Annotated in this window: 41 protein-coding genes; 23 read left to right on the top strand and 18 right to left on the bottom strand. The window is 61.0% G+C overall.

The annotated features are described in order from the left end of the window. Nucleotides 1–39: 39 nt before the first annotated feature. The 4 genes from HMPREF3056_RS00970 to HMPREF3056_RS00955 form a co-directional block, all read right to left on the bottom strand. Complete coding sequence (locus HMPREF3056_RS00970) at nucleotides 40–573, bottom strand: YceI family protein (protein WP_046648715.1); 534 nt, start codon at nucleotides 571–573, stop codon at nucleotides 40–42. Between the two features lie 210 nt (nucleotides 574–783). Next, nucleotides 784–4026 (bottom strand): murein biosynthesis integral membrane protein MurJ, encoded by a 3243-nt coding sequence (gene murJ, locus HMPREF3056_RS00965; protein ID WP_070753937.1) that lies wholly within the window; start codon nucleotides 4024–4026, stop codon nucleotides 784–786. 9 nt (nucleotides 4027–4035) lie between these two features. After that, a complete protein-coding gene (locus tag HMPREF3056_RS00960) occupies nucleotides 4036–6177 on the bottom strand; it encodes a DUF6049 family protein (protein WP_070753936.1) in 2142 nt (713 codons plus the stop codon). Beyond that, entirely contained in the window at nucleotides 6174–6776 is a 603-nt protein-coding gene (locus HMPREF3056_RS00955; protein ID WP_046648718.1) for an NUDIX hydrolase, read from the bottom strand. Before HMPREF3056_RS00955 ends, HMPREF3056_RS00960 begins: the two co-directional genes overlap by 4 nt. Nucleotides 6777–6804: 28 nt before the next feature. On the opposite strand from HMPREF3056_RS00955, the gene HMPREF3056_RS00950 reads away from it, so the two are divergent. The 4 genes from HMPREF3056_RS00950 to HMPREF3056_RS00935 are packed head-to-tail and all read left to right on the top strand — an operon-like array spanning nucleotide 6805 to nucleotide 9909. Beyond that, complete coding sequence (locus HMPREF3056_RS00950; RefSeq protein ID WP_049155621.1) at nucleotides 6805–8238, top strand: CCA tRNA nucleotidyltransferase; 1434 nt, start codon at nucleotides 6805–6807, stop codon at nucleotides 8236–8238. A gap of 2 nt (nucleotides 8239–8240) precedes the next feature. Next, nucleotides 8241–8840, top strand: a complete 600-nt coding sequence (locus HMPREF3056_RS00945) for a YqgE/AlgH family protein (protein WP_049155619.1) — start codon at nucleotides 8241–8243, stop codon at nucleotides 8838–8840. Nucleotides 8841–8875: 35 nt separating this feature from the next. After that, entirely contained in the window at nucleotides 8876–9592 is a 717-nt protein-coding gene (locus HMPREF3056_RS00940) for an AzlC family ABC transporter permease (RefSeq protein ID WP_049155616.1), read from the top strand. Next, nucleotides 9577–9909: a branched-chain amino acid transporter permease gene (locus HMPREF3056_RS00935; RefSeq protein ID WP_049155613.1), complete on the top strand. Its 333-nt coding sequence runs from the start codon at nucleotides 9577–9579 to the stop codon at nucleotides 9907–9909. The genes HMPREF3056_RS00940 and HMPREF3056_RS00935 overlap by 16 nt, the downstream gene beginning before the upstream one ends. A gap of 10 nt (nucleotides 9910–9919) precedes the next feature. Here HMPREF3056_RS00935 and HMPREF3056_RS00930 read toward each other — a convergent pair whose 3' ends face one another. From HMPREF3056_RS00930 to HMPREF3056_RS00915, 4 genes are all read right to left on the bottom strand, one after another. After that, on the bottom strand, nucleotides 9920–10228 hold the full coding sequence (locus tag HMPREF3056_RS00930; RefSeq protein ID WP_049155610.1) for a hypothetical protein: 309 nt from the start codon (nucleotides 10226–10228) through the stop codon (nucleotides 9920–9922). A 6-nt stretch (nucleotides 10229–10234) separates the two neighbouring features. Further along, nucleotides 10235–11194 carry a bile acid:sodium symporter family protein gene (locus HMPREF3056_RS00925; protein WP_049155609.1) on the bottom strand — a complete coding sequence of 320 codons (960 nt, stop codon included), beginning with the start codon at nucleotides 11192–11194 and terminating at the stop codon, nucleotides 10235–10237. 80 nt (nucleotides 11195–11274) lie between these two features. Continuing rightward, nucleotides 11275–11646, bottom strand: a complete 372-nt coding sequence (locus HMPREF3056_RS00920; RefSeq protein WP_049155608.1) for a Rieske (2Fe-2S) protein — start codon at nucleotides 11644–11646, stop codon at nucleotides 11275–11277. Nucleotides 11647–12157: 511 nt separating this feature from the next. Next, nucleotides 12158–12622, bottom strand: a complete 465-nt coding sequence (locus tag HMPREF3056_RS00915) for an SdpI family protein (RefSeq protein ID WP_049155670.1) — start codon at nucleotides 12620–12622, stop codon at nucleotides 12158–12160. A 156-nt stretch (nucleotides 12623–12778) separates the two neighbouring features. On the opposite strand from HMPREF3056_RS00915, the gene HMPREF3056_RS00910 reads away from it, so the two are divergent. Then, nucleotides 12779–14014, top strand: a complete 1236-nt coding sequence (locus tag HMPREF3056_RS00910) for a dicarboxylate/amino acid:cation symporter (protein ID WP_070753935.1) — start codon at nucleotides 12779–12781, stop codon at nucleotides 14012–14014. Nucleotides 14015–14297: 283 nt separating this feature from the next. Then, complete coding sequence (locus HMPREF3056_RS00905) at nucleotides 14298–15581, top strand: HNH endonuclease signature motif containing protein (protein ID WP_070753934.1); 1284 nt, start codon at nucleotides 14298–14300, stop codon at nucleotides 15579–15581. 90 nt (nucleotides 15582–15671) lie between these two features. Here the strand turns inward: HMPREF3056_RS00905 and trpA are convergent, their stop codons facing one another. Genes trpA through HMPREF3056_RS00875 form a run of 6 tightly spaced genes read right to left on the bottom strand, consistent with a single transcriptional unit; the run spans nucleotide 15672 to nucleotide 22299 of the window. After that, nucleotides 15672–16502, bottom strand: coding sequence for a tryptophan synthase subunit alpha (gene trpA / locus HMPREF3056_RS00900; RefSeq protein WP_070753933.1), 831 nt, complete (start codon nucleotides 16500–16502; stop codon nucleotides 15672–15674). Next, on the bottom strand, nucleotides 16502–17716 hold the full coding sequence (gene trpB, locus HMPREF3056_RS00895; protein WP_070753932.1) for a tryptophan synthase subunit beta: 1215 nt from the start codon (nucleotides 17714–17716) through the stop codon (nucleotides 16502–16504). Before trpB ends, trpA begins: the two co-directional genes overlap by 1 nt. 45 nt (nucleotides 17717–17761) lie before the next feature. Beyond that, nucleotides 17762–19144: a bifunctional indole-3-glycerol-phosphate synthase TrpC/phosphoribosylanthranilate isomerase TrpF gene (gene trpCF / locus HMPREF3056_RS00890; protein WP_070753931.1), complete on the bottom strand. Its 1383-nt coding sequence runs from the start codon at nucleotides 19142–19144 to the stop codon at nucleotides 17762–17764. Beyond that, the gene (trpD, locus tag HMPREF3056_RS00885) at nucleotides 19122–20159 is read right to left on the bottom strand and encodes an anthranilate phosphoribosyltransferase (protein WP_070753930.1); all 1038 of its coding nucleotides are present in this window, start codon (nucleotides 20157–20159) and stop codon (nucleotides 19122–19124) included. The genes trpCF and trpD overlap by 23 nt, the downstream gene beginning before the upstream one ends. Next, entirely contained in the window at nucleotides 20159–20803 is a 645-nt protein-coding gene (locus HMPREF3056_RS00880; RefSeq protein ID WP_070753929.1) for an anthranilate synthase component II, read from the bottom strand. The genes trpD and HMPREF3056_RS00880 overlap by 1 nt, the downstream gene beginning before the upstream one ends. Beyond that, nucleotides 20800–22299 (bottom strand): anthranilate synthase component 1, encoded by a 1500-nt coding sequence (locus tag HMPREF3056_RS00875; RefSeq protein WP_070753928.1) that lies wholly within the window; start codon nucleotides 22297–22299, stop codon nucleotides 20800–20802. The genes HMPREF3056_RS00880 and HMPREF3056_RS00875 overlap by 4 nt, the downstream gene beginning before the upstream one ends. Nucleotides 22300–22730: 431 nt before the next feature. Here HMPREF3056_RS00875 and HMPREF3056_RS00870 point away from each other — a divergent pair, with 431 nt between their 5' ends. The 3 genes from HMPREF3056_RS00870 to HMPREF3056_RS00860 are packed head-to-tail and all read left to right on the top strand — an operon-like array spanning nucleotide 22731 to nucleotide 25360. Next, entirely contained in the window at nucleotides 22731–23714 is a 984-nt protein-coding gene (locus tag HMPREF3056_RS00870; RefSeq protein ID WP_070753927.1) for an ABC transporter substrate-binding protein, read from the top strand. Continuing rightward, nucleotides 23711–24568, top strand: coding sequence for an ABC transporter permease (locus tag HMPREF3056_RS00865; RefSeq protein ID WP_046648734.1), 858 nt, complete (start codon nucleotides 23711–23713; stop codon nucleotides 24566–24568). Before HMPREF3056_RS00870 ends, HMPREF3056_RS00865 begins: the two co-directional genes overlap by 4 nt. A gap of 3 nt (nucleotides 24569–24571) precedes the next feature. Further along, nucleotides 24572–25360 carry an ABC transporter ATP-binding protein gene (locus HMPREF3056_RS00860; RefSeq protein WP_070753926.1) on the top strand — a complete coding sequence of 263 codons (789 nt, stop codon included), beginning with the start codon at nucleotides 24572–24574 and terminating at the stop codon, nucleotides 25358–25360. Nucleotides 25361–25532: 172 nt separating this feature from the next. Here the strand turns inward: HMPREF3056_RS00860 and HMPREF3056_RS00855 are convergent, their stop codons facing one another. After that, nucleotides 25533–27383, bottom strand: coding sequence for an FAD-binding monooxygenase (locus tag HMPREF3056_RS00855; RefSeq protein WP_070753925.1), 1851 nt, complete (start codon nucleotides 27381–27383; stop codon nucleotides 25533–25535). 205 nt (nucleotides 27384–27588) lie between these two features. Beyond that, nucleotides 27589–28953: an MFS transporter gene (locus HMPREF3056_RS00850; RefSeq protein WP_070681726.1), complete on the bottom strand. Its 1365-nt coding sequence runs from the start codon at nucleotides 28951–28953 to the stop codon at nucleotides 27589–27591. Between the two features lie 122 nt (nucleotides 28954–29075). On the opposite strand from HMPREF3056_RS00850, the gene HMPREF3056_RS00845 reads away from it, so the two are divergent. The 7 genes from HMPREF3056_RS00845 (at nucleotide 29076) to HMPREF3056_RS00815 (ending at nucleotide 37083) form a co-directional block, all read left to right on the top strand. Beyond that, nucleotides 29076–30551 carry a fumarylacetoacetate hydrolase family protein gene (locus HMPREF3056_RS00845; protein ID WP_070517633.1) on the top strand — a complete coding sequence of 492 codons (1476 nt, stop codon included), beginning with the start codon at nucleotides 29076–29078 and terminating at the stop codon, nucleotides 30549–30551. After that, nucleotides 30548–31210: a GntR family transcriptional regulator gene (locus HMPREF3056_RS00840; RefSeq protein WP_070753924.1), complete on the top strand. Its 663-nt coding sequence runs from the start codon at nucleotides 30548–30550 to the stop codon at nucleotides 31208–31210. Before HMPREF3056_RS00845 ends, HMPREF3056_RS00840 begins: the two co-directional genes overlap by 4 nt. Before the next feature lie 16 nt (nucleotides 31211–31226). Beyond that, nucleotides 31227–32744 carry a 5-carboxymethyl-2-hydroxymuconate semialdehyde dehydrogenase gene (gene hpaE / locus HMPREF3056_RS00835; protein ID WP_070512973.1) on the top strand — a complete coding sequence of 506 codons (1518 nt, stop codon included), beginning with the start codon at nucleotides 31227–31229 and terminating at the stop codon, nucleotides 32742–32744. 53 nt (nucleotides 32745–32797) lie between these two features. Beyond that, on the top strand, nucleotides 32798–33874 hold the full coding sequence (hpaD, locus tag HMPREF3056_RS00830) for a 3,4-dihydroxyphenylacetate 2,3-dioxygenase (protein ID WP_070517631.1): 1077 nt from the start codon (nucleotides 32798–32800) through the stop codon (nucleotides 33872–33874). Nucleotides 33875–34030: 156 nt separating this feature from the next. Continuing rightward, a complete protein-coding gene (gene hpaH, locus HMPREF3056_RS00825; RefSeq protein ID WP_046648741.1) occupies nucleotides 34031–34816 on the top strand; it encodes a 2-oxo-hept-4-ene-1,7-dioate hydratase in 786 nt (261 codons plus the stop codon). Next, nucleotides 34801–35586, top strand: a complete 786-nt coding sequence (locus HMPREF3056_RS00820) for an HpcH/HpaI aldolase family protein (RefSeq protein WP_070512979.1) — start codon at nucleotides 34801–34803, stop codon at nucleotides 35584–35586. Before hpaH ends, HMPREF3056_RS00820 begins: the two co-directional genes overlap by 16 nt. Before the next feature lie 9 nt (nucleotides 35587–35595). After that, nucleotides 35596–37083, top strand: coding sequence for an NAD-dependent succinate-semialdehyde dehydrogenase (locus tag HMPREF3056_RS00815; protein WP_070512982.1), 1488 nt, complete (start codon nucleotides 35596–35598; stop codon nucleotides 37081–37083). Nucleotides 37084–37169: 86 nt separating this feature from the next. On the opposite strand, the gene HMPREF3056_RS00810 is transcribed toward HMPREF3056_RS00815, so the two are convergent. Beyond that, nucleotides 37170–38090: an AraC-like ligand-binding domain-containing protein gene (locus HMPREF3056_RS00810; protein ID WP_070512985.1), complete on the bottom strand. Its 921-nt coding sequence runs from the start codon at nucleotides 38088–38090 to the stop codon at nucleotides 37170–37172. Between the two features lie 151 nt (nucleotides 38091–38241). On the opposite strand from HMPREF3056_RS00810, the gene HMPREF3056_RS00805 reads away from it, so the two are divergent. Genes HMPREF3056_RS00805 through HMPREF3056_RS00795 form a run of 3 tightly spaced genes read left to right on the top strand, consistent with a single transcriptional unit; the run spans nucleotide 38242 to nucleotide 40737 of the window. Beyond that, a complete protein-coding gene (locus HMPREF3056_RS00805) occupies nucleotides 38242–39651 on the top strand; it encodes an aldehyde dehydrogenase family protein (RefSeq protein ID WP_070512987.1) in 1410 nt (469 codons plus the stop codon). Between the two features lie 30 nt (nucleotides 39652–39681). Further along, on the top strand, nucleotides 39682–39945 hold the full coding sequence (locus tag HMPREF3056_RS00800) for a hypothetical protein (RefSeq protein ID WP_070444618.1): 264 nt from the start codon (nucleotides 39682–39684) through the stop codon (nucleotides 39943–39945). Nucleotides 39946–39948: 3 nt separating this feature from the next. Continuing rightward, the gene (locus HMPREF3056_RS00795; protein WP_070512990.1) at nucleotides 39949–40737 is read left to right on the top strand and encodes a zeta toxin family protein; all 789 of its coding nucleotides are present in this window, start codon (nucleotides 39949–39951) and stop codon (nucleotides 40735–40737) included. A gap of 169 nt (nucleotides 40738–40906) precedes the next feature. Here HMPREF3056_RS00795 and HMPREF3056_RS12910 read toward each other — a convergent pair whose 3' ends face one another. After that, nucleotides 40907–41314, bottom strand: coding sequence for an RCC1 domain-containing protein (locus tag HMPREF3056_RS12910; protein ID WP_232745421.1), 408 nt, complete (start codon nucleotides 41312–41314; stop codon nucleotides 40907–40909). Between the two features lie 30 nt (nucleotides 41315–41344). Between HMPREF3056_RS12910 and HMPREF3056_RS00790 the strand changes: the two genes are divergently transcribed. The 4 genes from HMPREF3056_RS00790 to HMPREF3056_RS00775 all read left to right on the top strand — a co-directional run bounded on the left by HMPREF3056_RS00790 (nucleotide 41345) and on the right by HMPREF3056_RS00775 (nucleotide 44036). Then, a complete protein-coding gene (locus tag HMPREF3056_RS00790; protein ID WP_070512995.1) occupies nucleotides 41345–42826 on the top strand; it encodes an ApeA N-terminal domain 1-containing protein in 1482 nt (493 codons plus the stop codon). A 349-nt stretch (nucleotides 42827–43175) separates the two neighbouring features. Continuing rightward, the gene (locus tag HMPREF3056_RS13670; RefSeq protein ID WP_232745419.1) at nucleotides 43176–43430 is read left to right on the top strand and encodes a nucleotidyltransferase family protein; all 255 of its coding nucleotides are present in this window, start codon (nucleotides 43176–43178) and stop codon (nucleotides 43428–43430) included. After that, nucleotides 43351–43605 carry a HepT-like ribonuclease domain-containing protein gene (locus HMPREF3056_RS13860; RefSeq protein WP_081636726.1) on the top strand — a complete coding sequence of 85 codons (255 nt, stop codon included), beginning with the start codon at nucleotides 43351–43353 and terminating at the stop codon, nucleotides 43603–43605. The genes HMPREF3056_RS13670 and HMPREF3056_RS13860 overlap by 80 nt, the downstream gene beginning before the upstream one ends. Nucleotides 43606–43802: 197 nt before the next feature. Continuing rightward, nucleotides 43803–44036 (top strand): recombinase family protein, encoded by a 234-nt coding sequence (locus HMPREF3056_RS00775; protein WP_224784272.1) that lies wholly within the window; start codon nucleotides 43803–43805, stop codon nucleotides 44034–44036. Nucleotides 44037–44341 lie beyond the last annotated feature (305 nt).

The following is a 44341-nucleotide window of genomic DNA, read 5'->3' as shown; positions in this document are numbered from 1 at the left end:
CCGCTACGCACCCCGAAACCGGAAGAGCCGCTTTATGGCTTACTGCTTGATGGCAGAAACCTCGAGCTCAATCTTGATGTACTCGGAGACCAGTACGCCGCCGGTCTTCAGCGGGGCGTTGAAGTCAATGCCGAAGTCGGTGCGGTTAATAGAGGTCTTAGCCTCGAAGCCCAAGCGGGTGTTGCCGAAGGGATCCTCGGCCACGCCGGTCTCTTCGACCTTGAAATCAACGGACTTGGTGGTGCCCTTGATGGTGAGATCACCGGTGACGGTGCCCTCGCCCTCCTCGTTAACGTCGAACTTGGTCGCAGTGAAGGTCATCTCCGGGAACTTCTCAACATCGAAGAAGTCCTCATTCTTCACGTGTGCATCGCGGTCAGCGTTCTTGGTATCGATTGACGCCGTCTTCACCGTGGCGGTGGCTGCGGAGTCAGTAATGTTCTCCCCTACCTTCAGGGTGCCCTCGAACTCGTTGAAATTGCCGCGCACCTTGGTGATCATGGCGTGGCGGGCAACAAAGCCGATGGTGGTGTGTGCCGGGTCCAGTGCGTACGTTCCTGCAGTGATAGTCATGGGGTTCCTCAGTTCTCTAGGTTGTTGACGTGACAACAATAATTATACGCTCCTTCACTCAGCTGTCAAGGGAAGAAATCGCAAGAACACTAAAGCCCCAGACCTGCTACCCGAAACCTGCAGGTGGGCGTCGTCAAGCGCGTGGCGCGTCTGAGTCAGCGAGCAGGGAGTTGCGGGATCGAGGTCTGGGGGAATGCGTGAGGTGGTGTGTTAGTTGGTGGGGATGCCCACCAGGGTGGCCTCCTCCAGCGTGACGGAACCGGACTTGGGCATGTCAGTGAAGAGGATGAGGGCGCCGTCGAAAGCCGCCGGCTTCTTCTTCAGCTCGATGTCCTGGCGCGCGCTGGTCAGGGTGCCGTGCGCGAGTTCGGTGAGCGTGCCGGATTCCGGATCCGTGGGATCGAAATCCTTGGTATCCACCCCGTAGACCACGTACTTCGCACCGATGGAATCCTCCTGCTTTAGCGGTAGCACGTGCAGCTGCGTGGGCTTGTCAATGCTGAGCAGAAGTCCGGATTCTGCTTCCTTCGTGGTCCACTCGCCGGTGACTTCCTTGCCCTCCGGAACGGACGTGCTCTTGACGCCCTTGAACAGGACCGGCGGGACGTTGGGGAACGTGGCCTCCGTCGAGGCTTCGCTCTTGGTCACCACCGGGGAAGTCTTCTCGTTACCCACCTGGGAGAGGATCCAGACGCTCAGCGCGGCCATCGCCACGACGAAGAGGGTGGCAAGAACGCCCAGCACGATGGTGCCGGAGCCTGAGTAGCCGCGGCCGCCGAAGCCCGGTGCGGGGCTCGGGTCCTCCTTGCGCGGGGTTTCCTCCACTGGAACCTGGAGGGTTTCCTCGCCCTCTTCGCCATCGCCGGCGAAGGCCGCCAGGCGGTGAGCGATGTCCTCGAGATCGGAGTCCTCGCCCTCTTCGGCATCGGCAGCAATCTCCTGCAGCACCTCCGGGGTGGGCTTGGTGGACTCCACGAGGAGCGAGATGGCGGAGGCCAGCGCCGAGCGGTCCGTCTCCTCATCGTTGCTGTGCAGTACCGCGGGGAAGGCCAGCGTGGCAACGCCCTCGGTGGAAATGCGGATGCGGTTGCGGTTCTCAATACCCAGCACGAGGTTCGCCGCGTGGGCGGCGGCCGTGGTGCGCACCAGCGGTACCAAGGCGTGGGCCACGGCGCGCGGATCGAGGTCCTTGTCTTCCGACACCGTCTTCAACGAGGTGCCCTCGACCCAGTCCGCCACGACGAGGCAGCCCTGGCGGTAGGACAGGATATCGATGTTCTCCGCCACGGCATCCAGCTCCATTTCCGCCAGGCGGCGCGTGGCGCGGGAGACCTCTGCGGAGCGGCGGGCGGCCACGGCCGGGGTGGCCGGAGCCATGGGTGCCTCGCCCGTGGTGTCCACGAAGGTCAGCGATACCAGGCGTCCGGTGGCCTGCTCGCGGGCCTTCCAGAAGCGGGTACCCGCGGCAGAGCCGTAGTCCTTGAGGAGACGGAAGCGGCCATCGGAGACCGGGGCGCCCGGCACCAGGCGTGGACCGCGGACGATACCGGCGGACATCGGCGGTGGTACCGGCGAGGAGTTGAAGGCATCCACGCTGAAGATGGGCTGGAACTCCAGCTGCTCCGGGGCTTCGACCTCGATGGCCTCGGCATGCTCGATCTTGATGATGCGGGACATGCCCGGAATGCGCTGCAGCTGGCGGCCCAGGTTGATGACCTCCGGAAGACTGGAGCGCGAGAGTACGATGCCGGTCACGATCACGAAGACCAGGCCTACAACGGCGAGCTTGAGCAGGTACACAAACGGCGGCACCTGTGCCGGGAGGACGAGGTTGATGCCGTAGTTGATGGCGTAGGAAACGACCAGACCCACGATTGAGGCCAGCACTGACCAGATAGTCGTCGCGATGACCGCGCGGCCACCCAGGCTGCCCAGCTTGCGCTTGAGCAGGAAGCCACCGATGACCGCGCCAGCCACGAAGCCGAAGCCGTTGGCCGTACCGAGCAGGATGACCACGCGCTCCGGGGAGTCCGCCACGTGCGGGGCCAGCAGGGAGAGCACCACCTTGGTCAGCGTGATGCCGGCGATGATGAAGGTGGGGGTCCACGCTTCCTCACGCGCGTAGAACACGCGCAGGTGTAGCAGCACCAAGGCATAGGGGATCAGGGTAAAAGCGGAGAAGCTCAGCGTGAGGCCGAGCAGCTCGGCCGCGTCGGCGTCGAAGGCGCCGTACTGGAAGAGGCCGCGGGCAATCGGGATGCCGAAGCCCGTCATGAAGATGACGATCGGAATCAGGGCGATAAACGTCAGCTTCGTGCCCAGCGTGAGATCCCGAACCACGGCCTTGACGTCACCGTCCGCGGCGTTGCGGGACAGGCGCGGCATAATCGCGGTCAGCAGGGTGACACCAATGACGCCGTAGGGCACCTGCAGAAGCAGCCAGGCCTGTTGGTAGGTAAAGGGCGCGCCTTTATCGGCATGCGCCGCCACGCGGGAGGTGATGACGTAACCCAGCTGGGAAATCGCCACATAGGCCACGATGGCCAACGCCATCCCACCGAACTGTTTGAGCCGGTCATCCAAGCCCCAGAGCGGCTTGAGGTTAATGCCCGCCTTCTTGAGGTAGGGGAAGAGAATGAGGCACTGCACCACGACGCCCGCCGTGGTACCAAGCGCCAAGAGCAGCACGTGCCCGTCCGTGATCGGCGAGGGCGCATTGGGATGTAGGCTGCCCGGCACCAGCTGATAGGCCACGAGCACCGAGATCGAGATGATGTTATTGACCACCGGCGCCCACGCACCCGGCCCGAAGATGTTCTTGGTGTTGAGCACCGCTTGGAAGAGCGCGAAGAGTCCGTAGAAGAAGATCTGCGGCAGCAGCAAATAGGCAAAGGAGGTGGCCTGCACGGCGTTGACCTTGCCGTCCTCCGGCAACATCATGCGCGTGAGCTGCGGGGCAAAGATGCAGGAGAGCACCGTGATCGTCGCCAGCAGGGAGAAGGCCAGCGTGAAGAGGCGGCGGACGAAGGCCTCGCCGCGGTCGGAGTCTTCCTTCTCCGCGCGCACGAGCACGGGCACGACGAGCGAGGTGAGCACCGCGCCCAGCACGATCTCCGTGATGAGGTTGGGCAGCTGGTTCGCCGTGGTGAAAGCAGAAGAAATGGCCGGGCCCAGCGAAGAGCCAATGAGCACGTTGCGGATGAATCCCGTGATGCGGGAGATCATCGTCGCGATGGCCATCGAGCCGGTGGCGCGCACAACGGCGCGGTCGGAGTTCTCTTCGCCGGAGGACTCACTCGGGGCCGAGGCAGACTTGCCCTTCAGTCCCGAACGGTCCTCGAGTTCGTCGTCGACAGCAACGACGCCACTCGGCGCGCGCTTTTCCGGGACCGGTGCCGGCGGCGAGGGCGTGACAATGCGTCGACGGGCACCAGACATAGGTTCATGTGTCATAGAGAAAAACTATCCGTGAGACTTCTTTTTCTTCCGCTTACCTAGCCGGAACAGGGCGGCAAGGACGAGGGCGAGCGCGGCGATTGCGCCGACTCCATAGACGCTAACGATACCGGCACGCGTCTGCACCGTGATGTCGATTGGATCCGAAATGAGGTGCTCAGATGGTGTTGCTAGCCACAGGCGCAGCGACATCTGGTCAACGTCGCTCGGCAGGTCAGCGGTCATGGACACGGTAATGGATCCCTTGGCCGGAATGTGAATCAAGTCCTGCGTGTTCAAGGTGGCGCCGTCCGGGGCATCGTAGGCCAGGTGGGCGTCGACAGGCAGCGGCAGGCCGTTCTCCGCCACGATGAGCAGCGGCGATGACTCTGAAACGCGAGTGTAGACGTTGCCCGGCGGGATGAGCGAGACGGAGGCGCGGAGCTCGCGCAGCATATTCGCGTTCTTCTCCAGTCGCGCGCGGCTCTGCTTCACCGAGGGCGTGAAACCGTGCAGGCTGGAGCGGTCGGTAGCGCTCAGCGCCGTAAGCAGATCGTGGCGCAGGGGCGCCGTGAAGCTATAGCGCGTCATGGCGATGCCTGGATCATTAACCATGATGGACATCAGCTCGTCGGTATAGCGCGCCTGCTGTGTCACCTGCGTGATCTCGGCGTCGTGAAAGGCCGCGGGATCCGGGTAGGGGCTGCCGGGGGTACCGCTGCCCTCCTCCACATCTAGCGCGGTGACGGGGCGCGGCTGGAGGCGCCCAGAATCGAGGAGCCTCTGCGCTGCTTCCATCACCGCGCGCGCGGCCGCAGGGTCTTGGTAGTTCGGCAACTTGGCTACGGTCTCCTCTTGCGCGGACGCCACGCTTATCGACGCCCCCGCCGTCAGCGCCCGCGCCTGCTCCGAATCCATGGAAAAGTCATAGCGCAGCTCCGGGTTGGAGTACCCGGTGGTCTGCGGTTTCGAGCCGGTTTGGGCTAAGAGTGCGCCTAGGGAAGCATCGAAGGTGGCGGCCTTGCCTGCCCATTCGGAGTTATCCGCTACCAGCAGCGGGACGGGCATTGCGTGCTCGCTTGTCCCGGAGGCCGGCGCGGTCAGATGCGTGCTGAGCGGGGCGCCGAGGATGCGCTCGATGGTGGCCGCGCCCTGCTCGACGGCCTCGTGGGTGAGCCACTCGTTTCCTACTTTGGCGACGGCGTCGGTATCCGCGTTGGCCCATGGCATGAGCATGCGGCAGTCCACCTTCTTGAGCTTCTCTAGCCACGCGGCGGCGTCTTGGGCACCCGCGCCCGGTTCACCGCGATCGGAATCGGACTGGGTGAACCAGGAGTCGCGCAGGCGGGTGGGGCGTTTGGCGATAGATGGGCGGGTCTCGTTGACGGTGTAGCCGGCGGACATGCGGTCGGCGGCGTCGACAAGCGCGGGGTCCAAGGCCACGCAGCCGGAGCCGTGCAGATCATGCTTCAGGTAGGCATCGAGCAGCTGATCGAGGCGCCCGCCCGGCGAGAGCTGCTCTGCCAGCTGCTCGCTTTCTAAGATGAGCTCCTCGCCGCCGGTATCACCTGGAACCACGTCCACTTGGGCGGTGATGGGATAGACCAGGGAAAAGGAATGCTCGCCCTCCTCTTCGGCATCCGGCTCGTCTCCTTGGAATTCCACAATCGTCCGCTCCTCCGCGAAACTGGCCGCTTGGCCGTCGCGGGTGCCGGTCAAGGTAAACAGGAGCGGGTACGCGCCGGGCTCCGTGATGGCCAGGGTCGAGTCCTCCCCCAGAGCGGTGGGCACCTTGACGGTGACGTCGCGGCTCTCCCCCGGTTGGAGCGTCCCTGCGCCGAGCGAGGCCCCATAATAGGGAAAGGATCCTGCGGCCAGCTCTTGGCGGGCCTGCGCCGTGGAGGTTACGGCAGTGCTGCGGCGGGAGGTGATCTGAAGATCATCAACGGCGCTCTCGGTTGGGTTGTGGATGCGCAGCTGCAGCTCCAGCGTCTCCCCTACCCGCGCCTCGCTCGCGCTGAGCAGGCTCAGCTCCAGCTCATCAGGTCCGCGGGAGCCGAGCCAGTAGTGGGAGTCGGTGATCCCAGTATCGAGGGTTTCCGCCTGGGCCACGGGGACGGTGCAGCCCACCGCCAAGGCCGCGATGGCCGCCGCTGCGCGCCAGCTCACCGCGGGGTCGCCTTTCCTTCGGCAGCTTCCTTTCGCGCGAGATCCGGAAGAAGGTCGTGGGCGATGCGCGCCAGCTTGCGCTCGTCGGCATAGGCCAGGTGCTCGATGAGCTCGGAGACCGGGATCCAGGACACCTCCGTGACCTCCGGGTCCTCGTCGTTCATGATGCCATCGACAAAACGCAGCAGGTGATGGTGCACGGTCTTGTGAATGCGCACGCCATCGGAGACGAACCAATAATCAATCATGCCCAGGTCCGCGAAGACCTCGCCGTGGATGCCGGTCTCCTCCCAGACCTCGCGCTCGGCGGTCAGCTCCTTGGCTTCGCCGTTTTCCACATGTCCCTTCGGCATGGACCACAGCAGGCGCCCGCGGCGGTCCAGCCTGCCGATGAGCGCCACATAGATCTGTGAGAGGTCTACGTTGCCGTCCTCGTCGACGGCCTCCGCCAATCCGGACACGACGAGTCCGCCCGCGGACGTCTCATCCCGCGTGGTCATGCGGTTGGTGGACGTGCGCTGGGGGCGTCCCGTGCGGTGGTTCCGGTGGCCCGCGCCCCGCCGGCGGCGGCGCTTGGACCCTGGCGTGTTCTTAGTCATCCCTGCTAATCGTAGTAGACTTCGATCCGTGAATTTTCAGGACACTCAGCTAATCGGCGTTCTCGCCCGCGCGGACGCCACCGTCGCCCGGCTCAGTGGCCTCTTAAGCGGCCTGGTGGAACGCTTTGCGCTTCACGACGCCCCCCTCTACCTCGTCGGCGGCTCCGTCCGCGACGCGCTGCTCGGCCGCCTGGGCAACGACCTCGACTTCACCACTCCGGCCCGGCCCGACGTGGTCTATTCCATTCTTGAGGAGTGGGCGGAGACGGTGTGGGATACCGGCATTGACTTCGGCACGGTCTCGGCGGCCTATAAGGGCCAGCAGATCGAGATCACTACGTTCCGCTCAGATAGCTATGACGGGCAGTCCCGCAACCCCGAGGTCATGTACGGCGATACCCTCGAGGGCGATCTCGTGCGCCGCGATTTCAAGGTCAACGCCATGGCCATCGAGCTGCGGCCCGACGGCACCCGCGAATTCCACGATCCGATGGGCGGTCTCGAGGACTTGGCGAATCGCATCCTCGATACCCCAGATGCGCCGGAGATTTCCTTCCACGATGATCCTCTCCGCATGCTCCGTGCTGCGCGTTTTGCGGCGCAGTTGGAGTTTGACGTCGCCCAGCGCGTGCGCGATGCCATGACCAACATGGCGGGCGAAATCCAACGCATCACCGTGGAGCGCGTGCAGGTGGAACTCAACAAGCTCATCTGCGGTGTCGCGCCATGGAAGGGCATTGACCTGCTCGTTGACTCCGGGATTGCTGATTATGTTTTTCCGGAGATCCCGGCTTTGCGCATGGCTCCCGACGAGCACGCGCAGCACAAGGACGTGTACGCGCACTCGCTGACCGTACTGCGCCAGGCCATGGAGCAGGAGGAAGACGGTCCCGATCTCATTCTTCGGTGGGCCGCCCTGCTCCATGACATAGGCAAGCCGGATACCCGCGACACCACCGACGGCAAGGTGAGCTTCCACCACCACGAGGTGGTGGGCGCGAAGCTCACCCGCAAGCGCCTGCGCAAGCTGAAGTTCCCCAAGGCCACGACCGAGGACATCGGCCAGTTGGTCTACCTGCACATGCGCTTTCATGGATTCGGGGATGGCCAGTGGACCGATTCCGCTGTGCGCCGCTACGTCACCGATGCCGGCGATCTCCTTCCGCGCCTGCACAAGCTCGTTCGCGCTGACTGCACCACCCGCAACGAACGCAAGGCCCGCCGCCTGCAGCGCACCTACGATCAGTTGGAGGAGCGCATCGCGGATATCGCCGCCAAGGAGGATCTTGCACGCGTGCGCCCGGATCTCGATGGCAACGAGATCATGGAGATCCTCGGCCTTGAGCCCGGCCCCGAAGTGGGCCAGGCCTGGTCTTACCTCAAGGAGCTCCGCCTCGAAGAGGGGCCCCTCGAGCGCGAGGTGGCTATTGCGAAGCTGCGCGAGTGGTGGAATTCTAGATAGGGATGTACGCAGACAGACTTTTCAACGCCCTCGAGCGCAACGATCCCGCCCCTGGCCAGCTCCTTGTGGCGGCGCCCGACACTCTCACGCCCCACTACAACCGTTCCGTCATTCTGATTACGGAGCAGCACGCCGGGCGTACGTATGGCGTGGATCTAACCAACCGCTCCGAGGTCGCCCTCTTCAACGTCATGCCGGAATGGGTACCCGTAGCGGCCAAGCCGCAGGCCCTCTATATCGGCGGCCCGCACAACCAGCAGGCGGCCATCGGTGTGGCGCTGACCCGCCAGGGCGTGGACATTGAGAAAGAGCCTTCGCTGAATCGCCTCGCCCCGCGCGTGGCGCTCGTCGATCTGCGCGTGAGCCCGGAGGACGTCGCCGATCTGGTGGAGGGTATGCGCTTCTTCGCTGGTTTCTTTGAGTGGGGCCCGGGCGAGCTGGATGAAGAAATTGACCGTGGCGAGTGGTACGTGGCCCCCGCCCTGCCCCAGGACGTGGTCTCCTCTGGCTCGACCGATACGTGGTCGGACGTGATGCGCCGCCAAGCCATGCCCTTGCCGCTGTTTGCGACCTTCCCGCGCTACATCGATGAAGATAATTAGAGCTCTTCGCCTCTCCCTGCGCTAACATCTCTGCCATGCGCGCGGAGATCATCAAGGCTATACGGACTTGCATGCCTATCGCCGTGGGGGTGGTGCCGCTGGGCCTCGCCTTCGGCGTGCTCATGGTTCAGACCGGCTTCGACTGGTGGTGGACCCCTATCTTTTCCATCGTTATTTACGCCGGCTCGATGGAATTCCTTGCTATTTCCATGGTGACCGGCGGCGTGACGCCCGCCGTGGCTGCGCTCACTGGTTTCATGGTCAATTTCCGCCACATTTTTTATGGATTGACCTTCCCGCGCGATCAGATTTCTAGTCCCCTCGGCCGCGCCTATTCCACCTACGCGCTTACCGACGAATCCTATGCCGTCCTCTCCGCCTTTCCCCGAGACTCTCGCCCAAGCGGCGCCTTCGTCTTCACGGTGCAGTTTTACTGCCAAGTGCTGTGGGTCGGTTCCGGCATCATTGGCGCGGTGGCCGGTCAGGCAATCCCGCCCTCTGTGAAGGGACTGGAGTTTGCCCTCGTCGCACTGTTCATCGTCCTTGCCATCGATTCCTTCCAGAACAACAAGGACTACTCGCTTCCGCTGTCTGCCGTGGTGCTCGGGATTCTCGCGGGCTTCTTGTTTCCTGGTCAGCTTCTTATGGTGGCGCTGAGTGCTTATTTCTTGCTCTTGGTGGTGCGTTACCTTTCTCCGCGTATCGACAACGCGCTGATTTTACGGAGGGAGGCGCCATGCCAGGCGGAGTAACCCTGGCCAGTATCTTCGCTGTGCTCATCCCCGTCGGGATTGTGACTGTCGTACTGCGTTGGCTTCCCTTCGCCTTCGTGAAGGCCCTGAAGGGAAGCCAGTTCATCAGCATGCTCGGGTTCACCATGCCGGTCGGCGTGATGGCAGTTCTGGTGGTCTATACCTTATTCGGCCAAGCTCGCGATACGGGAAGCATTGTTGCTCCCCTCGTAGCCGCCGCTGTGACCGCCGCGTTGCACCTGTGGCGCCGCAATTCCGGTCTTTCCATCTTCGGCGGGACTGCCTTCTATATGGTGCTGGTGAATCTCGTTCTGTAGCGTGGGTACGCTAAAAGTCGCCGAATAGCGCGATGGCCTCGGTCCACAGGGAGTGGAACTGGAAGGCGTCGATAAGCTCGGCGTCGATGTCGGGGAACGTGTCGTAGGTGTCAGGGTGCGGCACCACTTGCTGTGGGATGTTGGCGTCACCCACCGAGGCGGTCGGCGTTGCGGCGCCGACGATGGCGTCATTCGGCGCGAGGGCAATCATGCGCAACATGGAGCAAGCCTCGTTGCTGATTTCCTCGAGTTCCGCGATGTGGATGGCGGTGCCGACCTCCGGGACAGTCATGGTGGTGCGAACGTAAAGCTTTTTCATGTGGTCTCACTCTACCCGCGAATAGCGAGCCGCCATAGACGCGCAGATCATCAATTGCACCTGGTGGTAGATCATGAGCGGGAGGATAAGAAGCCCCAAAGACGTGCCACCAGAGGCGAAGATCACCGAGGCCATGGGCAGTCCCGTGGCCAAGGACTTTTTCGAACCGCAGAACTGGATGGCGATGGTGTCCTCTCGGTCGAAGCCCAGCTTTCTGCTCACCACTTTGGTCAGCCAGAGCATGAAGAAGACGAATGCAGTTGAGAACACAATCTGGAACAGAATCTGCCAGACGCTAATTGACGCCCATATCCCGTCCACCATTCCCTTCGAAAAGGCGGCATACACCACCATCGCGATAGAGCCGCGATCCACCACTTTGGTGGCTTTGCTGGCTGCGACTTTTCCTACCCACTTTCTTGTTAATTGCCCGAGCACGAAAGGCAGAAGCAGAAGCACGGAAATCTCGAGGAAGACGGAGCTATCGATGTGGATGCCGTCGCCGGCACCCATGAGCGCCATGACAAGTAGGGGCGTGAGAAAGACGCCGGCCAGATTCGATGCGGACGCGGAGACAATTGCGCCGGGAACGTTTCCGCGGGCGATGGAGGTAAAGGCTACCGATGATTGAACCGTTGATGGAACTAAGGTGAGGTAAAGAATGCCCAGGTATAGATCGGTTGGGATGAAAGCCGTGAGTGGACGGAGTGCGAGACCGATGATCGGATACACCACGAAGGTAAAGACCAAAATGGTCAGATGGAGCTTCCAATGCTTGATGCCGTTGATTGCCTCGCGCGTTGACAGTCGAGCTCCGTAGAGAAAGAAGAGGAGGGCAATCGCGATGTTCGTGAGGACGTCGAAGGTATCTGCAAAGCTGCCTCGCGCGGGAAGAACGATGGCGACCGCAACGGCGCAGAGGATGAGGACAATGAGGGGATCGAGTCTTTTGAGGCGCTCAAGCATATAACAGAGTGTAGACGCACCCCCACCGTTTCACGTGAAACATCGGTTTGAGCGAAGCGGCCCGAAGCTTCGACCGTGCGTTAGGCGGTGACGTTGCGTACCGTTCCCCCGTCATTCTCCACGCCGTACTCCGTGAGCGGTTTGGCGCTGGGACCGCCGGTCACTTCGCCGGTGCCGAGGTCAAAGCTGGAATAGTGGCTGGTGCAGGTGGCGGTCATGCCCTCGATTTTTGTAATGAGGGATCCCTGGTGCGGGCAGGTTTGGGAGTAAGCTTTGAACTCCCCTTCCGTGGGTTGAGCAAAGATCACTTTGTCCACGATGATGGCTGATCCAACGGGTATATCCGTCGCGGCTATTTCGGCGGTAGGTTCTTTGCCGCAGGCGGCGAGATAGGCACCAGCGAAGGTGGTGGCAGTACCGAGGAGGAAGAGGCGGCGGGAACACGTAGTCATGGTGCTTACTCTATCTGATCGGCGTGTTCCATAGTGTGAGGTATAGCGTTCTTAACTGAGTTTGCCATCCCACACAGGTAACTCTTCTTCCCTACTGCCGCTGAAATCGTAGGATCCGTACGATGTACCGACATCGCTATAGATGGTCCCTGGCGAAGCTACGTGTCGTCCGCCCCGTGAATCATTCGTGAAGGCATAGGTTGCCCCAGCGCCCAGAACGCTAATGCTGAGTGCGGCTGCGGCGATGATTCGGATTGCTCGGGTGTTAACGCTTTTCTTCATGCCATCCATAGTGCGCCGTAGGTTAAAGGTTGTCACGAGACGATGCCGGCTTCCCACGAAGTTGGCGTCGAGTTCCCAGTCATCTTTCAGACTGGGGTCTGCACACAAAGGGCCATTCCAATGGTGAGTATCGCCCACCATTGGAATGGCCTTTGGAATAATAATGTTAGTGACGAAACGCGAGCAATCAAGATGTCACTATAATAACGTCACTGTACGTTATTGATTGCTAGCGAGGATTGCTGTTATCGGCACGTTTTGCGGCAGCACGGGCCGCGGAGACGTCGACAGTCGGTGCCTCTCCCCCGCACCCACCGTCGCCACAGTTGCAGGATTCACCGCAACCCTCATCCTCTTTGTGGGCTTGATCCCAGAGATACGCCGCGCGGGCGCCCATATTGGAACCGACCGAGAGTGCGAGAATAGCTACAACGAACGTGAGTGCTGGGATCAACCACATCCAACCCTCGGCCCGCAGCGCGATGATTCCGCCAAACACTAAAGCGACGCCGGCGAGGAACCAGAACGGTCCTGCAACGGCGTGGGCATTATCCCAAGCTTCCTTAGTCTTGCGGATCTCCGCGAGGCGCAAACCGACGACGCTATTACCCGGGAGCTTCCGGAGCGAGGCTAGGCCGCCGACGACGACAAAGATGGCGGCCACGATGAGGAAGATGATTCCGACTACGAGCATGCCCATAGTCTATCCCGCCCCATAGTTAGGGAGAAAGTCAGTTCAATTTATTCGCACGCTGCTGTAATATACATTTCGTGTCGCTTGGTAGATATTAAAGACTTTATTATCGAGCGAACTGATCAGCGTGGTAGCAACCATAGAAAAGATTCAATCATGACATTTAAGAGTGTTCTCAACTCTTTGTTGTTCAAGATTATCGTCGCGATAGTCTTGGGCATCATCGTTAGCCAGTTTGCCCCGGAATGGTTTGGCAGAGCTTTCGCAACCTATAATGGCCTGTTTTCAAGCTTCCTCGGCTTCTTCATTCCAGTCCTTATCCTCGCTCTCGTGGCCCCGGCAATCGCAGGCCTTGGACGCGGCGCCGGTAAGTGGCTGGGTATTACCGCCGGAATTGCCTACGGCTCCACTATCGTGGCGGGGCTTATCGCATACGGCTTGACCCAGGTCCTCTACCCGACTTTGTTGAGCGGACAGGCCCTCAATACCGAGGTTTCTGATATCGATGCCGGAGCCCTAGAGCCGTACTTCACGGTTGAGATGCCAGCGCCTTTCGAAGTGATGACGGCGCTGCTGCTGTCGTTTTGTATCGGTGTAGCCATGACGACTGTGAAGTCGGATAATCTTTACGCAATTACGAAGGAATTTGAGAACGTCGTCATCAAGGTCATTTGGGGTTTCGTGATTCCTCTTCTGCCGATCTACATCTTCGGTATGTTCCTCTCCTTGGGTATGAACGGAAATATCGGTACCGTGTTGATTGCCTTCACCAAGGTGCTTCTCCTCGCGGTCGTGATGACCTTGGTCTACCTTGTCCTGCAGTACATTATTGCTGGCGCGATTGCGGCCAAGAATCCATTCGCTGCCCTGAAGAACATGGCCCCGGCTTACTTTACTGCGTTGGGTACGTCCTCCTCTGCGGCTACTATTCCGGTCACCCTCGACGCCGCGCTAAAGAATGGAATCTCCAAGCCGGTGGCGGGTTTTGTGGTTCCGCTCTGCGCGACGATTCACCTTTCCGGTTCGATGATCAAGCTCACCCTCTATGCTTTCGCGATCGTGTACATGGCGGATGGCATGGAGGCTGACCTCGGGAAGGCCCTTGGCTTCATCTTGCTGTTGGGCATCATGATGATCGCCGCTCCTGGCGTTCCGGGTGGCGCGGTGATGGTCGCGGTCGGACTTCTGCAAGCGAACATGGGCTTTGATGATTCGATGGTCGCATTGATGATTGCCGCCTACATCGCAATTGACTCCGTGGGTACCGCCGCAAACGTTACTGGCGACGGCGCCATCGCCATGATCGTCGATCGCTTCGCACGCGATAAGATTGAGGGCCTAGAGGCCGAGGCAGATGCCGAGGCTACTGACGAGGAGCTTAGCGAGGCCTAAGTTTCACGTGAAACCCTGAAGTTTCTACTCCCCCTTTCCCTGACATGATATCTGCGATGGATAGTTGGGTGAAGGGGGATTTTTCTTGCCCTAATACCGGAGAATGCGTGCAGTCATGTAGGGGCTAGTGGCTCCGATGCGTAGACCGTGGTTCTACCCATGGCAGTTTGGGGCCAAGCCCCAATTTCTTAAGGAAAGTCTTGCGCCTTAGATATAGAACAGGTATTCTATAAATGGGTGTGGGGGAACGAATTGTTCCGCAAGTTTAGGGGTGCAGCTAGCCATGGCAACCACAGCACAATCTTCTACGTCACTTCCCACCGCATACTTTTCCCACTCAAATCCGCGTGATCTTGAATGCATGTCGGGTCAGCTGATGCGCAGAATAGAGTATGAATTCTGGGCAAGCATCCAGCCACCATTAGACGAGGATTCTGATACCGCCTTCATGCGCATAGGACAGAAGACGGGAAAATCTCCGGCGCATGTGGCGCGCAACGTGATGGCTCTTATCCGTCTTGATGAAATGCCGAAGTTACGTGCGTTGCAGAAGGCCGACTTTTTACTGGACATGCAGATGCTCGTCGCTATCGATCAGGTGATGGCAAAGCTTGGCAATCCAACGGCGGCTGTAATAGCGGAAGTGGATGAGAAGCTATCCGCCTGGTTAACGCCGACCAAGCCGAATCAGGTCTTTCCCTCAGTTGAGAAGATACGGCGCAAGGTGCGAGACATCTGCAAGGTGCTCGACGACTCCGTTTCATTCCGTGACAAGCGCAAGAAGAATCGCTACTCTCTACTCACCCGCGGGCAACGTGGGTTGATCGAGCTAGAAGTGGACAGCAACGTGGGTGTCGTCATCCATGAAACCATCAAATTGGCAGCAAAAGAACACGACGTCTCCATGGCCGATGCACTGGTGCTCCTCATTACCGGAAAAATCAAGCCAGAGGCAGGCAAGGTCGTCGTCCACGAATACAAGGCGAAAGACGTCGAGGGCGCGCCGGTCTATGTCCAAGGGCATGGGTGGAACGGTGAGGGCGTTCCGGCTTCGAAGACGGTTTTGCGCGACTTCGAAAGTGTCCCAAATGCCTGTGAGGGCTATCAGCCGTCGGAATTTTTAAGGAAGTACGTCGAAGGGCGTGACGGCACATGTCGGGCGCCTGGCTGTAATCGGCCCGCATGGGTCTGCCAGCTGGATCATCGGATCAACTACGCCGACGGCGGGCCTACACACCCACACAACATGGTGGCCCTGTGCCAGCACCATCACAATATGAAGACAGATGGGCGGGCGTTCTACATCCTGGATCCCGTGACTGGAGATGTTGTGTGGTTGTACGAGGACGGAATCTGGGCGGTTACCGAAGCGAGCGGACCGTTGGCTCCTGCTTCGAAGGTATGGGCCCGCTCCATCGCGGAAGATGTCGTTGCGCACCGCCGTAAGATGCACGAAGCTGCACGGGCGCTGAAGGTGGAAATGGATAACGGAATCTTGGTCGAAGTATTCGACATGACAGATCCGGCGGATTGCTCCACCGATGGCGAAGAGGATATTCCTTTTTAGGGAGGAGTTTCACGTGAAACGGCCCCCTTCCGCCCTGCCGTCGGTAAATGCGGATTCTGGCGGAAAGAGGCCGTTGCGAGCTGAACTCAGCTAAGACTTCTTCTGCTTGGTAGCCGCCTTCATCGTAGATACGAAGTCAGTGACCGCAGCGGCGAGGGCATCGTCAGGGCGGCCCCCCTCGTCGAGATGGGCATTAACGACCTTGGCCAGAGCGGAACCGGTGATTGCTCCCGCAGCGCCGGCAGCAATGGCGTCCGCAACGTGTTGCGGGGTGGAGATTCCAAACCCAAGGAGAATTGGTGCACCTCCGAATCGTTTCACGTTGTCCACTACGTCAGCGAGCCCGCGGGTCTCTGACTCCTTCTCGGTGCCGGTTACGCCGTCGCGGGAAATCGCGTAGATATAGCCCTTGGAATACTGCGCTACGCCCTCGAGGGTTTTCTCAGAGGCTTGCGCCGGTGCGATGAAGATGGGATCGATTCCTGCTTTGTCGGCTGCGGCGACGAACGGGGCGCCTTCGCGAACGGGGACGTCGGGAAGCAGGATGCTATCGGCGCCGGCCTCGTGAAACTCGGAATAGAAGGTCTCTAGCCCGCGGGTGAAGGGCACGTTGCCGTAGATGAGCATGCCGATGGGTAGGTCCGGGAATTCACTGCGGATCTGACGGATTTGCTCGATGGCGGAATCTACCGTCGCACCGCCGGCGAGCGCGCGAATGTGGGAGGCCTGGATCGTCGGGCCGTCGGCGACAGGATCCGAGAACGGGACACCTAGCTCGAGAGCGTCGGCGCCACCAGCGACAGCCGCGCGGACGATGGTGAGGGCGGTCTCGGGATCGGGGTCGCTGAGCATGATGAAAGGAACGAAAGCGCCTTCACCGCGTGCGGCGAGGGTGGAGAAGAGTGTCTCGTAACGGCTCATTACTTGTCCTCCGTGATCTTGAGTTCGGGGTGCTCGTTAAGGGTTCGGCGGACGTGGTCGATGTCCTTGTCGCCACGCCCAGACAGGGAAACGAGGATGGTGATGTCTTCATCCTTGCGCTTGAGGGCATAGGCCAATGCGTGCGAGGACTCGAGGGCGGGGATGATGCCCTCGCGGCGGCTGAGGAGCTGGAAGGCTTCGAGAGCTTCGGCGTCGGTGATGCCGACGTAGGTTGCGCGCCCCGTCTGAGCGAGGTGTGCGTGCTGTGGACCGACGCCCGGGTAGTCGAGGCCAGCGGAGATGGAATAGGATTCCTCAACCTGGCCGTCGGCATTGCGCATGAGATATGAGCGGGCGCCGTGGAGGATGCCGATGGTGCCGTTGTTGATGGTCGCGCCGTGGTGTCCGGAATCGAGTCCCTCTCCCCCGGGTTCCGCTCCAACGAGTTCGACGGATTCCTCATCGATGAAGTCAGCGAACATACCAATGGCGTTCGAGCCGCCGCCGACGCACGCGACGACGAGATCCGGCAAACCGCCGGTGCGCTCGATCATCTGGGCCTTGGCCTCTTCGGAAATCACCTTGTGGAACTCGCGAACGATCGTTGGGAAAGGATGCGGACCAGCCGCTGTGCCGAGGAGGTAGTGAGATTCGTGGAAGGTGGCGGTCCAGTCACGGAGAGCTTCGTTGACGGCATCCTTGAGCGTGCCGGAACCGGAATCAACCGGAACAACCTTCGCGCCCATCAGCTCCATTCGGTAGACGTTGGGCTGCTGCCTCTCGACGTCCTTCGCGCCCATGTAGATCACGCAGTCGAGGTCCAGCAGAGCACAGGCGAGGGCGGTCGCCGTGCCATGCTGTCCGGCGCCGGTCTCGGCGATGATGCGGGTCTTCCCCATCCGCTTGGCCAGGAGCGCCTGGCCGATCACCTGGTTGGTCTTGTGGGCACCGCCGTGGACGAGGTCTTCCCTCTTGAGGAAGATTCGTGCCTTGCCGCCGAGTTTTGTTGCTTCGGTCAAGGGGGTTGGACGGCCGAGGTAGTCGCGAAGGTAGCCGGCCAGTTCTTCGCGGAAGGTGGGATCGTTCTGGGCATCGACGAAGGCCTTCTCTAATTGGTCGAGTGCCGGAATGAGGGATTCGGGAACGAATTGTCCGCCAAACTCCCCGAAATAAGCGGGTAGGAGGGTCTCCCTGGTGTCCTGTTGGTTGGTCATAGTGTTCCTTTTAGCTAGGGCTTGGAGCAAAGCTTGGGGTGGGGGTTAATACGTAAAGTGACGAATCGTGTCGAAGGCCTTGGCGATGAGCGCCGTGTCCTTCCTGCCGTTAACCTCTACGCCTGAATTGATGTCGAGGCCAACGGTACCGACGCGGAGAGCATCCGGTAGGTTGTCGGGACTGAGGCCGCCAGCGAGTAGTGCCTTGTCTTTGACGCTGTCCGGAACTGTCGTCCAATCGAAGGATGTGCCGGTGCCGCCGGCGCCGGAGTCGAGGATGAGTTTGTCGGCGGCGTCGGCAAGCGCGGAGGCAAGGGCGGGGCCATGGGGCGCCGTCATGTCGATGGCGCGCCAGACCTGTCGCTCCCCCGCCACGGCGCGCACTGACTCAATGAGTTCGAGCTCAGCCTTGGTGCTTCCTTGGTAAGGCGCGTGGAGTTGTAGGGCGGCGATGTCGTCGAAGGCAAGCTCCTCCCAGCCGGAGGTGCGGCGAGAGACCGCGACGTAGTTGAGGTCGGGTTCGTGGGCGATGATGTCGAGCGCGGTTTCACGTGAAACATTGCGCGGGGACGCCTCCTCGAAGATGAATCCTCCGTAGACGGCACCGGCGGCACGGGCGGCCTGGGCCGCTGACCACGTCGTGAGGCCGCAGACCTTGTTTTGGCCATAGACTAGCTCACGTGCGGCCCGGTCGATATCGGGCGTGCCGGTGAGCTGGGAGCCAACGAGGAAGGCATTGGCATGAGAGCCCAGACGTCGAACGGTCTGGTTGTCGCGGATGCCCGACTCGGAGACGATGACCTTGCCAGAGGGAACGTGGTGCGAAAGGCGCTCGGAGCGAGTGAGATCGATGCTGAGGTCGTGGAGGTTTCGGTTGTTAATTCCGATCACGTCGATGCCAAAGGCAGTGGCGCGGGCGACCTCCTCCTCGGTAATGGCCTCGGTGAGGACATCGAGCCCAAGGGAATCCGCCAGCTGCTTGAGTTCCGCGTAGGTGTCGTCATCGACGATCGACATCATGAGCAAAATGGCGTCGGCGCCAAAATAGCGAGCGGCGTAGACCTGAATGGGGTCAACGATGAAGTCCTTGCACAAGACAGGCAGGTGCGTGGATAGAGCCACGGTCTGCAGGTGGTCGTAGTCGCCACCAAAACGATCCGGCTCGCACAGCACCGAGATGGCCGAAGCGTAGCGCGAGTACACCCGCGCGATGGCCCCGGGCTCGTAGTGCTCGCGAATCAGCCCCAGTGACGGCGAGGCAGACTTGCATTCCATGATGAAGCGGTTGGTCCCGTTGAGCGCATCGTAGAAGGAGCGCTCCGAACGCGGAAGCGTCGCGAGGTCCACGTGTGCGAGGCGCTCACGGATAGCGGCCAGGTGCGTGCGGCGCTTGGCGACGATCCCCTCAAGCACGGTCGGCAGAGCCATAGTTCGCCTCCTCGTGCTTCTTCAGCCATGCGGCCACGGTGCCATCCTTGATGAGCTGGTCGGCATGCGCGACGCCCTCCTGAATGGAGTCAGTTGTGCCATTGAGATAGAACATCGCGCCGGCGGTGGCGGCGATCGCATCGTGGTGAGCGGGCTTGCCGGTGCCGGCGAAGACGGCGCGCAGGGCCTCGGCGTTTTCCTTGCCATTACCGCCGGCGAGGTCAGTTAGCTCGTGGCGGGAAATGCCCAGGTCCTCCGGGGTGAGCTCGTAGTGGCTAATGGTGCCGTCGCGAAGCTCCCAGACCTGGGTGGTTCCGTGGACAGCGATCTCATCGGTGCCGGCGCCGTGGACGACCAGCGCGCGTGTGCGGCCCAGATCCTTGAACACCTCAGCAATGAGCTGGCCCTGTTCGGGGTTGGCGATGCCCATGATCTGGAACTCTGGGTGGCCTGGGCTGAGCAGCGGGCCCATGGTGTTAAAGAGCGTCGAGACACCGAGGCTCTTACGAACGGGCTGAACGTGAGCGACGGCCGGGTTATACGCGGGGGCGAAGAGGAACGTGAAACTCGAGGCTTCGAGTTGGCGGACCGCGCGGTCCGGATCGAGATCAAGCGGAATGCCGAGGGCTTCAAGGACGTCCGCGGAGCCCGACTTGGAGGATACGGAGCGGTTGCCGTGCTTGACCATCTTGACCCCGCCGGCGGAGGCGACGAGGGATGCGCCGGTGGTGACGTTGATGGTGTTCGCGCCATCGCCACCGGTTCCCGCGGTATCCATGAGGCCCTTACCGGTAACCGGGAAGGGGCGGCCGGCGTTGAGGAAGGCGCGGGCGGCGCCGGCCACATCGGCGAAGGTTTCGCCGCGCGTACGGATGTGAGTAAGGAGGGCCGCGATATGGATGTCGTCATACTCCCCCACCGTCAGCGGGGTGAAGACCTCGATTGCTTGCTCGAGGGTCGGTTCGGGGATATCGAGGAATTCTTGCAGTGTCTTGAGAGCGTGGTTATTGGTCATTACTTGGCTCCTTCCATGGTGGGTAGAGAAGAAAGTTGTTCAATGCAGCGTTCGATCATGATGGGGCCGGTTGGAGTTAGCACCGACTCCGGGTGGAACTGCAGGCCGAGGGCCATGCCGTCGACGGTTTCTGCCGCCATGGTGACAGGGCCGATGTCGGTCTCCGTCTCCGCGAGGCTGCGCATCTGGGCGGGAATGTTCGCACAGCCTAAGGAGTGGTAGCGCGCGACGGGGACGAGGCGGCCCACGTAGTTCGGGTTATCTGGCTCGGAATCAGTAGTGAGCCCTTGGAAGAGCGGGTGCTTCGCGCCAGCGTCGGTCAGCGTCATGGGCACAGAGGAACCGTGCACCGGCCCGCAGGCTTCAACCCTGCCGCCGCAATGCTCGAGCAGCGCCTGGAAGCCCAGGCAGATGCCAAGGATGGGGATGCGGCCGAGGGAGGCGTCGACAAGCTGCATCATCGATCCGGCGTCGCGGGGATGACCGGGGCCGGGCGAAAGGATGATGATGTCGGGCTGGGCGGCAAGGACCTCCTCCACCGGCACGGTGTTGCGGAAAACGGTGGTGTTGTAGCCGGCGAGCGCGTCGACGAGGTTGTAGACGAAGGAATCGTGGTTATCAATGAGGACGACGTGTGGGTTCATCGGATGACCTCCAGGGAAGCGTTGTGTGCCTGGGCGATGGCACTGAGCACCGCGTAGGCCTTGTGGACCGTTTCGTCGGCCTCGGATTGCGGGATGGAATCGCGCACGACTCCGGCGCCGGCCTGGACAACGGCCGTGCCGTCTTTGACGTAGGCGGAACGGATGACAATGCAGTTGTCCATGGATCCATCGCCGCGCAGGTAGCCGATAGCACCCCCGAAGGATCCGCGGCGAGTGCCTTCGGTCTCACGGATGAGTTCCATGGCACGCAGCTTCGGTGCGCCGGTCAGAGTGCCCATGTTCATGCAGGCGCGGTAGGCGTCGAGGGCGTCGAAATCCTCGTGCAGCGTGGCGACAACGCGGGAGACCAGGTGCATCACGCGGGAATAGCGGTCCACCTGGAGCAGATCAGCGACCTGTCGGGTGCCTGGGACGGCGACGCGGGCGAGGTCGTTGCGGGCCAGGTCCACCAGCATGATGTGCTCGGAGACCTCTTTGGAATCCGTGCGCATCTCCAGCTCATTACGGATATCCAGCTCGTGGGTCGCACCGCGCGGGCGGGTGCCGGCCACGGGATAGAGCTGCACCTGCCGGTCGGCGGCGGTGTACTTCAGATTGGATTCTGGGGAGGCCCCGAACAGCTCGTGCTCGGCGCCGCGCAGGTAAAACATGTACGGCGAGGGGTTGGTCTCACGCAGTGTGCGGTAGGCAGCGAAGGCATCGGGGCAGTCGAGACTAAACGCACGGGAAGGGACCACCTGATAAATATCGCCGGCGTGGACATTGCTTTGGAGGCGCTCCACGTGACGCCGGAAAGCAGCGTCGTCGATGGAGGCGCGCGCGGATATGTGAGGTAGTGGCTGTGGGGGCTGGGGTGTGATGGGATCGGTGCGGGCGGCGCGGTCGAGCTCCTCCTCAAGTGCCTGCTTGTCGACGCCCCACCCCTCTATCTTCGCGGTCTCCGTCAGGTGGTCCACGGTGAGAACGTGCTCGGCGACGAGAAACTCATAATCGGGGTATCCGTTGAGTCCGTCGGGAACCGGGGGTAGCTTCTCGAAGGTCTCGACGTAGTCGAAGGCGAAACCGCCACCGATGAAGGGTAGTGATTCGCTGGAATACAGTGTGCTGAATTGTAAGGTGCGCAGGATATCCGCGGTGGAGGTAGCGCGGAGCCGGGCGCGCTCATCGTGTTCGGTGGAAAGCTCGAAGCTAAAGGTGGTGCTCTCCTCGCTGTCCTGGCTGATCCTGGAGCGGAAGTCCTGGCGAAGCTCGTCGAGGAGCAGCTGGCCAGCGGATGTTAATGCGGTAGCGGTGACCTCTTGGCCGTGGCAGACGACTTTGAGCGCTGCCTTGGTGATCGCAATGCACGTGAGGTTCTTCTTGGATTCAATGTCCGCGGATTCTAAGAGCAGGGAATCTTGCGGCGTGGCGAGGGCATAAAAGAGCGCACTGGCATCGGGTGTGTACTCGACCTCGCGTTTGGCTGTAAACGGCATACGGTGTCTTTCTTTAACGATGTTGTGTGCTGCCGCGAGCTTTTTAAGAGAGCAAAACGCCGAAAAGCCCGCAGCTGCGGGCCTTAAATATGGGAGAACAACGAGGCCCGCGGGTTACGCGCGCCACCACCAAAGGTTAGAAATGTTCTTCACATCACTGACTCTAACACCGATACCTTCCGCCGTACAGATAAATGTGAGCGGGTACCCCCGTGGGGGCTGGGCGCGGCAGGGTCACCTCGGCGACAGTGATATAGGAAACATGCAGCTTAAGCATGTGATATAGAAATCTAAAACTGTCACAGTATAGCTTTTGGAGGGCTAAGAGTACCCCCGTGCGGGAAAAATATTCACAAAACTGCTGCTTAAACGCATGGAAAGAGGCTTAAATAACGGTCACAACAGTCACTCTAGAGTAGAAAAGGACCGTTATGTTCTCTAAAACTGCTGCTGCTCTCTCCGCTCTCGCTCTGAGCGCCGCCGCCCTCGTGGGGTGCTCCTCATCCTCGGACAACGCCGGCGGTGATTCCGGTGGTGGAGACTCCTACTCCATCGGTATCAACCAGCTGGTTCAGCACCCCTCCCTCGACGCCGCTGCGGATGGTTTCCAGGAAGCCTTCGAGGAGGCGGGCGTGGACGTGGATTGGGACATCCAGAATGCCAATGGCGAGCAGGGCACCGCGGTGTCCATCTCGCAGCAGATGGCAAATGCTAACCACGACCTCTACCTGGCAATCGCCACCCCAGCCGGACAGGCCATGAGCAAGTCCATCAAGGACAAGCCGCTTCTGTTCACCGCGGTAACGGACCCGGTGGAGGCGGAGTTGGTGGAGTCCCTGGATAAGCCGGGCAAGAATGTCACTGGTACCTCTGACGCCGCGCCCATCGAGGAGCAGGTTGAACTGATTACCCAACTGGTTCCAGATGCCAAGACCGTCGGCGTGGTCTACTCCTCCGCCGAGGTCAACTCCAAGGTGCAGGTGGAACAGTTGGCAGAAACCGCTAAGCCGAAGGGCATTGAGGTGAAGTCGCAGACGGTGACCTCCGTGACGGAGATCCCGCAGGCCGTAGAGGCGCTGGGCGATGTCGATGCCATCTACGTGCCGACCGACAACATGGTTGTTTCCGGCATTTCTTCGCTCATCAAGGTAGCGAATGACAAGACCATCCCGGTCATCGCAGCGGACTCGGGTGCCGTTGAAGGTGGTGCTGCCGCCACCATCGGTATCGACTACAAGGAGCTGGGCCGCCAGACCGGTGAGATGGCGCTGCGCATCCTCCAGGACGGCGCAGAACCGGCCGAGACCCCGGTAGAAACCGCCTCTGAGTACACCTACGTCATTAACGAGGATGCCGTGAAGGCACAGGGCGTTGAGGTACCGAAGGAGATCATGGAGAAGGCTGAGAAGCTGTGATTGGTGCACTCGAGCTAGGGCTCATCTATGCGGTCATGGCCGTGGGCGTCTACCTGACATTCCGCGTCCTTGACTTCCCGGACCTGACCGTCGATGGCTCCTTTACCACCGGGGCTGCGACGGCCGGCGTGCTCATTACGAATGGGGTTAATCCCTTTCTGGCATCGGCCGCGGGCTTTGTCACCGGCTTTATCGCCGGCTGCATCACGGGGCTTCTGCACACGAAAGGCCGCATCGACGGTTTGCTTGCGGGTATCCTCACCATGATTGGTCTGTGGTCCATCAACCTGCGCATCATGGGCAGCGCCAACGTTCCGTTGCTCTCCCAAGATTCGGTGTTTACCCCGCTGGATGCAGTAATGGGGTCGTGGGCCGGGGTGGGCTTGCTCGCCTTGGGTGCGGTGCTGCTCTGCCTGCTGATCGTGTGGTTCCTGTCCACGGACCTGGGACTTTCGCTGCGCGCAACAGGTGACAATCAGCAGATGATCACCTCCTTTGGCGTGTCCACCGATTTCACCAAGATCCTGACCCTGGCCCTGTCCAATGGCCTGGTGGGCCTGTGCGGTGCTCTCATCGCGCAGTACCAGGGCTTCGCCGACATTTCGATGGGTATCGGACTCATCCTGGTTGGTCTGGCATCCGTCATTCTGGGACAAGCGGTACTCCCCCAGTCGCGCTTGTGGATGGCCGTGGTGGCGGTGGCCTTGGGCTCTGTGATCTACCGTCTCATCATCTTCGCTGCGCTTCAGGTAGGCCTTAACCCGAATGACATGAAGCTCATCACGGCGCTGCTGGTTATTGTCGCTCTGCTGGTGCCGCGTATGACGAAGGTGCGCGGGAAGAGGAAGGCCTAGATCATGCTCAAAGTAGATAAGATTTCGAAGACCTTCTTCCCGGGTACGGTCAACGAACGCCGTGCGCTTCGCGACGTCTCCCTGGAACTTGCCTCCGGCGACTTTGTTACTGTCATCGGCTCTAACGGTGCCGGAAAGTCGACGCTGCTGAACTCCGTCGCGGGCCGGCTCATCCCGGATTCGGGAAAGATCTCGATCGACGGCCAGGACGTGACGAGCCAGCCGGAGCACAAGCGTGCGCAGAAAGTCGGACGCGTGTTCCAGGACCCCATGGCGGGTACAGCACCGAACCTGACGATTGAGGAGAACCTCTCGCTCGCTTATCTGCGCGGCAAGAAGCGCGGACTTGGTCTGGGTCTCAACTCCGCGCGCCGGGCTGTCTTCGTGGAACAGCTGGAGTCGCTCGAGCTGGGCTTGGAGGAGCGCCTTGGGACGAAGGTGGGCTTGCTCTCCGGCGGTCAACGCCAGGCGCTGTCGTTGCTCATGGCCGGCTTTACCAACCCGAAGGTGATGCTCTTGGATGAGCACACGGCTGCTCTCGACCCACAGCGTGCGGAGCTGGTGACTACCCTGACGAAGCGCATTGTGGAGCAAGGTCAGCTCACCACGTTGATGGTGACGCACAACATGGCCCAGGCGCTGCAGGTAGGAAACCGTCTCATCATGATGCATGAGGGAGAGATCATTTACTCCGCCGACGCAGAGCAGAAGGCGAAGCTCACGGTGGAGGATCTCATGGCGGAGTTTGCCAAGATTAAGGGCGCTACGTCCGATAGGACTCTTTTGCAGTAGCGTTCCTCCGTGGTTGTTTCACGTGAAACCTAGGTGCTGTGTTTGGCAGTACTTAGGTTTCTTTCTGTTCGTGGGTCTAGCATCTTTGTGAAGGCTTGGAGGTGACATAAAAAGAGGGCCCAGCACAACGCTGGGCCCTCTAAGCGTAAAGCTAGTTGAACTTGAGTGGAGCTTACTTGCGCTTGATGAGCGCGGAAGAGAAGTAGTCCTCGACCGCTGATGGATCATCGAGTGGGAGGACGGCGCCTACGTACTGGTCTGGGCGAACGATGACAACGGCTCCATCGCGGGAAATGCCGCGAGCGTCGAAGATGTCCTTGTCGCCGGGGAGGGCGTTGAAGACGTTCTCCCAATTCGGAACATTGAACTTGCCGTTGCGTGGGCGGAAGAGAAGAGGGGCGTCGAGAATCTCGTAGTCGTGGTGGTTGGTCTGTTGGTAGATAGCCTTCACGTCGAAGTAGGTGTTCTCATCAGCTCCCTCAGGGGTGAACTTGGCCAGGATGGGTCCGACCTTCTCGGCCCACTTGCTCAGCGTGGAGTCCTCGCCGGCCTTGGGGGCGTCGGCAAAGGCGTAGATGCGGTAGCGGCCGTCGGCAGTGTGCTGGTGGCCCAGGTGCTGGGGGTACGCGTCACAGCGGCGCAGAACCTCGTAGGACTTGAAACGCTTGCCCACCGGGAAGCCGACGGCCAGCTTCTGGTGCTCGGTGCTGCTGACGATGAGGTTTTCTTCGTACTGCGTCATCATGCCGGCGGCGAATTCCTCCGCGGAAACGTAGTACTTCTCGACTGCCTCGGGATCATCGAGCTCTTCGGTCGGGGTGGCCATGAGGGTGGACCACTCGCGGTCGAAGTTGATGAGGTTCTGGGCAGCTGGCTGGCGTTCACCGTGGTAGGTGGTCAGGAGCTCCTTCGGTGCGCGGCCGTCGAGAACGTGGCCGAGCTTCCAGCCGATGTTGAAGCCATCCTGCATGGAGACGTTCATGCCCTGGCCGGCCTTGGCCGAGTGGGTGTGGCAGGCGTCGCCTGTAAGGAAGACGCGCGGATCCTCGTTGTTATCGTCGAACGCGTCGACAAGTCGGTGGCCCACCTCGTAGACCGAGTGCCAAGCGACCATCTTGACGTCGATGAAGTAGGGCGAATAAATCTCGTTAGCCTTCTCGATGATCTTCTCAATCGGGGTGGAGCGGACCTTGTGGTTGTCATCCTCCGGCACGACGCCGAGGTCGACGTAGATGCGGGACAAGTAGCCGCCCTCACGTGGGATGTGCAGAATCGAACCAGCCTGTGAGTGGATGGCGCACTTGGTGCGCCAGTCCGGGAAATCGGTATCTACGACAACGTCCATGACGCCCCACGCGTGATTGGCCTGGTCACCCTTGAGCGAGCGGCCAATGGACTTACGGACACGGGACTTTGCGCCATCGCAGCCCACGACGTGCTTAGCGCGTACGTCGCGCGGGTTGCCGTCGACATCCTCGAGGTGCACCGTCACGGGGTAGTCGCCCTCCCCTACCTCAAGGGAGACGAAGTTCCAGCCGTAATCCGGGGCGATTCGGCCGGGTGCTCGGCGTGCGTAACGGGCGAAGTAGTCCAACACGCGAGCCTGGTTCACAATGAGGTGGGGGAACTCGGAGATTCCGTGTTCGTCGTCAATCGGGCGGGCGCCGCGAACAATCTTGGAGCGGTCCTGCGGATCGGGGTTCCAGAAGGACATCTCGGTGATTTCGTAGGCCTCTTCCGTGATTTCCTTGGCAAAGCCGAAGGCCTGGAAGGTTTCTACGGAGCGGGACTGGATGCCGTCGGCCTGGCCCAACTCGAGGCGGTGAGGACGGCGTTCAATGATGCGCGTGTTGACGTCGGGGAACATTGCTAGCTGCGCGGCCGCGATCATGCCGGCCGGGCCGGAGCCCACAATGAGGACGTCCATTTCATCGGGAAGCTCAGAGGCGCGATCGATGCCATACCCGGCGGGCTCGTGCACGCGGGGATCTTCCGAAACGTAGCCGTTGTGGTGGAACTGCACTGTGGACTCCTTAGTCAGCGGGTTGTCGTGGTCGAGAACAAAAGCGAGTGATGGGGGTGGTATCTACTCCCCCATCGCTCTGTGAGCTTTGCTCGTGGAGGTGGTGACTCAGTTCAAGGCGTCTGGAGGATGTGAGCTGGGTCTTATTTCTAGAATCATATATGATACGCGGCTCCTGCACAATGATCTGCGCACGGGACGTCGCCTAGCGCGGGCTGAAGATGAAGTGCCCCTGAGATTGCTCGGCCTCGTGCTCTGCGCCGAGAGCGATTCCCTTGCGCTCACGCAGGATGAAGGCGCAGATGAAACCGACAATCGAGGCGGAGACGAGGTAGCCCGACACCGCGAAGGTGGTGCCAGTAGCCTCCACGAGCGAAGCAGCGATCATGGGGGCGAAGGCGCCGCCCAACACCGAGCCAAGCGCATAAGTGATGGACACGCCGGTGGCGCGAATGGAGGCGGGGAAAAGCTCGGCGTACATCGCGGACTGCGCGCCATAGGTCAGGCCCAGGCCGACGGTCAGGAAAATGAGTGCGCCGTAGAGAAGCCCCAGGCTGCCCGTATTAACCAGCGGGAAAAGGGCGGCAGCGCCGATTCCCTGCAGGATGAATCCGATGAGGTAGGTGTTTCGGCGGCCGATATAGTCGGAGATGTATCCCGCGAACAAAGTCATCAATGCCCACGTGACGGCAGAGACGGTCACCGCGTTGAGGACGTCACCGCGGTCGAGGGCAACGAGGCCGTCGGGATCGGTGGCGTAGCGCTGAATATAGCCGCCCGTAGTCATGTAGCCGACGGTGCCGTTACCTGCAAAAACGAGGGCCGCAACGACGACTAGCGGGGTGAAGCTCTTGAAGAGCTTGCCAATGGGGTTGGTGGCTTCCTCTTCTTCACGCTCCGCAATCTCTTCAAAGACCGGGGATTCGTCGACGCCCATGCGGATGAGGTAGCCCACCAGGATGAGGACGAAGGAGAGCAGGAAAGGTACGCGCCAGCCCCAGCTCATGAAGGCGTCGCCAGGCGCAATGGTGTTCATGATGGAGAGGACGCCGGAGGAGAGCAGCAGGCCAGCTGGCACGCCGATCTGCGGGCCGGCGCCGTAGAGACCGCGCTTGTCATTCGGTGCGTGCTCCACAGCCATGAGTACGGCGGACCCCCACTCGCCACCTGCGGAGATGCCCTGAATAATGCGCAAGGTGATGAGGAGGATCGGCGCCCAGATTCCGGCAGTCTCGTAGGTAGGCAGAAGGCCGATGAGGGTGGTCGCACCACCCATGGCGAGGAGCGTGACCATGAGGACCACGCGGCGGCCGAAGCGGTCCGCGAAGTGTCCTGCCAGAAACGCGCCGACGGGTCGGAATAGGAAGGACAATCCCACGGTGAGGAAGGAAATGATGGTGGCTAGGCCACCCTCGAGCGGGCCGAACATGAGCTGGTTGAACACGAGTCCGGCCACTGCGGCATAGAGGAAGTAGTCGTACCACTCGATAGCGGTACCAATGGTTGTCGCGGCGACGACGCGGCGGCGTTCGGCCGTCGAAATTGCCGGCGTGTCAGATGTGTGCGACATTCTGGTTCCTTTCGGCATGCGGTGTGCCATATATGGAAATGTGTGTGAGTTGAACCACTTGCGGTGGTGGTAGGGATAATATACGATCTGGGTAAGGATTTGTTCACAATTAAGGATTCTTCATGGCTGTACCTGAGTTCTTGCCGGTTAAACCGGGCAAAATGATCGCTGTCCATGTGGCCTTTGAGTCCCGCGCGGCGCAGCGCGGTCGCTGGCCCAAGACCCCGAGCTACTTCCTCAAGGCGACTAGCACGCTGGCTGAATCGGGCGGGGTTGTTGAACGCCCCGAGGGAACGGAGCTGCTGGCTTTTGAGGGAGAAATCGCGCTCATCATCGGAACCCCGGCCCGCAACGTATCGCTTGAGGATGCGTGGAAACACGTCGCCTACGTGACGGCTTCGAACGACATTGGTCTGTATGACTACAAGGTGCAGGACAAGGGCTCCAACACCCGCTCCAAATCCCGCGATGGATACACCCCCATCGGGCCGGAGCTTATCGACGCCCAAGGGATCGACCCCAAGGGTCTTCGCCTCCGCACCTGGGTCAATGGCGAGGTTGTTCAGGAGGGAACATCTTCTGATGAGGATCTCATCTTCCCGCTCGCACAGTTTGTGGCCGACCTATCCCAGCACATGACGCTGGAGACCGGTGACATCATCCTCACCGGCACCCCGGCCGGCTCCTCTGTCATTGAGCCTGGTGACGTTGTTGAGGTCGAGGTTGACGTGCCAGGTGGCGTGAGCTCCGGCAGGCTGAAGACTACCGTGAAGGAGGTCCCCGCCTCTTTCGATCCGCAGCTGGGCAACCTGCCCTACGTGGATGATAAGCAGCGCGAGGACGCCTACGGTGACCGCGAATCCGCCGGCCTTCCTCCTAAGGATGCGGTCGGCCTCGATCCCGAGCTCAAGGCGGCCTTGGAGAAGGCCCCGACCGCCGGCTTGTCCGCTCAGCTGCGCAAGCGCGGCATCAACCAGTCCGTGATCGAAGGCGTGTACCCGCAGGCTAAGGGAACCAAGATGGTGGGCGTTGCCCGCACCCTGCGCTTCGTGGCCGGCCGCGAGGACCTGTTCAAGTCCCACGGCGGTGGCCTCAACGAGCAGAAGAAAGTCTTCGACACCGTCAAGGAAGGCGAGGTCATCGTTATTGAGGCCCGCCAGGAATCCGGCTCAGGAACACTGGGTGACATTCTGGCACTGCGCGCCAAGGTACGTGGTGCAGCCGGCGTTGTCACTGATGGTGGCGTGCGTGACTACGAGGCTGTGAAGGAGATCGGCCTGCCCGTCTTCACCCAGGGCGCTCACCCCTGCGTGCTCGGCCGCAAGCATGTCCCGTGGGATAGCGATATCGCTGTTTCCTGCGGAAACGCCACCGTCCTCCCAGGTGACATCATCGTTGGTGATGATGACGGCGTCGTGGTCATCCCCCGCGATATCGCAGCCGAAGTCGCCGAAGGTGCCCTCGCCAAGGAGCACGAGGACGAATGGGTCGCTTCCCAGGTGGAGGAAGGCGCCAGCTTGGATGGGCTCTTCCCGCCGACCGGAGCGAACAAGGAAGCCTACATCGCTTTCCGTGATGGAAAGGCAGGTGGTCAATGACGCAAACCGCAGCACCAGCCGGGGAAAGTAAATCCCAACAAGCCTATAACTGGATAAGTGAAAGGATTCGGACTCGCGACTATGAGCCCGGGTATCGCCTCGTGTTGGCAACAATCGCGGATGAACTGGGGATCAGCGTAGTTCCCGTCCGCGAGGCTATTCGGCAACTCGAAGCGGAAGGGATGGTCACCTACGAACGCAACGTCGGTGCCAGCGTGACCACCTACAATCGCGAGGCCTACTACGAATCCATGGACATCGTGGCCACCGTGGAAGCCAATGCCACGGCCCAATCCGCCCCGTGTCTCAACGCGGAGGATATTGCCCGGGCGCGAGAGATCAACCAGCGCATGCGGGAGCTCGATATCCACCACGATCCAGAAGAATTTACCCAGCTCAACAAAGAATTTCATAGCGTTCTCTTCTCCAAGTGCCCGAACGAGAGGTTGAAGGACTTGGTGGTGGACCAATGGAAGCAATTGGAATACCACCGCGTCTCGACCTTCCGCTACGTGCCGGAGAGAGCCCAAGAGTCAACGCGCGAGCACGAGCAATTGGTCAGCCTCATCGAGGCTGGCGCGGAACCCGCCTACATAGAAAAAGTGGCCAGGCAACACCGACTGTCCACCCTCAACACCTATCGCAAGAAAAACGATTAAGGAGTTCACAGCACTCATGGCTATTAACAACGATGCTGCTAAGCCCACCGACCTTCCAGAGAAGATTCTTCACTACATCAACGGCGAGTTTGTCCCGTCGATCGACGGCGATGAATTCGAGGTCTTGGATCCGGTAACCAATAAGACCTACATCAAGGCCGCCTCTGGCAAGCCGGAGGACATTGACAAGGCGGTCGCCGCCGCTAAGGACGCCTTCGAGAACGGCCCATGGTCCAAGGCGCTGCCGCGTGAGCGCGCCCGCGTCCTCAACAAGATCGCCGACATCGTCGAAAGCCGCGCAGACAAGCTCGCTGCTTGGGAATCCTTCGACTCCGGCTTGCCGATCACCCAGGCCAACGGTCAGGCCAAGCGCGCTGCGGAGAATTTCCGCTTCTTCGCTGACCTGATTGTCGCCCAGGCTGACGACGCCTACAAGGTACCGGGCCGCCAGATCAACTACGTCAACCGTAAGCCGATTGGCGTGGCGGGCCTGATTACCCCGTGGAACACCCCGTTCATGCTGGAGTCCTGGAAGCTGGCCCCGGCCATCGCCACCGGTAACTCCGTCGTCCTCAAGCCTGCTGAGTTCACTCCGCTGTCCGCACAGCTGTGGGCGGGCATCTTCGAGGAGGCTGGCCTGCCGAAGGGCGTCTTCAACCTGGTCAACGGCTTCGGCGAGGAAGGCTACGCCGGCGACCCGCTGGTTAAGCACCCGGACGTCCCGCTGATCTCCTTCACCGGTGAATCTCGCACCGGCCAGATCATTTTCGGCAACGCAGCCCCGCACCTCAAGGGCCTGTCGATGGAGCTGGGTGGCAAGTCCCCGGCCATCGTCTTCAGCGATGCCGACCTGGAGACCGCTATCGACGCCTGTATCTTCGGTGTCTTCTCCCTCAACGGTGAGCGTTGCACCGCTGGCTCCCGCATCCTGGTTCAGCGCGATATCTACGATGAGTTCGTGGAGCGCTACGCCGCCCAGGCTAAGCGCGTGAAGGTGGGTCTGCCCTCCGATCCGACCACCGAGGTCGGCGCCCTGGTCCACCCGGAGCACTACGAGAAGGTCACCTCCTACATCGAGATTGGCAAGCAGGAGGCCACCCTGGCCGCCGGCGGCGAGCGCCCGGAAGGCTTCGAGGAAGGCAACTTTGTCCAGCCGACCGTCTTCGTTGACGTCAAGCCGGACGCACGAATCTTCCAGGAAGAGATCTTCGGTCCCGTTGTTGCTATCACCCCGTTCGATACCGACGAAGAGGCACTCGAGCTGGCGAACAACACGAAGTATGGTCTTGCCGCCTATGTGTGGACCTCGGATCTGAAACGTGCCCACAACTTTGCCCAGAACGTTGAGGCCGGCATGGTGTGGCTCAACTCCAATAACGTCCGCGACCTGCGCACCCCCTTCGGCGGCGTTAAGGCTTCCGGCCTGGGCCACGAGGGCGGCTACCGCTCGATCGACTTCTACACCGACCAGCAGGCCGTCCACATCAACCTGGACAAGGTGCACAACCCGGTCTTTGGCAAGCAGGACCAGTAACGTCTGCATGCCCTCTCCACTCCCCCATTACTAATTCACACTAAGGAGCCATCATGGCTGACATTCAGGCCCCCGACATTCTGCGTTGCGCCTACATGGAGATCATCGTTACCGATCTCGCTGCATCCCGTAAGTTCTATGTTGACACCCTCGGTCTCGTCGTGACCGAGGAAAACGAGAACGAAATCTACCTGCGCACCTACGAGGAGTTCATCCACCACAACCTCGTGCTGCGTCAGGGCCCCGTCGCTGCCGTCGCTGCATTCTCCTTCCGCGTTCGTTCGCCGGAGGATCTGGACCTCGCCGAGGAGTTCTACAAGGCGCGTGGTTGCGAGGTTCGCCGTAACAAGGATGGCTTCGTCAAGGGCATCGGTGACTCCGTGCGTGTACAGGATCCGTTGGGATTCCCGTACGAGTTCTTTTACGAGGTTGAGCACCGTGAGCGTCTGGCCTGGGCATACGACGCCCACATCCCTGGTGCGCTCGTTCGCCTCGATCACTTCAACCAGATCACTCCGGACGTTACTGCCGCAGTGAAGTACATGGAAGAGCTCGGATTCCGCACCACCGAGGACATTCGCGATGAGGAAGGAACCGTTTACGCTGCATGGATGCGTCGTAAGCCGACGGTGCACGACACCGCCATGACCGGTGGCGATGGCCCGCGTATGCACCACATCGCCTTTGCTACCCATGAGAAGCACAACATCATCGCGATTTGTGACAAGCTGGGTGCGCTCCGCGAATCCGACCGCATTGAGCGCGGCCCGGGCCGCCACGGCGTCTCCAACGCCTACTACCTGTACCTGCGTGACCCGGATGGCCACCGCGTAGAGATCTACACCCAGGACTACTACACCGGCGACCCGGATAACCCGGTCGTGACCTGGGATGTCCACGATAACCAGCGCCGTGACTGGTGGGGAACCCCGGTTGTTCCGTCCTGGTACCGCGATGGCTCCACCGTCCTCGACCTGGATGGCAACCCGGTGCCGCTGGTCGCTCGCGAGGATGAGTCCGAGCTCGAGGCCACCATTGGTGCGGACGGCTTCTCCTACACCCGTAAGGAAGACTCGGAGGAGATGCCGGAGTGGAAGCAGGGCGAGTACAAGCTGGGTAACCAGCTCTAAAACGGCCTAAGCACTCAGGTTGATTAACGTGGTCCCGCGGCGTCGATAATGCGCACATAACGCGGGGCCGCGTTGTCGTTTCACGTGAAACCGCAACGTTTAACAACCATTACAACACCACAGTCACGTTCAATAACACAGTAAGGAGCGAAATACATGCTGGATGAGAAACAGCACATCGCTATCGCAGATGAATTGGCGCAAGCCGAAAAGGACCGGTCGATGGTCCCGCTGCTGACCGCCCGTTTCCCGGAGATGAGCATTGAGGACTCCTACGCGGTGCAGCGCGAGTGGGTGCGCCGCGGCATCGAAGACGGGCGCCGTCTCGTCGGTCGTAAGATTGGCCTGACCTCCAAGGTTATGCAGGAGGCCACGGGAATTACCGAACCGGACTACGGCGCAATCTTTGAAGACCAGGTTTATGAGAACGGCTCCACTATCGAGCACGCGCAGTTCTCCAACGTCCGCATCGAGGTTGAGCTGGCCTTCGTGCTCAAGGAGGAGCTAAAGGGGCCGAATTGCAGCATTTTCGACGTGCTGCGCGCTACTGAGTATGTCGTCCCTGCTCTAGAGATCCTCTCCTCCCGCATTGAGATGGAGGGACGCACCATTGTCGACACCATTTCGGATAACGCAGCCCTCGGCGCCATGATCTACGGCGGCAACCCGGTGGATCCCGCAGACGTCGACCTGCGCTGGGTGTCTGCATTGCTCTACCGCAACGAATCCATCGAAGATACGGGTGTGGCCGCGGCTGTGCTCAACCACCCGGCAATGGGCGTGGCTTGGCTTGCCAACAAGCTTCATGCGCACGGCGATAGCCTTGCCGCCGGCGACATCATCCTGGCCGGTTCCTTCACCAAGCCCATGTGGGTTGAACCGGGCGATACCGTCCATGCAGACTATGGAAAGTTGGGGTCCATCACATGCCGATTCCAGTAAAGCTGCCGCCCACTTTCGCGGACGTCCTAGAAAAGGCCGAGCAGCCGCTCGTTGGCGCCTGGATCTGTTCCGGCTCGGAGGCTGCAGCGGAGATCATCGCCTCGGCTGGCTTTAGCTGGACGCTGATCGACGGCGAACACTCGCCCTATGGCCTCGAAACCATCCTCTCTCTGCTGCGGGCTACCGACGCCTACGGCGTGACGCGCGTGGTCCGCGTGCCAGTAAACAACACGGCACTCATCAAACAGTACCTTGACCTGGGTGTACAAAACTTGATGGTGCCCATGATTGATACCGTCGAGGAAGCCGAGGCTGCCGTAGCAGCCATGCACTACCCTCCCCGCGGCGTGCGCGGCGTGGGCTCGGCGCTGGCCCGCTCCTCACGCTGGAACGGCGTGGAGAACTACCTCGCCAATGCCTCAGATACGGTGAGCCTCACGGTGCAGATTGAGTCTGCGACCGCGGTAGAGAACGTGGAAGAAATCGTGGCTCTTGACGGGGTGGACAACATCTTCGTCGGTCCCTCTGATCTGGCGGCCTCCATGGGGCTGCTGGGTCAGCAGACCCATCCGGATGTGATCGAGGCGGTTAATCACACATTTGAAGCCGTGCGCGCTTCCGGAAAGAAGGTAGGCGTCAACGCTTTCAACCTTGAACAGGCCCAGAAATACATAGCTTCCGGCGCATCATTTGCCCTGGTTGGGGCGGATGTTCAACTTCTTTCGGGTGCGGCACGCCAACTGGCAGACAAATTCCATTTGGGAGGGTAAAAAAGAACCATGAGTGAAAACAACAAGGTCAATATTGACGAGCTGCTGGCCAAGGTTCCGACTGGCTTGCTGATTAACGGTGAGTGGGTAGACGCCTCCGATGGATCCACTTTCGACGTGGAAAACCCGGCAACCGGTGAAGTTATCGCCACCCTTGCCTCCGCTACTTCTGAGGATGCGAAGAAGGCTTTGGACGCCGCCTGCGCCGTGCAGGATGAGTGGGCACGCACGTCCACCCGCGAGCGCTCCAACCTGCTGCGCCGTGCTTTTGACCTGGTGCAGGAGCGCAAGGACGAGTTCGCTGCGCTGATGACCCTGGAGATGGGCAAGCCGCTGGCAGAGTCCTACGGTGAGGTTACTTACGGCGCTGAGTACCTGCGTTGGTTCAGCGAGGAGGCCGTTCGTGACTACGGCCGTACCCTGCCGGCGCCGGAGGGCACCCTGCGCATGGTGACCCGTCGTAAGCCGGTGGGCCCGTGCTTGCTTATCACTCCGTGGAACTTCCCGCTGGCCATGGCTACCCGTAAGATTGCACCGGCCATCGCCGCTGGTTGCACCATGGTGGTGAAGCCGGCCAAGCTGACGCCGCTGACCACCCAGTACTTCGCACAGACCATGATTGATGCTGGCGTTCCGGCTGGCGTGGTCAACGTGGTCTCCGGTAAGTCTGCGTCTGCTATCTCCGAGCCGATCATGGCGGATTCTCGTCTGCGCAAGGTTTCCTTCACCGGCTCCACCCCGGTGGGCAAGACTCTGCTCAAGGCAGCTGCGGACAACGTCCTGCGCACCTCGATGGAGCTGGGCGGCAACGCTCCGTTCATCGTCTTTGAGGACGCCGACATTGACCAGGCCGTCGAGGGCGCAATGGGCGCCAAGATGCGCAACATCGGTGAGGCCTGCACCGCCGCCAACCGCTTCATCGTTCACGAGTCCATCGCTGATGAGTTCGCGGAGAAGTTCGCCAAGCGCATCGGTGAGCTCAAGGTGGGCAACGGCCTCGACGAGGGCGTTACCTGTGGTCCGCTCGTGGAGCAGAAGGCGCTGGATAACATCACCGCGCTTGTCGACGATGCCGTGGCCAAGGGCGCCAAGGCTATCGTCGGTGGCAAGCCGGGTGAGGGCAAGGGTTACTTCTACTCCCCCACTGTTCTGACGAACGTTCCTCGTGATGCCCGCGTGGCACAGGAGGAGATCTTCGGCCCGATTGCTCCGATCCTGACCTTCTCCGATGAGAAGGAAGCAATTGAGATTGCTAACGACACCGAGTACGGATTGGCCTCCTACGTGTTTACCGAGGATTCGGACCGCATGTGGCGCATCGGTGACGGCCTCGAGTTCGGCCTCATGGGCTTCAACGCCGGCGTCATCTCCAACGCCGCTGCCCCATTCGGTGGCGTGAAGCAGTCCGGCATGGGCCGCGAGGGCGGCGCTGAGGGCCTGGACGAGTACACCTCGCTGCAGTACATCGCTATGCGCGACCCGTACGCGAATGCATAAATAGTGCATTAAATTCGCTGATAATGATGCTGGCACCTCCTTTGTGAGAGGTGCCAGCATTGTCTTTTATGCCAAACTTGCCGGTGCTATTCGCTGGCCGCTGCTCGGTACGCACTCGGTGACTTGTGGTACTCCGCCTTGAAGATGCGTGACAGGTGCGAGGGATCGTGCAGGCCATAGCGGGCGCTGATGTGGCTGATCGATTCCTCGGAGTGCCGCGGGTCCACGAGTTCTCTGCGGATGTGCTCTAGGCGCCTCGTTCGGATGTAGCTGCCTACGGAGAGGCCCTGTTCGGAGAACTTGGCGTGGAGGTGGCGTACCGATACGAAGAGTGCTTGGGCGATGGTGCTCGGGCCTAGGTCCGGGTCGCCCAAGTGCTTCTCGATGTAGGCGGTGGCCTGGTTGAACAGGAGTGTGCCTGCAGAGGGTTCGTCGGCGACGTCGGAGGCCAAGACTGACACCAGCATGGTCAGCGCCGAGCGGACTAGGGCCGTGGCATGCGGGCCCTTCAATAGGTCCAGGTTCTTGGCAAGCTGTTCAAAGAGGGGCACGGCCACCGCGCCGAGGCCGTGTGAGCGTGAGATCGGATTCGCGGTGAGGCGTTGGATCTGCGCGGGTGAGATGTCGAGGAAGCTCTGTGGGAAGTGAACAATGAGGGTGTTTTGTTCCTCCGGATAGCGCAGGGTGTAGGGCCGCTGGGTGACGTATAGCGCTAGGTCCCCCGGGCGAAGCTCGCAGGTTCGCCCGTCCTGGCTCATGGTTGAGGAGCCTGTGATCTGCAAACTGAGCTTGCAAAAAGGGACCTCGTCGGTGGAAACCTTGTATCGGTTCACGGTGTGCGGGGAGGTGTGCATGTCGAAGAGGGATATGTCCCCCACCTTCGTGGAGCGCAGCGTGGCGTGAAAGGAAGAGGGGTCTTCGGCGTCCACGTCGAGTTGTCCAAAAGAATCGGATGACGCGGTGCGCCACGACGCGATATCGAAATGTTCAACGGCGGAGGAAGACATAACTGGAATCATATCGTGAGAACTGGCACATTTTTGGACAAATTGTGTGCACTCAGAGTCAAGCCTGTAGATGTGGTGCAGGTAACATCCTAAACAAAAGTAACTTTTGGGCTTTGCTCGCGGGGCCCTCGACTTCCCTGAAGGAGATCTCATGACTCAGTTCGCCACGTACGCTGATCTGCTCAACGCCATCACGGACGAGAATGGACGTGACATCCTCAACCCCGCCACCGGTGAGGTCGTTGGCCGCGCCCCAGAAAACACCGTAGAGGACCTCAACGCTGCAGTTGAGACCGCACGCGCGGCACAAAAGGACTTTGCCAAGCTGAGCGACGAAGAGCGTTGCGAGCTGCTCACCAAGGCTGCGGCTGCGGTGGAGGCCAATGCCGAAGCGCTGGTGGAGCTGCTCTCCCGTGAGCAGGGCAAGCCGCTCAACGGCCCGAACGCCCGCTTCGAGGTCGGCGCCTGCTCTGCGTGGCTGAATGCTACCGCCTCCTTCGAGCACCCCAACTACACGGCCGTCGATGATGACATCACCGCCACCGTCAACTACCGCCCACTCGGCGTCGTTGGAGCTATTGGCCCGTGGAACTGGCCGATGATGATCACCATCTGGCAGATTGCGCCGGCGCTGCGTATGGGCAACGCGGTCGTCGTCAAGCCCTCCGAGTACACCCCGCTTTCCGTACTAGGCCTGCTCAAGGTCGTGAACTCCGTGCTGCCGGAGGGCATCCTGCAGGTCGTCAGCGGTGCCGGTGAGGTTGGTGCGGCGCTGACGACCCACGAGGGCGTCGACAAGATCATGTTCACCGGTTCCACCGCCACCGGCAAGAAGATCGTGGAGGCCAGCGCCGACAACCTCACCCGCCTCACGCTGGAGCTCGGCGGCAACGATGCCGGCATCGTGCTGGACGACGCCGACCCGAAGGAGATCGCCGGCGACCTCTTCTGGGGTGCGTTCATCAACACCGGCCAGACCTGTGCGGCGATGAAGCGCGTGTACGTGCCGGAGTCGCTGTACGACGCCGTCTGCGAAGCCCTCATCGAGGTGGCCAAGGCCTCCCCGATGGGCGTGGGCCTGGAGGAAGAGAACGTGCTCGGCCCGCTGCAGAACAAGCAGCAGTTCGACATCGTTGACAAGCTCGTCAACGCTGCCAAGGACTCGGGTGCCCGCGTGCTGCTGGGCGGCGACCCGGACTACGACGCGCCGGGCTACTTCTACCCCACCACCCTGGTGGCGGATATCGACCCGGATAACCCGCTGGTCGTCGAGGAGCAGTTCGGTCCGGCACTGCCGATTATCAAGTACACCGACCTCGACTGGGCCATCGAGCAGGCCAACAAGCTGGACGTGGGCTTGGGCTCCTCCGTGTGGTCCTCCAACCGCGAGCGCGCTCTGGAAGTTGCTGCTCAGCTGGAGGCTGGCACCACCTGGATCAACAGCCACGGTGCCGTGGATCCGCGTGTGCCTTTCGGCGGTATCAAGTCCTCCGGCTACGGCGTGGAGTTCGGCACCGAGGGCCTCAAGGGCCTGGCGTACCCGCAGATTATCAACGGCTAAAACCGCCGTGGCGCTGCTATTCTTAGCGCCATGAGCACCGCCAAAGTCCCGGAGATCGAGTACGCAGCCTTCGACGCCATGAAGGAGGTTGCGTCCTCGCTGAAAGCTGCCTACCTCACTAGGGCCGCTGAAGCAGGCAACGACGTTGAATCGCAATGGTGGATTCGCCAGAACTGGCTGGTAGAGGACATGGTTGGCGAGGTTGATGCAACTGACATCGAAGCCATCCGATCCGCTGCGGCTCTCTTTGCGCAGCGGCTTGAAGCCCTCTCCTCCGAGCACAAAGCGGCATAGCCTATGCTTTCTGCCGCTGACTTCCCCGTTGATCCGCAGGTTATGGAGCAACGGCTAAAGACTCTGCAAGCCAGCTATTTCGGCCGATCGAATGCTCATGGTCCGGCTGTTCCAGAGGTCATTTATGTGGCGGGGCAGCCAGCGTCAGGCAAATCAACGGCCATTGAATCGGTAAAGAACGGTCACGCGGTCCTTGATTCCGATGAGATTCGGAAGCTGCACCCCGCCCTCGACGAGATTGTGGAGCGCGATCCCTTACGCATGGACGTACTCACCAATGGGCCGGTGCCCTATTGGATGTCCTCGCTGATTGAGTATGGCCGTCAGCACGGGCACTCCCTCATCATTGAGAACACGCTGTCCAACCCGGAATTCATCGCGGGTGAGATAGCCAAGTTTCGGTCTGCGGGTTTCCGCGTGAAGGTCGTGGGCCTGGCGGTGGCGCAGGAGGTCTCCAGGCTGGGCGTGGTCCAGCGCTACCTGGAGGCGCAGCGTGTGAGCCGCTACCCGCGCTGGACCAATGAGGTTTCCCATACGTCGGGCTTTAAAGCCATCGTCCCAGGGCTTCAAGCGATTGCCCCGCTTGTCGACGACCTCGAGATCCGCACCCGCGACGGCCGTACCTTGAGCGGCATCGAGGATATTGAAGCCGAGCGCGCAACCTGGTTCGACTCCCCCGCTGTTCGGGCCGACTGGCTGGCCCGTTTCGACAGCTGTGACTTGAGTGGGCTTGAAGCTGAGAAGCTCACGCAAAACCTCGTGGCTGATGCAGAGCTTATCCGCAAGCTTTAAGGCTGTGCCCGTGGAACTGCGCGCCCGGTAGGCGGTGAGAGCTTCGTGTCAAAGCGGCTGCTGGCGAGCTGGCGGTCTGCGAGGTCTAGCAGGCTGAGGATGTCGTCTGCGTGGAGTTTAGATTCAACGTGTGATCGACCGCCGATTATCGGGCACGCTGGACTTCAGTTCATCTGTGGTCGAGCGGCCCAGGCGTTGACATTGCATTGCTGCTCGGTGTGGTCGCCCGCAGCCCGAGCGAGTGTCTCGCTCCGGCTGCGATCGCTGTGATGCCGGTCCATGACTGGACATCGCACTGGCCTCTGCTGTCGTCGCTGACGGCGACGACGGTGCCGTCTTCGTGTAAGCCGACGGTGTGTAGGTAGCCGGCAAAGACCCCGGACACGTGTGTCCACCGGGCGACGTCGGTCTGCCCTCGCTGATTGTTGCCAGTTGCGAGGGCTGTGCCGTCGCGTCGAACTGCGATTGTGTGCCAGTCGCCGCATCCGATCTCAGTTGACCATGATCTCGCTGTAGATTGTCCTACGTGGGGGGCATGTGGTGGAGTAAAGATTTTCGACCTGACATCTGGCCGCAAGACAGGAAGGAGCCCGGGACCGGGAGTACGATGCCTAATGATCCTCTCAACCTCGACAAGGCCGGCGAGTGGGCTGGCGTGTGGTGGCTGCCGGAAGCCCCTAGCGAGAAGGTCCCGGGTGTCCTACGGTACGACCCGGAAGATGGTCTCTCTCTGTCGCTGATCGGCACCTTCGAGGATCGGATCTTGACGACGGACTCGTCTGGATGGACTGCTGTTCACGAAGGAACCCGCACCTGGGAAGTCATGCACGGTGTGGCCGAGCTCAGGGAGATCACACTGCTTGGCTGTGTTCCTAGGAGCACCAGAAGGACCATGGGTGCGCGAGTGGCGAGCCCTGATAAGCAGACCGTGACCGCGACGGTCGCCATCATCGGCGCGCATGTCAGCGGTGACGCGGATCCGGCGTTCGCTAGGGCAGAAGTCTCAGTCGAGGATCTGAGTCTCTGGGCGGCGTCTTCTGTGTTCGAAGGATCCCTCGGGGCTCCCGACGGCAAGATCGATGGGACCGGGCGTATCTCGGTGAAGCCGGTCGAGGCGCAATCGGTCGTGGTCGACGACACTGAGTATCGCCTTCAGCACACGCACACGCTTCCATTCTTCGACCAGCGCAAGGGAGGAAGCGTCGGACGTATGCGGGACACGGTGTCCATCTGCGTCGTGCCAGCCGAACCATTCTCTCTGAGTGTTGCTCTGCAGGAGGCGAGCCTGGTGCAGGACCTGATCTCCCTGGCGACGCATCGCGCGGCCGGAGTGATCTGGCTCCGACTGGAAGTTGCCGGGACCGAGTCGCACTTCCCTGATGGCCGCCCGCTGCCGCGCCGACGTGCCGATGTGCTCTACTCACCGGCCGCGCTTGGAAAACACGACGCGAAAGTCGTCGATCACCACCGAATGTTCTTCACCTGCGGCTCGATCCCATTTGAGGAGGTCATGCCCCGATGGTGCGAGGCCCATGGCCGCCTGGAGGCAGCGACAAACATGATCTTGGGCTTGCGCTACGCACCGGCCCGTTTTGTTGAGAACAATCTTCTGACGGCAGTCGATGCTGCCGAGGTGTTGCACCGCAACCTCCGCATCGACGAGAAACCGTTCCCCAACGCGGAGTTCAGGGCGATGCGAGAGGCGATGCTGGCGCAGGTTCCCGATGAGCACCGAAACAGGTTCAAGGGGGCGATCCGCAACGACCCGACCCTCCGTGATCGGCTCCATGCCCTCGCCGCGCGACCCGATCAGGAAGCGATCGCACAGCTCTTACCGGATGTCGACCATTGGGCGAAGTGGACGACGCGCGCCCGCAATGACCTCGCGCACGAGGGCAGAACGCCCAACCATTCCATCGAGGAGCTGATCGCCGTCGTCGAGGTGACGACCGCGGTCGTAATCCTCAACGTCTTGCACGAGCTCGGGTTGCCGGCGGAGCGGCAGCGAGAGATCGTGCGGGAGCACCCGCAACTGAGGGCTACGTTCCGTACCGCTGCCGAATGGCTGGTTCCCTCACCAAACCCTTAGGTGCACTGCGATAGCCGCTACTTCGGAACCTCCGTGACGCTGCTGCCCGGTCGTTTAGTGCGAGACGCGTGTAAGCCTGCTCTATCGCTCGTTCGTTGAGTGCGTCATGGCGGGCGGGCGAGACGACCGGCTGTAAGTGGTGGCAGCGCGTCAGTGCCGCCTGGTGCGGCGGTGAGACGGGAGAATGTCGTCGGCCCTTAAGAACGCGGTGGAGTTCCGCTTCAATGTCAAAGCTCCATGTCGACGTGCTGCCGGGCCCGTTTCCCCCGGAAGCATGTCTGAGACCGTCATGACGCCTGAGACGCTTGCCCTACGCGGGATTCTCGTTGCGCGTCTTGACTAGTTCCAGGTGCTCATCGATCGGTACGGCGCGACCAACCCGAAGTTGTTCGGGTCCGTCGCGCGCGGCACCGCGTCTGCAGGATCGGACATCGACATCCTCGTCGGGATGGACCCTGCGGAGGGACGTCTCCTGATGCGTGCGTCTGGTCTGCTCGAGGAGAGTCGCGCTCTGTTCGGGCGCGATGGCATCGACGTGTTTCCTGCCCAGTTGCTCAGGCACCCGGTATCCGCTTCGACGCTCGCCGAGGCGGTGCCGCTGTGAGTCGCAGTCCGGCGAAGCCGTGAACCATCTTCCCGATGAGATCACCGGCGCGCACCCTGAGATCGTCTGGCCTCAGATTCGGGATTTCCGCAACATCCTGGTGCACCAGTATTTCGGCGTCGACATCGACGTGGTCCGCGATATCGTCGATACTCATCTGCCTCCTCTTGCCTAGGCGCTGCGGTGCCACATCTCTGCTAACTGACGGCGCGGCTCCAAAGGTTATTCGGCTACGGAACGTGGTCGAGTTTAAGTTCAATGTTAGCTAAGGGCCTTATTAAAAGCGTTTGGCAACACGCGCTCCTATTTACCTTCGTATCTCGCGAGACGCTGACGTGGATGGCCTCACCATCGACCGGCAGCGTCAGGACTGTGAAGCCATTGCAAAGCAGCGTGGCTTGGACGTTGGACATAGGACATAACTACGTCGATCAGTCCATTTCCGCGTCAAAGAAGAATGTGGCTCGCCCCGACTACGACGCCATGGTGGCATCCTTTGAACGCGGCGAAATCGACGCGATCATCTGCTGGGACCTCGAACTACCCGCCCCACGTCGGTGGGTAGTCCGATCAGTCGGACAAAACTACTCCCGCACCACAGCGTAATAAGGGGTGCACCTTAAAAACATCCGGAGGTGGGGGTAACTCCCCCTCGTTGCCCAGAGACAAAATACGCCAGTGGCGTCTGTACGACGAGCCGAAGGTAGGACAAATTCCAATCCAGAGAGGTCTTGCACTGTTGCGGTGCGGTTGTCTTCTTTCTCACCGTATTGGACCCTGCGAAATTAATTGGATACGATAGGCCCATGTTGATTTCAGGTTCCGTTTTCATGCGGCCGCTCACCAGCCGCTAAGGCGGTTTTCTCCCTCCCGCAGGTTAGAAACCGCTCCGGTCCTTTAGCCGGGCGGCT

Source organism: Corynebacterium sp. HMSC056F09, from assembly GCF_001815785.1.
Classification (GTDB): Bacteria; Actinomycetota; Actinomycetes; order Mycobacteriales; family Mycobacteriaceae; genus Corynebacterium; species Corynebacterium hiratae.
Note: the sequence above shows the minus strand (reverse complement) of the source record. Positions and strands in the feature narration are given on the sequence as shown.

Bases quoted from the DNA above. Each gene is read 5' to 3' on its own strand.
- HMPREF3056_RS00970 (WP_046648715.1), bottom strand. From the start codon at position 573: ATGACTATCACTGCAGGAACGTACGCACTGGACCCGGCACACACCACC.
- murJ (WP_070753937.1), bottom strand. From the start codon at position 4,026: ATGACACATGAACCTATGTCTGGTGCCCGTCGACGCATTGTCACGCCC.
- HMPREF3056_RS00955 (WP_046648718.1), bottom strand. From the start codon at position 6,776: ATGACTAAGAACACGCCAGGGTCCAAGCGCCGCCGCCGGCGGGGCGCG.
- HMPREF3056_RS00945 (WP_049155619.1), top strand. From the start codon at position 8,241: ATGTACGCAGACAGACTTTTCAACGCCCTCGAGCGCAACGATCCCGCC.
- HMPREF3056_RS00940 (WP_049155616.1), top strand. From the start codon at position 8,876: ATGCGCGCGGAGATCATCAAGGCTATACGGACTTGCATGCCTATCGCC.
- HMPREF3056_RS00935 (WP_049155613.1), top strand. From the start codon at position 9,577: ATGCCAGGCGGAGTAACCCTGGCCAGTATCTTCGCTGTGCTCATCCCC.
- HMPREF3056_RS00930 (WP_049155610.1), bottom strand. From the start codon at position 10,228: ATGAAAAAGCTTTACGTTCGCACCACCATGACTGTCCCGGAGGTCGGC.
- HMPREF3056_RS00925 (WP_049155609.1), bottom strand. From the start codon at position 11,194: ATGCTTGAGCGCCTCAAAAGACTCGATCCCCTCATTGTCCTCATCCTC.
- HMPREF3056_RS00920 (WP_049155608.1), bottom strand. From the start codon at position 11,646: ATGACTACGTGTTCCCGCCGCCTCTTCCTCCTCGGTACTGCCACCACC.
- HMPREF3056_RS00915 (WP_049155670.1), bottom strand. From the start codon at position 12,622: ATGCTCGTAGTCGGAATCATCTTCCTCATCGTGGCCGCCATCTTTGTC.
- HMPREF3056_RS00910 (WP_070753935.1), top strand. From the start codon at position 12,779: ATGACATTTAAGAGTGTTCTCAACTCTTTGTTGTTCAAGATTATCGTC.
- HMPREF3056_RS00905 (WP_070753934.1), top strand. From the start codon at position 14,298: ATGGCAACCACAGCACAATCTTCTACGTCACTTCCCACCGCATACTTT.
- trpA (WP_070753933.1), bottom strand. From the start codon at position 16,502: ATGAGCCGTTACGAGACACTCTTCTCCACCCTCGCCGCACGCGGTGAA.
- trpB (WP_070753932.1), bottom strand. From the start codon at position 17,716: ATGACCAACCAACAGGACACCAGGGAGACCCTCCTACCCGCTTATTTC.
- trpCF (WP_070753931.1), bottom strand. From the start codon at position 19,144: ATGGCTCTGCCGACCGTGCTTGAGGGGATCGTCGCCAAGCGCCGCACG.
- trpD (WP_070753930.1), bottom strand. From the start codon at position 20,159: ATGACCAATAACCACGCTCTCAAGACACTGCAAGAATTCCTCGATATC.
- HMPREF3056_RS00880 (WP_070753929.1), bottom strand. From the start codon at position 20,803: ATGAACCCACACGTCGTCCTCATTGATAACCACGATTCCTTCGTCTAC.
- HMPREF3056_RS00875 (WP_070753928.1), bottom strand. From the start codon at position 22,299: ATGCCGTTTACAGCCAAACGCGAGGTCGAGTACACACCCGATGCCAGT.
- HMPREF3056_RS00870 (WP_070753927.1), top strand. From the start codon at position 22,731: ATGTTCTCTAAAACTGCTGCTGCTCTCTCCGCTCTCGCTCTGAGCGCC.
- HMPREF3056_RS00860 (WP_070753926.1), top strand. From the start codon at position 24,572: ATGCTCAAAGTAGATAAGATTTCGAAGACCTTCTTCCCGGGTACGGTC.
- HMPREF3056_RS00850 (WP_070681726.1), bottom strand. From the start codon at position 28,953: ATGTCGCACACATCTGACACGCCGGCAATTTCGACGGCCGAACGCCGC.
- HMPREF3056_RS00845 (WP_070517633.1), top strand. From the start codon at position 29,076: ATGGCTGTACCTGAGTTCTTGCCGGTTAAACCGGGCAAAATGATCGCT.
- HMPREF3056_RS00840 (WP_070753924.1), top strand. From the start codon at position 30,548: ATGACGCAAACCGCAGCACCAGCCGGGGAAAGTAAATCCCAACAAGCC.
- hpaE (WP_070512973.1), top strand. From the start codon at position 31,227: ATGGCTATTAACAACGATGCTGCTAAGCCCACCGACCTTCCAGAGAAG.
- hpaD (WP_070517631.1), top strand. From the start codon at position 32,798: ATGGCTGACATTCAGGCCCCCGACATTCTGCGTTGCGCCTACATGGAG.
- hpaH (WP_046648741.1), top strand. From the start codon at position 34,031: ATGCTGGATGAGAAACAGCACATCGCTATCGCAGATGAATTGGCGCAA.
- HMPREF3056_RS00820 (WP_070512979.1), top strand. From the start codon at position 34,801: ATGCCGATTCCAGTAAAGCTGCCGCCCACTTTCGCGGACGTCCTAGAA.
- HMPREF3056_RS00815 (WP_070512982.1), top strand. From the start codon at position 35,596: ATGAGTGAAAACAACAAGGTCAATATTGACGAGCTGCTGGCCAAGGTT.
- HMPREF3056_RS00810 (WP_070512985.1), bottom strand. From the start codon at position 38,090: ATGTCTTCCTCCGCCGTTGAACATTTCGATATCGCGTCGTGGCGCACC.
- HMPREF3056_RS00805 (WP_070512987.1), top strand. From the start codon at position 38,242: ATGACTCAGTTCGCCACGTACGCTGATCTGCTCAACGCCATCACGGAC.
- HMPREF3056_RS00800 (WP_070444618.1), top strand. From the start codon at position 39,682: ATGAGCACCGCCAAAGTCCCGGAGATCGAGTACGCAGCCTTCGACGCC.
- HMPREF3056_RS00795 (WP_070512990.1), top strand. From the start codon at position 39,949: ATGCTTTCTGCCGCTGACTTCCCCGTTGATCCGCAGGTTATGGAGCAA.
- HMPREF3056_RS00790 (WP_070512995.1), top strand. From the start codon at position 41,345: ATGCCTAATGATCCTCTCAACCTCGACAAGGCCGGCGAGTGGGCTGGC.
- HMPREF3056_RS13860 (WP_081636726.1), top strand. From the start codon at position 43,351: ATGGCATCGACGTGTTTCCTGCCCAGTTGCTCAGGCACCCGGTATCCG.